This window comes from Corynebacterium sp. HMSC08A12, assembly GCF_001807485.1.
In the GTDB taxonomy this organism is placed as follows: domain Bacteria; phylum Actinomycetota; class Actinomycetes; order Mycobacteriales; family Mycobacteriaceae; genus Corynebacterium; species Corynebacterium evansiae.
Window position 1 is genome coordinate 111251 of sequence record NZ_KV789168.1, and the last position, 57671, is coordinate 168921.

51 protein-coding genes (1 of these 51 cut by a window edge) are annotated in these 57671 nt (G+C 65.2%); 17 read left to right on the top strand and 34 right to left on the bottom strand.

The window, feature by feature from the left end:
- The 5 genes from HMPREF3166_RS02425 to HMPREF3166_RS02445 all read left to right on the top strand — a co-directional run.
- Nucleotides 1–1000: the 3' end of an aconitate hydratase gene (locus HMPREF3166_RS02425; RefSeq protein WP_035003925.1), read on the top strand. It extends 1811 nt beyond the left edge of the window; 1000 of the gene's 2811 nt are visible here — the last part of the coding sequence; its start codon lies beyond the left edge, outside the window; it ends in the stop codon at nucleotides 998–1000.
- Nucleotides 1001–1117: 117 nt separating this feature from the next.
- Complete coding sequence (locus tag HMPREF3166_RS02430) at nucleotides 1118–1687, top strand: TetR/AcrR family transcriptional regulator (protein WP_035003924.1); 570 nt, start codon at nucleotides 1118–1120, stop codon at nucleotides 1685–1687.
- Between the two features lie 31 nt (nucleotides 1688–1718).
- Nucleotides 1719–1988: an ACT domain-containing protein gene (locus HMPREF3166_RS02435; RefSeq protein ID WP_005294749.1), complete on the top strand. Its 270-nt coding sequence runs from the start codon at nucleotides 1719–1721 to the stop codon at nucleotides 1986–1988.
- 20 nt (nucleotides 1989–2008) lie between these two features.
- On the top strand, nucleotides 2009–3382 hold the full coding sequence (locus HMPREF3166_RS02440) for a PFL family protein (RefSeq protein WP_035003923.1): 1374 nt from the start codon (nucleotides 2009–2011) through the stop codon (nucleotides 3380–3382).
- A gap of 18 nt (nucleotides 3383–3400) precedes the next feature.
- A complete protein-coding gene (locus tag HMPREF3166_RS02445) occupies nucleotides 3401–4159 on the top strand; it encodes a hypothetical protein (protein ID WP_070487490.1) in 759 nt (252 codons plus the stop codon).
- Here HMPREF3166_RS02445 and HMPREF3166_RS02450 read toward each other — a convergent pair.
- Nucleotides 4136–4615 carry an Lrp/AsnC family transcriptional regulator gene (locus tag HMPREF3166_RS02450; protein ID WP_035003921.1) on the bottom strand — a complete coding sequence of 160 codons (480 nt, stop codon included), beginning with the start codon at nucleotides 4613–4615 and terminating at the stop codon, nucleotides 4136–4138. The two genes, HMPREF3166_RS02445 and HMPREF3166_RS02450, sit on opposite strands and share 24 nt — an antisense overlap.
- Nucleotides 4616–4856: 241 nt before the next feature.
- Between HMPREF3166_RS02450 and HMPREF3166_RS02455 the strand changes: the two genes are divergently transcribed.
- Both HMPREF3166_RS02455 and HMPREF3166_RS02460 read left to right on the top strand, forming a co-directional pair.
- The gene (locus tag HMPREF3166_RS02455) at nucleotides 4857–8255 is read left to right on the top strand and encodes a DUF6537 domain-containing protein (protein WP_070487492.1); all 3399 of its coding nucleotides are present in this window, start codon (nucleotides 4857–4859) and stop codon (nucleotides 8253–8255) included.
- 34 nt (nucleotides 8256–8289) lie between these two features.
- On the top strand, nucleotides 8290–9033 hold the full coding sequence (locus HMPREF3166_RS02460; RefSeq protein WP_070487494.1) for a glutamine amidotransferase: 744 nt from the start codon (nucleotides 8290–8292) through the stop codon (nucleotides 9031–9033).
- Nucleotides 9034–9055: 22 nt separating this feature from the next.
- Here HMPREF3166_RS02460 and HMPREF3166_RS02465 read toward each other — a convergent pair whose 3' ends face one another.
- Complete coding sequence (locus tag HMPREF3166_RS02465; protein ID WP_035003916.1) at nucleotides 9056–10687, bottom strand: ABC-F family ATP-binding cassette domain-containing protein; 1632 nt, start codon at nucleotides 10685–10687, stop codon at nucleotides 9056–9058.
- 400 nt (nucleotides 10688–11087) lie between these two features.
- Between HMPREF3166_RS02465 and HMPREF3166_RS02470 the strand changes: the two genes are divergently transcribed.
- A complete protein-coding gene (locus tag HMPREF3166_RS02470; RefSeq protein ID WP_083293798.1) occupies nucleotides 11088–12161 on the top strand; it encodes a lycopene cyclase family protein in 1074 nt (357 codons plus the stop codon).
- Nucleotides 12162–12173: 12 nt separating this feature from the next.
- Here HMPREF3166_RS02470 and HMPREF3166_RS02475 read toward each other — a convergent pair whose 3' ends face one another.
- The 7 genes from HMPREF3166_RS02475 to HMPREF3166_RS02505 all read right to left on the bottom strand — a co-directional run bounded on the left by HMPREF3166_RS02475 (nucleotide 12174) and on the right by HMPREF3166_RS02505 (nucleotide 18601).
- Nucleotides 12174–12581, bottom strand: a complete 408-nt coding sequence (locus tag HMPREF3166_RS02475) for a metal-sulfur cluster assembly factor (RefSeq protein ID WP_011273558.1) — start codon at nucleotides 12579–12581, stop codon at nucleotides 12174–12176.
- Nucleotides 12582–12591: 10 nt separating this feature from the next.
- Nucleotides 12592–13053, bottom strand: coding sequence for a Fe-S cluster assembly sulfur transfer protein SufU (sufU, locus tag HMPREF3166_RS02480; RefSeq protein WP_011273559.1), 462 nt, complete (start codon nucleotides 13051–13053; stop codon nucleotides 12592–12594).
- Nucleotides 13054–13120: 67 nt separating this feature from the next.
- Nucleotides 13121–14374 carry a cysteine desulfurase gene (locus HMPREF3166_RS02485; RefSeq protein WP_070487496.1) on the bottom strand — a complete coding sequence of 418 codons (1254 nt, stop codon included), beginning with the start codon at nucleotides 14372–14374 and terminating at the stop codon, nucleotides 13121–13123.
- 81 nt (nucleotides 14375–14455) lie between these two features.
- The gene (gene sufC, locus HMPREF3166_RS02490) at nucleotides 14456–15211 is read right to left on the bottom strand and encodes a Fe-S cluster assembly ATPase SufC (RefSeq protein ID WP_070487499.1); all 756 of its coding nucleotides are present in this window, start codon (nucleotides 15209–15211) and stop codon (nucleotides 14456–14458) included.
- Between the two features lie 43 nt (nucleotides 15212–15254).
- Entirely contained in the window at nucleotides 15255–16466 is a 1212-nt protein-coding gene (sufD, locus tag HMPREF3166_RS02495) for a Fe-S cluster assembly protein SufD (protein ID WP_035003910.1), read from the bottom strand.
- A gap of 5 nt (nucleotides 16467–16471) precedes the next feature.
- Nucleotides 16472–17914: a Fe-S cluster assembly protein SufB gene (sufB, locus tag HMPREF3166_RS02500; RefSeq protein WP_034987621.1), complete on the bottom strand. Its 1443-nt coding sequence runs from the start codon at nucleotides 17912–17914 to the stop codon at nucleotides 16472–16474.
- 3 nt (nucleotides 17915–17917) lie between these two features.
- Entirely contained in the window at nucleotides 17918–18601 is a 684-nt protein-coding gene (locus tag HMPREF3166_RS02505; RefSeq protein ID WP_035003908.1) for a helix-turn-helix transcriptional regulator, read from the bottom strand.
- Nucleotides 18602–18814: 213 nt separating this feature from the next.
- Here HMPREF3166_RS02505 and mptB point away from each other — a divergent pair, with 213 nt between their 5' ends.
- The 4 genes from mptB (at nucleotide 18815) to HMPREF3166_RS02525 (ending at nucleotide 23516) form a co-directional block, all read left to right on the top strand.
- Nucleotides 18815–20566 carry a polyprenol phosphomannose-dependent alpha 1,6 mannosyltransferase MptB gene (gene mptB / locus HMPREF3166_RS02510; RefSeq protein ID WP_070487501.1) on the top strand — a complete coding sequence of 584 codons (1752 nt, stop codon included), beginning with the start codon at nucleotides 18815–18817 and terminating at the stop codon, nucleotides 20564–20566.
- A gap of 30 nt (nucleotides 20567–20596) precedes the next feature.
- Nucleotides 20597–21595, top strand: a complete 999-nt coding sequence (locus HMPREF3166_RS02515) for an ABC transporter ATP-binding protein (RefSeq protein WP_035003903.1) — start codon at nucleotides 20597–20599, stop codon at nucleotides 21593–21595.
- On the top strand, nucleotides 21592–22383 hold the full coding sequence (locus HMPREF3166_RS02520; RefSeq protein WP_035003901.1) for an ABC transporter permease: 792 nt from the start codon (nucleotides 21592–21594) through the stop codon (nucleotides 22381–22383). Before HMPREF3166_RS02515 ends, HMPREF3166_RS02520 begins: the two co-directional genes overlap by 4 nt.
- A gap of 71 nt (nucleotides 22384–22454) precedes the next feature.
- On the top strand, nucleotides 22455–23516 hold the full coding sequence (locus HMPREF3166_RS02525; RefSeq protein ID WP_035003899.1) for a COX15/CtaA family protein: 1062 nt from the start codon (nucleotides 22455–22457) through the stop codon (nucleotides 23514–23516).
- A gap of 636 nt (nucleotides 23517–24152) precedes the next feature.
- Here the strand turns inward: HMPREF3166_RS02525 and HMPREF3166_RS02535 are convergent.
- Nucleotides 24153–25109: a heme o synthase gene (locus tag HMPREF3166_RS02535; RefSeq protein ID WP_237746259.1), complete on the bottom strand. Its 957-nt coding sequence runs from the start codon at nucleotides 25107–25109 to the stop codon at nucleotides 24153–24155.
- Nucleotides 25110–25348: 239 nt separating this feature from the next.
- Between HMPREF3166_RS02535 and tkt the strand changes: the two genes are divergently transcribed.
- The 5 genes from tkt to pgl all read left to right on the top strand — a co-directional run bounded on the left by tkt (nucleotide 25349) and on the right by pgl (nucleotide 32196).
- Nucleotides 25349–27439, top strand: coding sequence for a transketolase (gene tkt / locus HMPREF3166_RS02540; protein ID WP_070487503.1), 2091 nt, complete (start codon nucleotides 25349–25351; stop codon nucleotides 27437–27439).
- Nucleotides 27440–27486: 47 nt separating this feature from the next.
- Nucleotides 27487–28599: a transaldolase gene (gene tal, locus HMPREF3166_RS02545; protein ID WP_070487504.1), complete on the top strand. Its 1113-nt coding sequence runs from the start codon at nucleotides 27487–27489 to the stop codon at nucleotides 28597–28599.
- A 67-nt stretch (nucleotides 28600–28666) separates the two neighbouring features.
- Complete coding sequence (gene zwf, locus HMPREF3166_RS02550; protein ID WP_035003887.1) at nucleotides 28667–30229, top strand: glucose-6-phosphate dehydrogenase; 1563 nt, start codon at nucleotides 28667–28669, stop codon at nucleotides 30227–30229.
- A gap of 60 nt (nucleotides 30230–30289) precedes the next feature.
- Nucleotides 30290–31366, top strand: a complete 1077-nt coding sequence (locus HMPREF3166_RS02555) for a glucose-6-phosphate dehydrogenase assembly protein OpcA (protein WP_070487506.1) — start codon at nucleotides 30290–30292, stop codon at nucleotides 31364–31366.
- On the top strand, nucleotides 31363–32196 hold the full coding sequence (pgl, locus tag HMPREF3166_RS02560) for a 6-phosphogluconolactonase (RefSeq protein WP_070487508.1): 834 nt from the start codon (nucleotides 31363–31365) through the stop codon (nucleotides 32194–32196). The genes HMPREF3166_RS02555 and pgl overlap by 4 nt, the downstream gene beginning before the upstream one ends.
- Nucleotides 32197–32217: 21 nt before the next feature.
- Here pgl and secG read toward each other — a convergent pair whose 3' ends face one another.
- The 24 genes from secG to mihF all read right to left on the bottom strand — a co-directional run bounded on the left by secG (nucleotide 32218) and on the right by mihF (nucleotide 57655).
- Complete coding sequence (gene secG / locus HMPREF3166_RS02565; RefSeq protein WP_035003882.1) at nucleotides 32218–32457, bottom strand: preprotein translocase subunit SecG; 240 nt, start codon at nucleotides 32455–32457, stop codon at nucleotides 32218–32220.
- Between the two features lie 113 nt (nucleotides 32458–32570).
- Entirely contained in the window at nucleotides 32571–35417 is a 2847-nt protein-coding gene (gene ppc, locus HMPREF3166_RS02570) for a phosphoenolpyruvate carboxylase (RefSeq protein ID WP_070487510.1), read from the bottom strand.
- A 12-nt stretch (nucleotides 35418–35429) separates the two neighbouring features.
- Nucleotides 35430–36215 carry a triose-phosphate isomerase gene (gene tpiA, locus HMPREF3166_RS02575; RefSeq protein ID WP_070487512.1) on the bottom strand — a complete coding sequence of 262 codons (786 nt, stop codon included), beginning with the start codon at nucleotides 36213–36215 and terminating at the stop codon, nucleotides 35430–35432.
- Nucleotides 36216–36300: 85 nt separating this feature from the next.
- Nucleotides 36301–37512 (bottom strand): phosphoglycerate kinase, encoded by a 1212-nt coding sequence (gene pgk / locus HMPREF3166_RS02580; RefSeq protein WP_049049961.1) that lies wholly within the window; start codon nucleotides 37510–37512, stop codon nucleotides 36301–36303.
- Nucleotides 37513–37686: 174 nt separating this feature from the next.
- Nucleotides 37687–38694, bottom strand: coding sequence for a type I glyceraldehyde-3-phosphate dehydrogenase (gene gap, locus HMPREF3166_RS02585; RefSeq protein ID WP_005294824.1), 1008 nt, complete (start codon nucleotides 38692–38694; stop codon nucleotides 37687–37689).
- A gap of 159 nt (nucleotides 38695–38853) precedes the next feature.
- Nucleotides 38854–39840 carry a DNA-binding protein WhiA gene (gene whiA, locus HMPREF3166_RS02590; protein ID WP_035003872.1) on the bottom strand — a complete coding sequence of 329 codons (987 nt, stop codon included), beginning with the start codon at nucleotides 39838–39840 and terminating at the stop codon, nucleotides 38854–38856.
- A 79-nt stretch (nucleotides 39841–39919) separates the two neighbouring features.
- A complete protein-coding gene (gene yvcK, locus HMPREF3166_RS10090; protein ID WP_035003868.1) occupies nucleotides 39920–40927 on the bottom strand; it encodes a gluconeogenesis factor YvcK family protein in 1008 nt (335 codons plus the stop codon).
- 21 nt (nucleotides 40928–40948) lie between these two features.
- Nucleotides 40949–41824 (bottom strand): RNase adapter RapZ, encoded by an 876-nt coding sequence (gene rapZ / locus HMPREF3166_RS10095; RefSeq protein ID WP_070487514.1) that lies wholly within the window; start codon nucleotides 41822–41824, stop codon nucleotides 40949–40951.
- A gap of 10 nt (nucleotides 41825–41834) precedes the next feature.
- Complete coding sequence (gene uvrC / locus HMPREF3166_RS02605) at nucleotides 41835–43907, bottom strand: excinuclease ABC subunit UvrC (RefSeq protein WP_070487516.1); 2073 nt, start codon at nucleotides 43905–43907, stop codon at nucleotides 41835–41837.
- Nucleotides 43900–44355: a PH domain-containing protein gene (locus HMPREF3166_RS02610; RefSeq protein ID WP_011273578.1), complete on the bottom strand. Its 456-nt coding sequence runs from the start codon at nucleotides 44353–44355 to the stop codon at nucleotides 43900–43902. The genes uvrC and HMPREF3166_RS02610 overlap by 8 nt, the downstream gene beginning before the upstream one ends.
- A 35-nt stretch (nucleotides 44356–44390) precedes the next feature.
- Nucleotides 44391–44819 (bottom strand): 6,7-dimethyl-8-ribityllumazine synthase, encoded by a 429-nt coding sequence (gene ribH, locus HMPREF3166_RS02615; RefSeq protein WP_080561529.1) that lies wholly within the window; start codon nucleotides 44817–44819, stop codon nucleotides 44391–44393.
- An 87-nt stretch (nucleotides 44820–44906) separates the two neighbouring features.
- Nucleotides 44907–46178, bottom strand: coding sequence for a bifunctional 3,4-dihydroxy-2-butanone-4-phosphate synthase/GTP cyclohydrolase II (locus HMPREF3166_RS02620; protein WP_070487518.1), 1272 nt, complete (start codon nucleotides 46176–46178; stop codon nucleotides 44907–44909).
- Between the two features lie 18 nt (nucleotides 46179–46196).
- Entirely contained in the window at nucleotides 46197–46838 is a 642-nt protein-coding gene (locus tag HMPREF3166_RS02625; protein WP_070487520.1) for a riboflavin synthase, read from the bottom strand.
- A gap of 66 nt (nucleotides 46839–46904) precedes the next feature.
- Complete coding sequence (gene ribD / locus HMPREF3166_RS02630; protein WP_070487522.1) at nucleotides 46905–47969, bottom strand: bifunctional diaminohydroxyphosphoribosylaminopyrimidine deaminase/5-amino-6-(5-phosphoribosylamino)uracil reductase RibD; 1065 nt, start codon at nucleotides 47967–47969, stop codon at nucleotides 46905–46907.
- Nucleotides 47970–47973: 4 nt separating this feature from the next.
- Nucleotides 47974–48642 (bottom strand): ribulose-phosphate 3-epimerase, encoded by a 669-nt coding sequence (gene rpe, locus HMPREF3166_RS02635; protein ID WP_070487524.1) that lies wholly within the window; start codon nucleotides 48640–48642, stop codon nucleotides 47974–47976.
- Between the two features lie 13 nt (nucleotides 48643–48655).
- Nucleotides 48656–50185, bottom strand: a complete 1530-nt coding sequence (locus HMPREF3166_RS02640) for an RsmB/NOP family class I SAM-dependent RNA methyltransferase (protein ID WP_070487526.1) — start codon at nucleotides 50183–50185, stop codon at nucleotides 48656–48658.
- A 4-nt stretch (nucleotides 50186–50189) separates the two neighbouring features.
- Nucleotides 50190–51173 carry a methionyl-tRNA formyltransferase gene (gene fmt, locus HMPREF3166_RS02645; RefSeq protein WP_070487528.1) on the bottom strand — a complete coding sequence of 328 codons (984 nt, stop codon included), beginning with the start codon at nucleotides 51171–51173 and terminating at the stop codon, nucleotides 50190–50192.
- Nucleotides 51170–51676, bottom strand: coding sequence for a peptide deformylase (gene def / locus HMPREF3166_RS02650; RefSeq protein WP_070487529.1), 507 nt, complete (start codon nucleotides 51674–51676; stop codon nucleotides 51170–51172). Before def ends, fmt begins: the two co-directional genes overlap by 4 nt.
- Nucleotides 51677–51687: 11 nt before the next feature.
- Nucleotides 51688–53751, bottom strand: a complete 2064-nt coding sequence (locus tag HMPREF3166_RS02655) for a primosomal protein N' (RefSeq protein ID WP_070487531.1) — start codon at nucleotides 53749–53751, stop codon at nucleotides 51688–51690.
- Nucleotides 53752–53763: 12 nt separating this feature from the next.
- The gene (gene metK / locus HMPREF3166_RS02660) at nucleotides 53764–54999 is read right to left on the bottom strand and encodes a methionine adenosyltransferase (RefSeq protein WP_070487533.1); all 1236 of its coding nucleotides are present in this window, start codon (nucleotides 54997–54999) and stop codon (nucleotides 53764–53766) included.
- Between the two features lie 93 nt (nucleotides 55000–55092).
- Complete coding sequence (gene coaBC, locus HMPREF3166_RS02665) at nucleotides 55093–56349, bottom strand: bifunctional phosphopantothenoylcysteine decarboxylase/phosphopantothenate--cysteine ligase CoaBC (protein WP_070487534.1); 1257 nt, start codon at nucleotides 56347–56349, stop codon at nucleotides 55093–55095.
- Between the two features lie 20 nt (nucleotides 56350–56369).
- Complete coding sequence (gene rpoZ / locus HMPREF3166_RS02670; RefSeq protein ID WP_034988049.1) at nucleotides 56370–56651, bottom strand: DNA-directed RNA polymerase subunit omega; 282 nt, start codon at nucleotides 56649–56651, stop codon at nucleotides 56370–56372.
- A gap of 114 nt (nucleotides 56652–56765) precedes the next feature.
- Complete coding sequence (gene gmk / locus HMPREF3166_RS02675; protein ID WP_070487536.1) at nucleotides 56766–57332, bottom strand: guanylate kinase; 567 nt, start codon at nucleotides 57330–57332, stop codon at nucleotides 56766–56768.
- 2 nt (nucleotides 57333–57334) lie between these two features.
- Nucleotides 57335–57655, bottom strand: coding sequence for an integration host factor, actinobacterial type (mihF, locus tag HMPREF3166_RS02680; protein WP_005294871.1), 321 nt, complete (start codon nucleotides 57653–57655; stop codon nucleotides 57335–57337).
- Nucleotides 57656–57671 lie beyond the last annotated feature (16 nt).

Consider the following 57671-nt stretch of genomic DNA (forward strand, 5'->3'; position numbering starts at 1 on the left):
CTTCGAGAACCAGCCGCTGGGCCAGGACCAGGATGGCAACGATGTCTTCCTGAAGGACATCTGGCCGTCCACCGAGGACATCGAGGAAGTTATCGCTTCCTCCATCACCAAGGACCTGTACGCCGAGGACTACGCAAACGTCTTCGAGGGCGACGAGCGCTGGCGCTCCCTGGAGGTTCCTTCCGGCAAGACCTTCGACTGGGATCCGAAGTCCACCTACATCCGCAAGGCTCCGTACTTCGACGGTATGAGCAAGGAGCCGGAGGCTGTCAATGATGTCAAGGGCGCTCGCGTCCTGGCTCTGCTGGGCGACTCCGTGACCACCGACCACATCTCCCCTGCTTCCACCATTAAGCCGGGCACCCCGGCTGCTCAGTACCTGGATGCAAACGGTGTGGAGCGCAAGGACTACAACTCCCTGGGCGCACGTCGTGGTAACCACGAGGTCATGGTTCGCGGTACCTTCGCTAACATCCGCCTGCAGAACCAGCTGCTCGACGGTGTTTCCGGTGGCTACACCCGCGACTTCACCCAGGAGGGCGGCCCGCAGTCCTTCATCTACGACGCCGCCATGAACTACCAGAAGGAGAACACTCCGCTGGTCGTTCTGGGTGGTAAGGAATACGGCACCGGCTCCTCCCGTGACTGGGCTGCTAAGGGCACCCTGCTGCTGGGTGTGAAGGCCGTCATCGCCGAGTCCTTCGAGCGTATCCACCGCTCCAACCTGATCGGCATGGGCGTGGTCCCGCTGCAGTTCCCGGAGGGTGAGTCCTGGAAGTCCCTGGGCATCGAGGGCACCGAGACCTTCGACATCGAGGGCATCGAGGAGCTCAACAACGGCTCCACCCCGAAGACCGTCAAGGTAACTGCCACCAAGGAGAACGGCGAGAAGATTGAGTTCGACGCCGTGACCCGCATCGATACCCCCGGTGAGGCAGACTACTACCGCAACGGTGGCATCCTGCAGTTCGTTCTGCGCAACATGATGTCCGGCAAGTAAGGAATAACTCCTTATAAGCCTGGCATGAGGCGGTGACCGGCGCCCTCTTCCCCTAAGGGGAGAGAAGCGCGGGTCACCGCCTTTGTGCTCCCATACAACTCAACGAGGTTTAAGCAGATGCCCAAAGTAAGCGACACGGACCTGGCAGAGCGGAAGGTCGAGATCCTGTCCGGCGCGCGCCACTGCTTCGCTACCTACGGCTACGACGGCGCGACCGTCGCCCGGCTGGAAGAAACCATCGGCAAGTCCCGCGGCGCGATCTTCCACCATTACGGCAACAAGGATCAGCTGTTTCTCGAGGTTGCCCATGAAGACATGCGCAAAATGGCCGAACTAGCGGCCGACGAGGGGCTTATCGGTGCTATTCGCGCCCTAGTCAAGTCAAAAGACTTGACCGACTGGTGGGGTATGCGTGTGGAGATCACCCGCAGGGTCAACATAGACCCCTGCTTCGCGGCGAAGTGGGAGCTGGATCAGCTGGCGCTGCGCGAGACTGTGCGCACCCGCCTGCGGGAACAGCGCTCCAGCGGGCGAATCCGCAAGGACGTGGAGGTAGAGACGATCGCCCAGACGCTGGAGTTGGTGCTCGAGGGGGTGCTTGGGCGGCTTGCCCAGCGGCAGGGCACCGAGGGCCTGTCCGACGCGCTGGACTTCGTAGAAAGCGCGCTGCGTTCCCCCGGACAATAGGCTGTCCAACCCGGTGAGTAGCATGTAGTGCATGATCGCAATCATGACCGTCACCGGGCTGGACCACACCGGGATCATCGCCGCCGTGTCCACCGCCCTGGCCGAGCTAGACGTCAACATCCTCAACGTCTCCCAGACCATCATGGACGACTACTTCACCATGATCCTGCACGTTCGTATCGACGACTCCCAGCACGGGATCGCCGACGTGCAGGACCGCATGGCGGAGGTCGAGAAGCAGGAGAAGCTCGTCATCCGAGTGCAATCGGAGGCCATTTTCTCCGCCATGCACGACGTGTAAGGGTTCTGGAGGGTTAAAGAATGAATCCACGTCGTGGCGTCACAAACCAAAGCAACAACATCCTAGAAACCATCGAGATGATCGAGAAGTACCGTCTCGACATCCGAACGGTAACGATGGGCATCAACCTCATGCCCTGCATCCGCGAAACGATGGAGGCCACCGCCGAGGCGGTGTTCGAGCGCGTGGTGGACTACGCGCGGAACCTCGTGCCGGTGGCTCAGGAGATCGAGCGGGAGCTGGGCATCCCCATCGTAAACAAGCGCATCTCCGTGACCCCGGTTGGCATCCTCGCCTCCGCGGTAGAGGGCAACCCGGTGCGTATTGCCGAAGCGCTGGATCGCGCGGCCACCGAGGTGGGTGTGAACTTCATCGGCGGCTACTCGGCCCTGGTGGACAAGGGGGCCACGCGCGGCGAGCTGGACCTGATCCGCTCGCTGCCCGAGGCGCTGAACGAAACTAATGTCGTCTGCGCGTCCGTGAACGTCGGCAGCTCGAAGGCCGGCATCAACATGAATGCGGTCCGCGAGATGGGGCACGTCATCAAGGATGCCTCCACTTATGGGCCGGGCGGCACGCTGGCCTGCGCGAAGCTGGTCGTGTTTGCCAACTCCGTCTCCGACAACCCGTTTATGGCTGGCGCCTACCACGGGGTGGAAGAGCAGGATTGTGTGATCAACGTGGGTGTTTCCGGCCCCGGCGTGGTCGACCGCGCGGTTGCCGGAATGGAAGGCGCAACACTCAACGAGGTCTCCGAGGAGATCAAGCGCGCGGCGTTTAAGATCACCCGCACCGGTCAGCTGGTCGGCGTGATGGCCGCCCAAAGGTTGGGCGTGCCCTTCGGCATCGTGGACCTGTCCCTGGCGCCCACCGCGGAACTCGGCGATTCCGTGGCGCACATTCTGGAGCACATGGGGCTCGGCCAGGTGGGCACCCACGGCACCACCGCTGCCCTGGCGCTGCTGAACGATGCGGTGAAGAAGGGCGGCATGATGGCCTGCTCGCGCGTCGGCGGCCTCTCGGGTTCGTTTATCCCGGTCTCCGAGGACAAAGGGATGATCGACGCTGTGCGCAGCGGCGCCATTAGCATCGACAAGCTGGAGGCCATGACGGCCATCTGTTCCGTCGGCCTGGACATGATCGCCATCCCGGGTGACACCCCTGCGGAGTCGATTGCTGGAATGATCGCCGACGAGGCCGCCATCGGCGTGATGAACCATAAGACCACCGCCGTGCGCGTGATCCCCGCCGTCGGTACAAAGGTGGGCGACGATGTGGACTTCGGTGGCCTGCTGGGCTACGCACCGGTGATCGGCGTGAACCGTGCAAGCAGCGCCGAGTTCATCAACCGCGGTGGCTTCATCCCCGCCCCGCTGCATGGCTACCGCAACTAGGAAGGATTACTCGCTCGCATGGTGCAGGTCTTCAAGTACGGTCGCTCCTCGGTTGTCATCGACGATCCGCTCGACGGGCTCGTGCGGGGCGACCAGTCGGGCACATTCGATCAGCGGTGCACCCTCCCCGCCGGGTCGGTCGCGCTGAACGCGGCGCTGTCGAACAACGGCCGCATGCCCGTTGCCGGCAACACCGCGGGCTTTAGCGTGGTGCAGACGGTGGTGCTGACAATCGGCGTGGTGCTGTTTGGCCTGGGTGGCTTCCTGGCCGCCCGCGGAGGCACCCAGACTCTGGTCATTGGCCTGGTGATCGGGGCCATTGGCCTGCTGATGGCGGGCGTTGCACTCTATAGCGCCTCCAAGCGTCGCGGTCGGCTGCGGATCCTGGGCAAGGCCTGGGGAAATGGCTGGTTGCGATTTGCGCCCGCCCGCGTGGGCGGCGTGTGGATAACGCGGGTGTCTACCCACAACGACAACGGGGAGCGCATGAACACGGAGCGCCGCTATTACTACAAGGCCATGGTGCAGGCCTACCCCACCGACGGCACCGAGCCGTTCACGTTCCGCACCAGCGAGTTCAACGCCCCGGCCAACTGGGAGGGGCGCCCCTATAACCTGCACATGGCGGACGGCCCCATGGACGTGCTGGAGCCCGAGTTCACCAACGGCTGGACCATTTGCCGGTACATCGCGGGCCAGCCGGAAACGGCCACTATTTCTACCGACCTGTCGGCCAAGCAGGTCAAGGCGGCGCTAGAGGTTTCGCAGATCCACTAACGCCCGCAGCAGCTGGCCGTGCCGGGCGGGGATGCGGGAGCGCAGGATGATTTCCGTCCGCGTGCGCTGCACTCCCTCGACCTCCTGCAGTTTGAGGGTGATGTGCTCCAGGTGCTCGTGGTCGCGCGCCACCACCCGGCACGATAGGTCGTAAGGCCCGGCGATAGAATGCGCCTCCGTGATCCACGGGATGTTCAGGATCGCCGCCGTCGCCTGGTCGAGCGCCCGCTGGTCCAGTGTGACGTGCACGAAAGCGCCTAGCGGGAAGCCGAGTGCGCCGGGGTCGAAATGAGGGGCGAAGCTGCCTATCACTCCCCTTTCCACGAGCTTGTCTATGCGGCTGCTCACCGTCGCTCGCGCCACCCCGAGTACCCGCGCATACTCGCGCACCCCGGCCTTGGGCCTTTCGTTGAGTAGCATGCAGAGCTCGATGTCTGTCCGGTCGAGGTCCCTCATTCTTCTGACCTTTCTTTGTGACGCCCCTTCACGGCCTGTTGGCAAGAAACATCTACTTTTGTGTGCAAATCTGTTGTTGCTTGGGTGGGATTTTAGGCCATTGGCCTAGGTTTCAGGTCTGGAATCTAAAAAACCTTTGCTAAGTGAACTATTTTCCCGTAGGTGCTACCGAGTGCGGTTCGCTGTCACTTAATGTGATTCAAACCACAAACTGACAGCTCGCACGAAAGGGTGAACAGCGATGACCTCCACCTTCATCCCCGACTCAATTTCCCCCGTCCAGGATCTCCCCGACTACACCCAGTCGCGCTATCGGGAGAAGACCGGGCACATCCACTTAACCGGCATTCAGGCGCTCGTGCGCACCGTGCTGGATCGCGCGGAGGCGGACCGTGAAATTGGGCTGCAGACCTCCAGCTTCGTTTCCGGCTACGAGGGCTCCCCGCTGGGCGGGTACGACCTCGAGCTGGGGCGCCGCAAGTCGCTGCTCGGCCAGTTTGATGTGCAGCACTTCCCTGCCGTCAATGAGGAGTTGGGCGTCACCGCCGTTGCGGGATCGCAGATGACGGATCGGGCGACGGTCAAGGATGGCATCGACGGCGTAGTCGGCTACTGGTACGGGAAGGCGCCGGGGTTGGATAGGGCGGCCGATGCACTGCGGCACGCGAACATGACCGGCACCAGCGGCACGGGCGGCGCAGTGGCCTTCGTGGGCGACGACCCGACGGCGAAATCCTCGACGATCCCCTCGGCCTCCGGGCGAATCCTGGCGGATCTCGGATTGCCGACCCTCGTGCCGGCGGACGCTGGCGACGTGCTGCGCCTCGGCACGCACGCAGCGTGGATGTCGCGCTACAGCGGCCTGTGGACAGCGCTGCGCATCACCACTCCCGTGGCTGACGGCTCCGCCAGCGTGGATCTGGAGGCCATCCGCGAGGCCACGACGGCCCGCGGTCTGGAGCGCGGCGGCGAGCATGTGCCCGAAGCTCGCCTGCTGGGCAAGCGACTGCTGGACCTGGAGGACACCCGCGTGGGCGAGCGCCTGCAGCGGGCTCTGGAGTACGCCCGCGAGCACCGACTGAACCGCTGGTGGGGCGCGCGGGACGGCGACCGCGTGGGCGTGATCTGCGCGGGCAACACTTCCCTGGAGGTCGCGGAGGTCGTGGGCGAGGCGAACGTGCGCGTGCTGCAGTTGGCGATGACTTACCCGCTGGACCCGCAGGAGCTGGAGAGCTTCTGCGAGGGGCTGGATACGCTCGTGGTGGCCGAGGAGCTCGGTACTCACCTGCTGGAATCCGTCCGCGCCTGCCTCTACGACCTCCCGGTGCGCCCCGCGATCGAGCACGTGAACGACCCGCTGAAGCAACTGCCCAAACTCCTGCGCAACGAGGGTATCGAGGTCGCCGGCGTGACGAGCGGTCCCACTCGGATCTCCCTGCCGCTGGCGGTGCCTAACCGCGTGCCGCACTTCTGCTCCGGCTGCCCGCACAACCTCTCCACCCGTGCGGACGAGGACACGCTGGTCGGAGCCGGAATCGGCTGCCACGCCATGGTGATGCTGATGGACGACAAGCGCGTGGGCAAGATCATGGGCACCGCGCAGATGGGCGGCGAGGGCGCACACTGGATCGGGATGCACAGCTTCGTGTCCGAGGAGCACTTCGTGCAGAACATGGGCGACGGGACGTTCCTGCATTCGGGATCGCTGGCGCTGCGGGCAATGGTGGCGTCCAAGGTAAACGCAACCCTCAAGCTGCTGCACAACGGCACGGTGGCGATGACGGGCGGCCAGGACCCCGTGGGGCAGCCGAGCCTGGCGGGGCTGGTCGACATGGTGCGGGCCGAGAACCCGGCCAGGATCGTCGTGACCAGCGACGATGTGCGGCGCACGCGGCGCGCCCTGCGGGGTTCCGGCGTGCAGGTGCGCCCGCGCGAGGATCTCGCCAAGGTGCAAAAGGAGCTGGAGGTCCTACAGGGTGTCTCCGTGCTCATCCACGACCAGGAGTGCGCCGCTGAGAAGCGCCGCGCCCGCAACCGCAACCAGCGCGCCCAGGCGACTGAAAAGATCGTGATCAACGAGCGCATCTGCGAAGGCTGCGGCGACTGTGGCGAAAAGTCCGGCTGCCTGTCCCTGCAGCCGGTGGACACGCAGTTCGGGCGCAAGACCCGCGTGGACCAGACCAGCTGCAACACCGACCGCTCGTGCCTGTCCGGCGATTGCCCGGCCTTCACGACCGTCGTTGCGGTCGAGGAGAAGCGCGAGGTGCCGCCTATTGACGCCACCGCGCTTGACCCGGTGCCGGAGAGCACACTGGACAGCAAGCACCCGTGGAACATCCGCATCTCGGGTGTGGGCGGCACGGGCGTGATGACGGCCTCGGCCGTGATCGCCACCGCCGCACACCTCGATGGACTTGCGGTGCGCGGCACGGACATGACGGGCCTGGCGCAGAAGGGCGGGTCGGTGGTCTCCGACCTGCGGATCTCTAGGAGCATTGGCCAGCACACAGGCACGGTGCCGCGCGGCGGCGCGGACCTGCTGATCGCGCTGGACGGCGTGACGGGTGCGGAAGACGCCAGCACCTCGGTACTCAACGCGGCGCGGACGGTTGCGGTGCTGTCGAACTCCGCGACCCCCACGGGCCAGATGTGCACGGACGTCAAGGCCACCCGCCCCGATGGCGTGCAGGTCACCGGTGCGCTGGGGCATGCGGCGAAGCGGGCGATCATCACCGACGCGATTCGGGTGTCCACCAAGCTCTTCGGTGAGTCCACGTTCCAGATCATGCTGCTGATCGGCGCTGCGGTGCAGGCTGGTGCGCTGCCGGTGACCCCGGAGTCGATGGAAAAGGCCCTGCGGATCAACGGCAAGAAGGCCGAGGCCAACATTCAGGCCTTCCGCCGTGGCCGCCAGCTGGTGAGCCGTCCGGAGGCGCTGATCGAGCTGATGGGCGTGGAGCCCGACTACTCCCAGTACCAGGAAGTTCAGCCCCTTGACCGCACCCGGTCCAAGATCGAGGAGGTGCTGGAGCCGAGCCTGGTGGACGAGGTTGCGGTGTACTTCGACGAGATGCGCCGCTGGGGCTCCGAGCAGGACGCCCAGGATTACCTGACCGACGTGCGCGCGGTGCACGCCCACGAGCGGCGCGTGAACCCGGACGGCCCGGCAGAGCTGACCCGCGCCTTCGCCGCCGGACTGCACAAGCTATCCGCCTATAAGGACGAGTACGAGGTCGCCCGCCTGGCGCTGGATCCCGGATTCGCGGAGGCACAGAAGGGTGGCAAGGTTACGGTGCAGTTCCAGCCGCCGCTGCTGCGCGCGCTGGGGCTGAACCGCAAGATCGGCCTTGGCCCGCGGATGCGCCCAGTTCTCAGTGCGCTGGCGAAGGCCAAGGGGCTGCGTGGCACGCGCCTGGACATCTTCGGCTACGCGGAGGTGCGCAAGCTGGAGCGCAAGCTCGTGAACGCCTACCGGGAAGAGATCCTGAGCCGGGCGCGGAACCTCCACGCACCCGAGCAGGTGGCGGAGCTGGCCTCGCTGGCCGCTGCAGCCGACGGGGTCCGGGGATTCGAGGACAAGAAGATCGACAGTGCGCAGGAGTTGCTGCAGAAGTTGGGGCGCGCGGGCGTCAAAAAATAGTAAATAGACTAAGCGGTCTGTTACAGTAACGAATGTGACTTTCGTACTGCTATGCCCCCGCAGCGGCGCCGAGGTGCTCGCCGCGGAATACGCCGACTTCCTCAGCTACAGCGGCCTCACCCCCGCCGAGCTCGAACAGCGACCGCTGGATAACCCCAGCGCCGACCTGGGAAGCTTCGACGGCGTGGAGGGCGTGTTCATCGGCGGCTCGCCGTTTACGATCACCCGTCCGGTCGACGTGGAATGGCAGGAAGCGATCTCGCAGAAGCTGGTGGACTTCATCCAGGTCGAATCGGAGCGGCAGCGCTTCGGCATCTTTTCCACCTGCTACGGAACCTCCATGCTGGCGCACTACCTGGACGGCGAGGTCAACAGCAAGTACTCGGAATCGGCGGGCACCAGCGAGGTTTCTCTTACTGACGCCGGGCGCGTCGACCCCATCACGGGTGCGCTCCCCGACCGCTTCACCGCGTTGACGGGCCACAAGGATTCCGTGTCGCGCGTGCCCGCGGAGGCCACGCTGCTGGCCACCGGCGTGACCTGCCCTGTGCAGATCTACCGCTACCGCGAAAACGTCTGGACCAGCCAATTCCACCCGGAGATGGATGCGGCAGGCATCACTCGGCGGCTCAGCTTCTACGAGGACGAGGGCTACTGCGACCCCGCGGAGATAGCGGAGACCTACGCCCGCTTCGAGGGGCAGGATACGGCGGCGGCGAACTCGCTGCTGCGGCGCTTCGTGGAGCACTCCCGCGCCTCGCTGGGGATGGTGGGCTAGCTGGCTGAGTTAGATGGCTGAGCTAGGCCAGCTCGACGATCTCCATGTACTCGTCGCTCCACAGGTCCTCCACCCCGTCGGGCAGCACGATCACGCGCTCGGGCTCCAGGGCCTTCACCGCGCCCGGGTCGTGGGTGACCAGCACGACCGCGCCGGTGTAGGTGCGCAGCGCGTCCAGCACCTGCTCGCGGGACTGCGGATCCAGGTTATTGGTCGGCTCATCCAGCAGCAGCACGTTTGCCCGGGAGCTGACGAGGGTGGCTAGGGCCAGGCGGGTCTTCTCACCGCCGGAAAGGGTGCCGGCGGGCTGCTCCAACTGCTCGCCGGAGAACATGAAGGCGCCCAGCAGGCCGCGGAGGTCCTGCTCGCCGGCATCGGGGCAAGCCTCGATGGCATTGTCCCAGACGGACTTGTCAGGGTCGATCGTGTCGTGCTCCTGGGCGAAGTAGCCCACCTTCAGGCCGTGGCCGGTGACGATGCCGCCCTCGCCGTCGGTGCGTTCCACTCCGGCTAGCAGCTTCAGCAGGGTGGTCTTTCCCGCGCCGTTGAAGCCGAGCACCACCACGCGGGATCCCTTATCGATGGCTAGATCCACCCCGGCGAAGACTTCCAGGGAGCCGTACATCTTGGTCAGCCCCTTTGCGTTCATGGGAGTCTTGCCGCACGGTGCTGGCTCCGGGAAGCTGATGTTGGCCACGCGGTCCTCGACGCGAATCTCGTCCAGATTGCCCAGCATCTTTTCCGCGCGGGCGGCCATCTGCTTGGCGGCCTTTGCCTTGGTGGCCTTGGCGCCCAGTTTCTCGGCCTGCTGCTTCAGCGCGCTGGCCTTCTTCTCGGCATTGGCCTTCTCACGGCGGCGGCGCGCCTCATCGGTGGCGCGGGCGTCCTTGTACTTGGTCCAGCCCATGTTGTAGACGTCGGCCTCGCCGCGCACAGCGTCCAGGAACCAGATCTTGTTGCAGACGTCGTCCAGTAGTTCCACGTCGTGGCTGATCATGATCAGCCCGCCCTCGTGCTTGGCCAAAAAGCCGCGCAGCCAGGTGATGGAGTCCGCGTCCAGGTGGTTAGTCGGCTCGTCCAAAAGAAGTGTCGTCTGCGAACGGCCGGAGCCGGCGGTGGCTGCAAAGAGGATCTGCGCTAGCTCCACGCGGCGGCGCTGGCCGCCGGAGAGGGTCTTCAGTGGCTGGTCCAGCACCCGTTCGGGCAGCCCCAGTGAGTCGCAGATCTGCGCGGCTTCACTGTCGGCCTCGTAGCCGCCGAGGGCGTGGTACTTCTCCTCCAGGCGGCTGTACTTGAGGATCGCGGCATCGCGCTGGCCGGCGGATTCGCTGGTCTCCATGATTTCCTGCTGGCGCTCCATGGAGTGCCGGATGCGGTCCAGGCCACGCGCGGAAAGCACGCGGTCGCGCGCGCTCTGCTCGATGTCGCCTTCTTTGGAGTCCTGCGGCAGGTAGCCCATCTCGCCGCTGCGTGTGACGGTGCCACCGTAGGGCTCGCCCTCGCCCGCCAGGATGCGCATGGTGGTGGTCTTGCCCGCACCGTTTCGCCCGACCAGGCCGATGCGATCGCCGGGCTGCACTCGTAGGTGCTGTCCGGGGGCGTTCAGCAGGGTTCGGGCCCCCACCCGAACCTCGAGGTCATTAGTAACAATCACAAGGAAGAAGCCTATCAGCCATCCCCGTCGGTGACCCTTCCCACCCCATGAACACCGGAGTCGCGTTGCCCGGGTCCCCCACAGTCCCGAGTCGCATCCGGTGTGTGTCACCGACGGGGTTGTCTTCTTTTCGTGCCCCACCTTTCGGTATGTTCGTACCGAGTAGGACAACGTTCATGTTAGAAACTGTGTTTGGCGCCCGCAGGCTAAGCGTTACACCCGATTTTGGCCTGTCCCCCAAACCTTGAACTTAAACCTGAGCTTGCGAAGCTTCTTATTCTATTAGGCACTTCTTATACCTGTAGCTAATGCATTAAGCCGCAAAAATTTCCTAAAGAAGTGATGAGTAAAACACGGCTGTGTAAGTTCGGGGGTAAGAATCCTGAATCGGAGGTTTCAAGTGACCCAGCGGCTCGCGCTTAAAGGCCTCGGTCCAGCCGGAGCGCTCCTGGCCATTCGAGCTGCACAGCGCGGTTTCCACGTCACCGCCTATGACCCGGCCTTCGACGTGACCAGCCCCACCCCGTTCCCCGGCACCTATGGCGTGTTTTCCACGCAGATCCCCACCTGGGCCGATCCCCTATTTGGTGCACCGGAACCCCTGGACGTCGTCGCGGGCACTCCCCTCACCCGCCGCACGCTGGGGTTTAGCTATCGGATGCTGAACCAGGAGGCGGCCGCGGAGGCCCTGCGCAGCTCGAGCGTGCGCATCGAACCTGAGCCGCTTCCCAATGGCATGGAGGCGATCGACTGCACCGGCGCCCCACGGACGGACGCCGCACTGTGGCAACTGGCCGTCGGGTGGTTCCTACCCTTTACTGACGCCCCTTCAGGGTCCACCCCCACCTTCATGGATTGGACCGGGACGGTTGCCCAGGCCGGGGATTGCCCACCCAGCTTCTGCTATGTCCAGCGCACGGACGAGGGCTGGCTGTACGAGGAGACGATCCTCGCGGCGCACTGCAGCGCCGATGCAGCGAAACAGGAAGAAGTATTCGCGGTGCTGCGGGCGCGCCTGGCAGACCGCATAGGGACCCAAACTGTAGTGCGCGAAGAACGGGTCGCGATCCCGATGGGGACTAGGCGGCGTCACAAAGAAAGAAAGTTCGGCGCCGCGGCGGGGTTTATCAATCCCGCGACGGGCTACTCGCTGGGGCACGCACTGGAGGCCGCCGACGACTTCCTGGACGGCAAACGCGCCGGCGGGTGGCTGGCGTATGTGCTGCGGCAGGTCGGCGGGGAGCTCATCGCCCGGGCGGATGGTGCGACGCTGCAGGACTTCTTCGGGCACTTCTTTGCTCTGGATACGCGGGCGCAGCTGGCGTACCTGAGCGGGCGCAACGGACTGGAAGTGGCACGCACGATGTGGGCGCTAAGGGAGGGAACCGGACTGCGCCACGAGTTCCTCCGTCCCCTATTCCGCCGCCCCTGGTCGGTGGGCCGGGCGGTGTGGCAGAGGATGTACTCGGCCTAGACTGTGAAGCCCCTAGACCGTGAACCCGAGGAAACGCAGCTGCTCGCGGCCTTCTTCGTTGATCATGTGCGGACCCCAGGCCGGGGTCCACACCCAGTTGATCTGCAGGTCGGAGACCTCGTCGACGTTGTTGATCACAGCATCGCGCGCCTGATCCTCCAGCACGTCCTGCAGCGGGCAGGCCGGGGAGGTCAGGGTCATGTTCAGCACAGCGGTCTTGTCCTCGATCCAGATGTCATAGACCAGGCCCAGATCGATGACGTTGATGCCGAGCTCCGGGTCGATAACGTCCAGCAGGTGCTCCTCGACCTTGCCGGCCAGCGCCATGTCCTCCGGGCTGCGCTCAGACGGGCCCTCCGGAGCCTTGTCCAGCGGCGAGGGGTCCATCTCCGGGGCGGTGGGTTCTGCGTTCTCAGTCATGGTGTGTTCCTTACTCTGTGTTGGTGTTAGCGCTCACGCCGGCCTCGGTGGCAGCGGCCTCGAAGGCCTTCCAGCCCAGCAAGGCGCACTTCACGCGGGCGGGGTACTTGGAGACACCCGCGAAGGCAATGCCGTCGCCGATGATCTCGTCGTCGCCTTCGATCTTGCCGCGAGAGGTGACCATGCGCTCGAACTCCGCAAGCTTGGCGAAGGCTTCCGCGACGGGTCGGCCGACCAGCTCCTCGGCCATGACGGACGTGGAGGCCTGGCTAATGGAGCACCCCACAGCGTCGTAGGAGATGTCCTCGACCGTCTGGTTGTCCTCGCTGAGGTGCAGGCGCAGCGTGAGCTCGTCGCCGCACGAAGTGTTAACGTGGTGCACCTCGGCCTCGAAGGGCTCGCGCAAGCCCGCGTGCTGCGGGTGCTTGTAGTGGTCCAGGATCACTTCCTGGTACATCTGCTCAAGTTTCATAGGGCCCTAGTATCCTCTAGTACTTTCCTCAATCGCCGTGTATGCGCTTTTTCTTCGCCGTTGCTTTCTATGCCGTGCCGAAGAACTCTTGCGCCTTGCGGATGGCGGCGATCAGCGCGTCGACTTCCGAAAGGTCATTGTAGATGTAGAAGCTGGCGCGGGCGGTAGCCTGCACATCCATGCACGTGTGCACCGGCCACGCGCAGTGGTGGCCTACGCGGATGCACACGCCCTGATCGTCGACTACCTGGCCTAGATCGTGCGGGTGGATCCCCTCCACGACGAAGCTTAGGGCACTGCCGCGATCCTGCGAGTCGGTGGGACCGATGATGCGCAAGCCCTCGATGGTTTGCAGCTGCTCCAGGGCGTACTCCGTCAGCTCCGCCTCGTGGGCGGCGACCTTATCCATACCCAGGTCCTCCAGGTACTTCACGGCTGCACCCAGGCCTACGACCTGGGAAGTCATCTGAGTGCCCGCCTCGAAACGCTGTGGAGCCTCAGTAAAGGTCGTGCGCTCCATCGTGACCTTCTCCACCATCGAGCCGCCGGTCAGGAAAGGAGGTAGCTGGTCGAAGTGCTGTGCCTTACCGTAAAGGACGCCGACGCCGTTAGGTCCCAGCATCTTGTGGCCGGAGAAAGCGGCGAAGTCCACGTCCAGTTCGTGGAAGTTTACGGGCATGTGCGGCACGGATTGGCAGGCGTCCAAGACAAAGATCGCCCCAACTTCGCGGGCGCGGCGCACGGCCTCCTTGACGTCCAGCACGGCGCCGGTGACGTTCGACTGGTGCGTCAGCGCAACCACCTTTGTGCGCTCGCTGAGCTCCAGGCTGTCCAGGTCGATACGGCCATCCGAAGTGGCGGAATACCACTTCAAGGTCGCGCCGGTGCGCTGTGCGAGTTCCTGCCACGGGACCAGGTTGGCGTGGTGCTCCAGTTCGGAGACGACGATCTCGTCGCCCTCGGTGACCTGCAGCTCCCACGCCCGTGCGTCACCCAGGATGTAGGCGACTTCGTTGAGCGCCTCGGTGGCGTTCTTGGTGAACGCGATCTCCCGGTCCTCGGCCCCGACGAAGCCCGCGATGGCCTCACGGGCCGATTCGTAGGACTCGGTAGCCTCCTCCGCGATTTCGTAGGCACCGCGGTGCACGGGAGCGTTGTGGGTGGTCAAAAACTCCCGCTCCGCATCCAACACCTGCACGGGCCGCTGGGCGGTAGCTCCGGAATCCAGATACACCAGCTTCTGCCCATCGCGCACGGTGCGCGAAAGGATCGGGAAGTCGCTGCGGATCTTCGCTGTGTCCAGGGAACTGTTGGAACTCACAAGTTCACACTTTCTGCCCAGTTGATGCTGGGGCGAGCAAGGTTGGTTGAAGGAAACGGATGGGTGGGATAGACCGCAGGCTTAGATGAACTTGTCGTAGCCCTCGGCCTCGAGCTGCTCAGCCAGCTCCGGTCCACCGGATTCCACGATGCGGCCGCCGGCGAAGACGTGCACGTGGTCGGGCTTCACGTAGTTCAGGATGCGCTGGTAGTGCGTGATCATTACCACGCCGCCGTTCTCACGCTCCTGGTAGCGGTTGATGCCCTCAGAAACGATACGCAGCGCATCAACGTCGAGACCAGAGTCGGTCTCGTCCAGGATTGCGAACTTCGGCTTCAGCAGACCCAGCTGCAGAATCTCGTGGCGCTTCTTCTCGCCACCGGAGAAGCCCTCGTTGATGGAGCGCTCGGAGAACGACGGGTCGATCGCCAGCTCTTCCATCGCGCCGCGGGCTTCCTTGACCCACTCGCGGATCTTCGGTGCCTCACCGCGCACAGCGGTGGCGGAAGAGCGCAGGAAATTAGCCATGGAGACACCCGGTACCTCAGTCGGGTACTGCATAGCCAGGAACAGGCCCGCGCGGGCGCGCTCGTCGACTTCCATGTCCAGCAGGTTCTCGCCGTCCAGCAGCACCTCGCCTTCAGTGATCTCGTAGCGCGGGTGGCCGGCGATGGCGTAGGACAGGGTGGACTTGCCAGAGCCATTCGGACCCATGATGGCGTGAGTCTCACCGGAGTTGATGGTCAGATTAACGCCGTGCAGGATCGGCTTCGGATCCTCGTTCTCGTCGGCGGGGACGACCTGCGCGTGCAGGTTCTTGATTTCCAGAGTGCTCATGGTGTGTAAAAGCTTTCTTTGGGTGTTTGACGGGTGGATGAATTTAAAGAACCGTGTGCTGCAGCTCGGCTTCGACCTTGTCCTCCAGCAGCTCGCGGATAGACTCTTCCGGAATGCGCTTGATCACGTCGGTGAAGAAACCGCGGACGATCAGCATTTTTGCGCTAGCCGGGTCGATGCCTCGGGACTGCAGGTAGAACATGTGCTCGTCGTCGAAGCGACCGACGGTGGCGGCGTGGCCCGCACCGACGATCTCGCCGGTCTGAATCTCCAGGTTCGGCACGGCATCAGCGCGGGCGCCGGAGGTTAGCAGCAGGTTGTTGTTCTTCTCGTAAGTGTCGGTGCCCGTTGCATCCGGGCGGATCAGAACGTCGCCGATCCATGCTGTGCGTGCCTCGCGGGCATCCTTGCCCTTCTCCGGCTCGCCCTGCAGCGCACCCTTGTACAGCACGTTGGAGCGGCAGTTACGGATCGAGTGGTCCACCAGCAGGCGCTGTTCGAAGTACTGACCCGCATCCGCGAAGTACAGTCCCAGCAGCTCAGCATCGCCGCCGGTGTCCGTGTAGCGCACGTGCGGCACGGAGCGCACCACGTGGCCACCGAAGGCCGCGTAGTAGTGGCGCACGGTTGCATCGCGGCCAACCTGGATGTGCGAGTTCGACAGGTGCACCGCATCGTCGTTCCAGTCCTCGAAGACCACGGTGGTCAGCTTCGCTCCGGTGCCAACGACGAACTCGACGTTGTCGGAGTGCGCGCCGGAGCCCTCATAGCGGACAAACACCACGGCCTCAGCGTGGGGCTCGAGCTCCACGACCAGGGTGCCGTAGGAGACCTCGTCCTCCCCCGGGCCGTCGACGGTGATGGTCACCGGAGCCTTCAGCGCCGCATCCTTAGAGACGCGCACGTAGTCCGCGGACTCGGTGTTTTCCCACGCCTGGGCTGCCGCACGATCCACGGGAGCACCCGCGCGACCGAGGCGCTCGTCGCCTGGCTCCAACTGCTCGACGGTCACGCTGGGGGCGTCATCATCAGAAACACCGACGGCGACGGCAGCACGCTTGCCAGCTACGGCCGAGCCATCGTGCAGGCCGCGCAGCTCGCGCAGCGGGGTGAAGCGCCAATCCTCATCCTTACCGCGCGGCACGGAGAAGTCCGCGGCCGAGAAAGAGGTGAAACGGTCACCCTTGGTCTGGTGATCCGTACCAGCCTGAACCGGTGTGATAGTCGCTTCGGTTTCGTTGAGTGGGGTGGTCATTTGGTTTAACCCACCGATCCTTCCATCTGCAGTTCGATTAGACGGTTGAGCTCCAGGGCGTACTCCATGGGCAGCTCCTTGGCGATGGGCTCCACGAAGCCGCGGACGATCATCGCCATTGCCTCTTCCTCCTCGATGCCGCGGGACATCAGGTAGAACAGCTGATCCTCGGAGACCTGGGAGACGGTGGCCTCGTGGCCCAGCGTCACGTGGTCGTTACGAATGTCGTTGTACGGGTATGTGTCCGATCGCGAGATGGAGTCGACCAGCAGCGCGTCACACTCGACATTCGAAGCGGAGTGGTGCGCATCCTTGTTCACCTGCACCAGGCCGCGGTAGGCAGCGCGGCCACCGGCGCGGGCGACGGACTTGGAGACGATATTCGAGCTCGTGTGCGGAGCCATGTGCACCATCTTCGCGCCCGTGTCCTGGAACTGACCCTCGCCGGCGAAAGCCACGGAGAGCACCTCGCCCTTCGCGTGCGGGCCGGTCATCCACACGGCCGGGTACTTCATGGTCACCTTGGAGCCGATGTTGCCGTCGACCCACTCCATCGTGCCGCCCTCTTCGCACTTGGTGCGCTTGGTGACGAGGTTGTAGACGTTGTTCGACCAGTTCTGGATCGTGGTGTAACGGCAGCGGCCGCCCTTCTTCACGATGATCTCGACCACTGCGGAGTGGAGGGAGTCGGTCTTGTAGATCGGTGCGGTGCAGCCCTCGACGTAGTGGACGTAAGCGTCCTCGTCGACGATGATCAGCGTGCGCTCGAACTGACCCATGTTCTCGGTGTTAATGCGGAAGTACGCCTGCAGCGGAATGTCCACGTGCACGCCCTTTGGCACGTAAATGAAGGAACCACCGGACCAGACGGCCGTGTTCAGCGCGGAGAACTTGTTGTCGCCGGCCGGGATCACGGTGCCGAAGTACTCCTCGAACAGCTCGGGGTACTCGCGCAGTCCGGTATCGGTATCGACGAAGATCACGCCCTGCTTCTCCAGGTCCTCGCGGATCTGGTGGTACACAACCTCGGACTCGTACTGGGCGGCCACGCCAGCGACCAGGCGCTGCTTCTCGGCCTCCGGGATGCCCAACTTGTCGTAGGTGTTCTTGATGTCCTCCGGCAGGTCCTCCCAGGTCTGAGCCTGCTTCTCGGTGGAGCGGACGAAGTACTTGATGTTGTCGAAGTCGATATCGCTGAGGTCCGCGCCCCACGTCGGCAGTGGCTTCTTGTCGAAGATGTCCAGAGCCTTCAGGCGACGCTTCAGCATCCACTCCGGCTCGTTCTTCTTCGCGGAGATGTCGCGGACGACGTCCTCGTTAAGGCCACGGCGGGCAGAGGCGCCGGCGACATCGGAATCGTGCCAGCCGTAGCCGTACGCGCCGATGGAATCGATAATCTCTTCGTCGGTCTGGGGTTTAGTTTCAGGTGTTTGTGCAGCTTGAGTCATGGTTTAACTTTCCTTCTTGGGGGAAGGGTCAATGGTTCTAAGCGGAATATAGGTGGTGCAGACACCGTTGCCGTCGGCGATTGTCGCCAAAGGTTGGGTGTGCTGTCCCAGCAGCTCTGCAACCACCCGGTGCTCCGCCGCGCACAGTTCTGGGAACTCGTGAGCGACATCTTGGATCGGGCAGTGATGACGGCAAATCTGTACGCCACCGCCTGCGTGGCCGACAGTGGCAGCGTAGCCCCTCTCGGTCAATGCGTCGGCAATGGCCTGGGCCTTGGCGGCTACGTCTGCGTCGGAGTCGGAGACGTCCTGCAGCAGATCGTTGATGCGCTGAGCGGCGAAGTCCTCCACCGCTTCCTCTCCTCCTGCAGAGCGAAGAGCACGCAGAGCCAGCAAGGCGAGCGTGTCGTAATCATGTCCAAACTCCGCCCGGCCTTGGTCGGTCAGCCTGAAGAGCTTGGCGGGCCGTCCACGTTGCCCGGAACGAGGTGCCTCGACGACCTCGGCGAGGCCGTCGGAGACGATGTTGTCTAAGTGACGCCGAACGCCGGCGGCGCTTAGCCCAAATGCCTCGCTAATGTCCGATGCGCTCACCGGACCGTGGCGCAGCACATGCAGAAGAATGCGGTGCCGCGTGTCGTGCTCTGGAGTGGGCTGGGTTGCCCGCTCCTCAGATGTCCGTGCCACGCTAGTACCTCCTTTAGCTTCTGTTCGAGTGCGCCTGTGCAACTTAAAGTTGTGCCTACATGATTAGACAACAAAAGTGTGTCGTAAATATTCCCGCTTGTCTACTAAGGTAACCCTGCCTAACTCGCGGCCATCCTTGGAGCTATCTCTGTGGCGCTGGTCACGGCCATGGCTGAAGAAGATTGCTTGCGACATTCGGTAGTATCTGCACCTATGACTACCCCCACCTCAGCCACCCCGAGGGCCACCCCGAGCTCGTCTCGGGGGTCGCGTCTCTTGGCGCCCTGGCGGAGGTTCCAGGAGCAATTGCCCCACCTGGGCCTGGCGGGGTCGCGATCGGCACAGCTGCACTCGGAATCCGAGGGCGACAATGTGCCGGAAAGCTCCCTGCAGCTCCAGCCCCTGAGTCGCGCGCTTTCCATGCGGCTTTACGCTGCGGTATTCCTGGGAGCCCTCGGCACCATGCTGATCACGGTCGGCGGCCTGGGCGCCGGCGCGTTCCCCGTGATCCACAACCCCTATTGGGACTTCCCCGGCGTGAACACGCTGGCGCGGATGCTGCACTCCACCACCGTTTTGGTCTTCGTTGGCATCGGCTTCTTGGTCTACGGCTGGTTGCTTCTGTCTACCTTTGCTGTCTCCGCGCCCGGCAGGCCCAACCACCCGATCCCGGTGCGAACCTATTGGCGCACATTCTTCGTGTGGGTCACCCCGCTCATGGTCACCCCGCCACTGTTTACCCAGGACATCTACTCCTACCTGGCGCAGGGAGCGATCGCCGCGAGGGGCTGGGACCCCTACAGCGCCGGCCCCGTAGACCTGCTGGGTATCGACGACCCCCTGGCCCGTTCCGTGCCCCTGATGTGGGCGCACTCCCCTGCACCCTATGGGCCGGTGGCGCTGGGCTATAGCGGGGTCATCTCCATGCTCACTGACAACTCCATCATCCTCGGCATCGTGCTGCATCGGTTGGTGGCCATCCTGGGGCTGGCCTTAAGCGGCTGGGCTCTCGTACGCCTGGCACGGCGCTGTGGCGTGTCGAGTGGAGCTGCCTTGTGGCTGGGCGTGTTGAACCCGTTGGCGATCCTGCACCTGGTCGGCGGCATTCACAACGAGGCCGCCCTGATCGGCCTTCTGCTCGCAGGCATGGAGTTGGTGCTGCGCGGCGTGGATAACGAAGAGCGCCCCCTCACCAGCCGCTGGATACTAATCATCGGCGGTTTCGGCCTGATCACAATGGCCGGCTTGGTCAAAGTCACGGCTTTCATCGGCCTGGGCTTCGCCGGTGCCGCACTCGCCCGCTGGTTCGGCGGGCGCCTGCTGGATCTCTGCTCCGCCGCGAGTGTCGCCGTAGCCGTCGCGGTCGTAACGTCCGTCGCATTCTCCCTATTCACCGGTGTCGGTTTCGGCTGGATCACCTCCCAGGGTGGCGCTGCGGAGATCATCTCCTGGATGTCGATCACCACCTCCCTTGGGCTGTCCTCCGGGGCGCTCGGTGCCCTCTTGGGGCTGGGCGATCACACCGATTCGGCGCTGATCATCTTCCGCACCCTCGGACTGCTCGTGGGTGCGTTCTGGGTGGTTCGCATGCTGTGGGCCTCCTTCCGCGGCCGTATCCACCCCGTAGGCGGGCTGGGCGTGGCCACCCTCATCCTGGTGCTTTTCTTCCCCGTCGTGCACCCCTGGTACCTTCTGTGGGCGATTCTCCCCCTTGCGGCCTGGGCGAACAGGCGCGCGTTCCCCCTCACCGCCGTTATCTATTCGGTGGTGTTCAGCTTCTTCATCCTCCCCCGCGGACTTTCCCTGCCAACCTCCACGGTGATCTACATCTATGCGATGAGTCTCGTGTTCTTCCTGGTAGCGCTGGTGGCTCTGCGGGCTATGGCGGCCCACAACGCAGATCTGGCCGAGGCCCTGTCGTTTCGCTCCGATAAACTCCGGCGGGCAGTAGCCGCTGCTACGTAAAACGCTGCCAGGGGGCTAGACTTTCACATCATGACCACAAGACCTGAAACCCAGGCAACCCAAGCAGCCCCAGCACGGGCGAGCTCTCCCGTGCTTCAGCTCCGCGACGTAGTCAAGACCTACGGCGAGCGCCGCGCCGTCGACGGGCTGAGCCTCGAGTTGTCCGCCGGCCAGGTGCTCGCTCTCCTCGGCCCGAACGGCGCTGGCAAGACCACGACCGTCGAAATGTGCGAGGGCTTCATCCGTCCCACCGAGGGCACCATCCGCGTGTTCGGCAAGGATCCGGCCGTCGAGTCGGACGAGGTGCGCAGTCGCATCGGGGTAATGCTGCAAGGTGGCGGCGCGTACCCCGGAATCCGCGTGGGCGAGATGTTACGGCTGGTGGCGTCATACTCGAAAAACCCCTTGGATCCCGACTGGCTGCTCGAGACCGTCGGGCTGACCGGCCACGAAAAGACTCCCTACCGGCGCCTATCGGGTGGCCAACAGCAGCGCCTGAGCCTGGCCTGTGCACTGGTTGGGCGCCCCGAGCTGGTGTTCCTGGACGAGCCGACCGCCGGCCTGGACGCCCAGTCCCGCCTGGCGGTGTGGGATCTGGTGGCCTCGCTGAAGCGCGACGGCGTGGCGGTGGTGCTGACCACCCACCTGATGGACGAGGCCGAGGCGCTGGCCGACCAGGTGGTCATCATTGACTCCGGTCGCGTGGTCGCTTCTGGCACGCCCGAGGAGATGATGTCGAGCCGCGACCCGAATTCCACCGGTGCGTGGCTTGCGGTGCAGGTTGATTCCGACGCCGCACTCCCCGATGTCTCCGCGGCCATTGCCAAGCGCGCGGAGGTGCCGGTGACGGTGGACGAGCTGCGCCCCCGCCACTTCAGGATCGAGGCTGAGGAGCTGAGCCCGCAGTTGGTTGCAGCGGTGGCCGAGGCTTTCGCCGATGAGTCCGTGATGATCAGCCAGCTCGAGGTCAACAGGCAGTCGCTGGAGGACGTCTTCCTCTCTATCACCGGAAAGGACATCCGCTCATGAGTACCACCAGCCGCTTCGAGCCGGGGCTCTTTGCCCCCGCACCTCAGCAGGCGAAGTCCGGCGACATCGTAAAGGCCCAGGCCAAGATAGAATCGCTGCTCTTCTTGCGTCACGGGGAGCAGCAATTGCTCTCTATGGTCATCCCGCTGGGGCTGCTTATTGGTCTGACGCTGGTTCCCGGCGATGACGCATCCCACGCAGTCAGCCGCATCTTCCCCATGGCTTTGGCGATTGCACTGATGGGTGCGGGTTTCACGGGCCAGGCCATCGCGGTAGCCTTCGACCGGCGCTATGGGGCTCTGAAGCGCATCGGCGCGGCGGGTGTGCCCACCTGGGCGCTGATCGCGGGCAAGGTTGTCGCAGTGTGCATCGTGGTGCTGCTGCAGGTGTTGGTGCTATCCATCGCCTCATTCGCGCTGGGATGGCGCCCGGACATCGTGGGGTTGCCCGCGGCCCTGGTGACGGCGGTACTGGGGGTTGCGGCCTTCACCAGCCTGGGGCTGCTGCTGGGCGGCACCCTGAGCTCGGAGCTGGTGCTGGCGCTGGGCAACACGATCTGGTTCGTTTTGCTAGGTGCGGCTGTGTTCGCCACCATGGCAACCCCGGCCGGTGAAAACGTCAGTGCTTTCCTCATGGCCGTGCCCTCGGTGGCGCTAATGGAAGGCTTCCACACCGCAGTGGTTGCCGGTGGATTCAACTGGTTGGCGCTGCTGAGCCTGGCCGTGTGGGCCGTGATCGGCTCGGTCCTCGCGCTAAAGCTTTTCCGCTTCACCATGGAGAGCGACTAACGCAAGGACGGCTAGCGGCAATTAGCCCCGCCACGTGGGCTTCCGATAGTCTTAAAGGCGTGCTTGAGACTATGAAACAACGCGCCGCGGAGGAGAACAATCCCTTCGTCAGAGCGCTGCTGAAGCTGTACGCCTTTGCACATGCAGCCGACCGCAGGTTTGGCTTCCCTCGGCCCGTTACCGCCCCGACTATCCGGCGCCAGCGGCTCTTCGCCATCATCCTGTTGGCTTGCCAGACGGGAATTACCTTCACCGGCTCTTTGGTGCGCGTTACGGGCTCCGGTTTGGGCTGCGACACGTGGCCGCAGTGCCACCCGGGCTCCCTGTTCCCGGTTGCTGGCTCCGCGCCGTGGATTCACCAACTGATCGAGTTCGGCAACCGGACGCTGACATTCGTACTGATCATCGCCGCCCTGGTGTGCTTCATTTCCGTGGTGCGCGCCGCGCGCCGCTCTACGATTCTCCACCTGGCCTTCATCCAGGGCATCGGCATTATCGTCCAGGCCGTTCTGGGTGGCATCACCGTGCACATGGATTTGATGTGGTGGACCGTTGCCCTGCACTTCCTGCCCAGCATGCTGCTGGTCTTCCTGGCCGCGAAGCTGGTGGTGCGCATCGGTGAGCCCGACGATGGCGAGATGCAACCCCTGATGCCACGTCCCCTGCGCATTCTCACCGACGGATCCGCGCTGAGCCTGGCGATCGTCCTGATTACCGGCACCCTGGTGACCGGTGCCGGTCCGCACGCGGGCGACGAGGCGATTCTTCCGGAGCACCGTCTGCAGGTTCCGCTGATTGACATGGCGCACATCCACGCTGGCTTCATGTACCTCTACCTGGGCCTGACCGTTGGCTTGCTGGCAGGCGTGTTCGCACTGAACCTGGAGCACCGCATAAAAACGGCCTCCTACTGGGTGATCGCCGCGATCATTCTGCAGGCCATCGTCGGCATCATGCAGTACTGGCTGGGTGTCCCCCGCTGGTCGGTGCCGATTCACGTTATCGGCTCCGGGCTTACTACCGCGGCCACCGGCTTCCTCTGGGCTCTGAAGTACCGCTACAGCGGCGGCAACGCCAGCCTGACGGGCACGACGGCCGGTGACTGCCAGCGTCAGGAGACCGTCGACGCTTAAGACGGCTAAGATGCCGAAATATGACTCAGCCGACGCGCATGCCGCGCACCACCCTGAAATTCAACTCGGGGGTGGACACTCCATTGGTGCCCGGTCGGGGCGAACACTACTACTCCACTCCTAACCCGATGCGGGATAACAGCGGATGCTTTCAAGCCTTGAGCGTGGCGGGTCCTCCGCCATACTCACAGGAAATGCCATTACGTATTTCTATCCTCGTGGCAGCTGGACTCGTCGGTGTTGTCTTTACAGTCATCGCCCTCATGATGCCATTCGGTAGTGCACGCGGCGCAGGAGAATAGCTACTGCCTGGAAGAATGGCTGGATCGACTACTACCGGGCACCTCTCCAAGTGCTCTACCCGGATGGCTCGTTCCGGCAGATGCAGTCTTTTGAATTCGAGATGAAGGCCAGGCCCGACTGGTATCGCATGCGTTGCAATATGGCCTCATCGGCGCAAACCGCTGTCGCGAATAGTTGGAACAATAACGGATGGGCAATCGTCGGTATAAGTCGCCTTCCTGGGCAGACGCATGCCGAACTCGACCCCGGACTCACGCACCAACAGTGCGAAGCCATATTCAACCTCGCTGAACGCTACTGGCTCAGGACGGCTTGGTGATCTTAGTCGTGATGCTAGCCGAGCACAGCCTCGGCGAGCGTCTGCCACCCCAGCACCGCGTCCACGGAGAGCGCGACGAAGAGGATAGACAGGTAGTTGTTCGATAGGAAGAACAGCTGCATCGGCTTCACCGGCGTACCATTCTTCACTCCCTGGTGCAGCATGTGAGCCTTGATGATGAACCAGCCGCCGGAAATCAGTGCGGCAGCCAGGTAGATCCAGCTAGCCGCCGGAACCAGCAGGAGCGAAGTGATCACGGTCGCCCAGGTGTAGCCCAGGATCTGGCGCGTTACCTGCAGCGGAGGCTTGACCACGGGCATCATGGGCACGCCCGCGGCCTCGTAGTCTTCGCGGTAGCGCATTCCCAGAGCCCAGGTATGCGGCGGCGTCCAAAAGAAAATAATCATGAACAAAATGAGCGCCTGAACCCACGAGGACCACCCGGCGTGGAACGCACCGCCGTTGTTATCAGTGATGACGGCCCAGCCAACAATCACCGGCATGCAGCCAGCAGCGCCGCCCCAGATGACGTTCTGCCAGGTACGGCGCTTGAGCCACTTGGTGTAGACGAAAACATAGAACCAGTTCGTCAGCACGATAAATCCGGCGGCCAGCCAGGAGTGGCACAAGAAGCCCAGCCACAGCACAGAGGCAATCAGCAGCACCCAGGCGAAGACGCGGGCCTCCCCGACGGAGACGGTCTGGCGGGCAGTCGGACGGCGACGGGTGCGGCGCATCAGCTGGTCGATGTCGTGATCGACCACGTTGTTGAACGTGTTGGCCGCGCCAGCTCCCATCCAGCCGCCGATGAGAGTCAGGAGGATAAGGCCGAAGTTCACTTCGCCGCGCGCTGCCTGCAACATCGCAGGGATCGTGGCCACCAGCAACAATTCAATGACCCTGGGTTTGGTCAGTGCTAGATATGCCTTGGCCGTCTCAGCGAATGTCTTCACCGGCTGCCTCGCTTCCACCTTCTCGAATATTTTCCGAATCGCGTCTAACGCTACCCGAGCGCAGGGTGCAGGCCGAAACAGAGCCTGCACTCGCCCATCTACATATGGTCGTACGGGAGCTTCAAATAGTTCCCGCGGAGTGCAAGAAATTTTTGCCCCGAAAATCCGGCCTGCAACTGCGCCCACTAGCCACGGCGAACGTTTACGACCATTAGTATGTATGGGGTATTCGGCTTGATGAAGAAAGGCAACTGACAGTGACTCTCTCCCCAGAACAGCAGGCACTCACGGTGCGCAACTACCCGGCGGACTGGACGGAGACCGACACGCGCGCGGTCGACCTTGCCCGCGTACTGGCCGCAGACGCCGTGGAGAACTGCGGCTCGGGCCACCCCGGCACGGCAATGAGCCTGGCGCCGCTGGCATACACCCTGTACCAGCGCGTGCTGCGCCACGACCCGCAGGACGTGCACTGGGTAGGCAGGGATCGCTTCGTCCTCTCGGCTGGCCACTCCTCCCTGACCCAATACATCCAGCTGTACCTGGGCGGCTTCGGCCTGGAACTGGAGGACCTGCAGGCGCTGCGCACCTGGGACTCCAAGACACCGGGCCACCCGGAGGTGCACCACACCGACGGCGTGGAGATCACCACCGGCCCGCTGGGCCAGGGCCTGGCGTCCGCGGTGGGTATGGCGATGGCTTCCCGCCGCGAGCGCGCCCTGTTCGACCCGCAGGCTCCGGCCGGCGAGTCCCCCTTCGACCACTTCATCTACGTCATCGCTTCTGACGGCGACGTGCAGGAGGGCGTGACTTCCGAGGCTTCCTCCCTGGCAGGCACCCAGCAGCTGGGCAACCTCATTGTTTTCTGGGACGACAACGGGATCTCCATCGAGGACCAGACCGAGATCGCCTTCACCGAAGATGTCTCCGCCCGCTACGCCGCCTACGGTTGGCAGACCCTCGAGGTCACTGGCGAGGACGTGGAGGGCATCCTGGACGCAGTCGAGCGCGCCAAGGCCGAGACCTCCCGCCCCACCTTCATCCGCCTGCGCAGCGTCATCGCCTACCCCGCCCCGACGAAGATGGATACCGGTGCCTCCCACGGTGCTGCCCTCGGCGCGGAGGAGATCACCGGCATCAAGCAGGCCCTGGACTTCCCGGACGAGCCGTTCCCGGTGGAGGACAAGGTAATCGCCCACACCCGCGGTCTGATCGATCGTGGCGCGGAGGCGCACAAGCAGTGGCAGGTTCTTTTTGACGCCTGGGCGGAGAACAACCCGGAGAACAAGGCTCTGTTCGACCGTCTGTACTCCCGGGAGCTTCCGGAGGGCTTCGACGCCGAGGTTCCCAGCTGGGAGGCCGGCGAGTCCCTGGCTACCCGCAAGGCTTCGGAGGCCACCCTGCAGGCTCTGGGTAAGACCCTGCCGGAGCTGTGGGGCGGTTCCGCTGACCTGGCTGGCTCCACCAACACCATCATCAAGGGCTCCCCGAGCTTCGGCCCGGAGGCCATCAGCACCCGCAACTTCACCGCGGAACCGGGCGGCCGCAACCTGCACTTCGGTATCCGCGAACACGGCATGGTCGCCATCCTGAACGGCATCGCCCTGCACGGCCCGACTCGCCCGTACGGCGCAACGTTCCTGCAGTTCTCCGACTACGCCCGCGGTGCGGTGCGCCTGGGCGCACTGATGAAGTCGGATGTTTACCACGTGTGGACGCACGACTCCATCGGCCTGGGTGAGGACGGCCCCACCCACCAGCCGGTCGAGCACCTGGCCTCCCTGCGCGCCATCCCCCACCTGGCGGTTATCCGCCCGGCGGACGCTAACGAGACCGCTGCCGGCTGGGTGGCTGCCCTGCAGGCCGAGGAGTCCCCGAAGGCTCTGGTCTTGACCCGCCAGAACGTCCCCGTGTTGGAGGGAACCCAGGACAAGGCTGCCAAGGGCGTGGCTCGCGGCGCCTACGTGCTGGTCGAAGAATCGACGGACACCCCGGAGGTCATCCTGCTGGCCACCGGCTCCGAAGTACAGCTGGCCGTGGAGGCCGCCAAGGAGCTGGAGAGCCAGGGCGTGGGCACCCGCGTGGTCTCCATGCCGGTCATGGAGTGGTTCCTCGAGCAGGATGCCGAGTACCAGGAGCAGGTTCTGCCGAGCGACGTGACGGCTCGCGTCTCCGTCGAGGCCGGCATCTCCATGCCGTGGCACCGCTTCGTCGGCCTGAACGGCCGCACGGTCTCCCTGGAGCACTACGGCGCTTCGGCGGACTACCAGACGCTCTACCGCGAGTTCGGCATCACTTCCGAGGCAGTCGTCGCCGCTGCGCACGACTCCATCGCGGCGAACAAGTAAACCCCACAACCCCACCCCCACCCCCACAGCAAGGACTGATTCCTTATATGAGCACCCCCGCCAACATCGACGCACTTGCACAAGCCGGCACCTCTGTGTGGCTGGACGACCTGTCCCGCGACCGCCTGCGCTCGGGCAACCTCGCCGAGGTCATTGAGAACAAGGGCGTGGTCGGCGTGACCACGAACCCGGCCATCTTCGCCAACGCGATGTCCCAGGGCACGGCTTACGACGAACAGCTCCGCGAGCTCGCCGCCGCTGGCACCCCTGCCGAAAGCGCAGTGTTCGAGATGGCGGCGGACGACGTGGCGGACGCCTGCGACGTCTTCCTGCCCATTTACGAGAAGACCGATGGTGTGGACGGCCGAGTCTCCCTCGAGGTGGATCCGCGCCTGGCCAACGAGCGCGAGGCCACCGTCACCCAGGCCAAGGAGCTGGCTGCGAAGGTGGGGCGCGAGAACCTGATGATCAAGATCCCCGCCACGCAGGAATGCCTGCCCGCCATCACCGACGTGCTGGCCGAGGGCATCAGCGTGAACGTGACCCTGATCTTCTCCGTCAGCCGCTACATCCAGGTGATGGAGGCATTCATCGCCGGTATTGCCCGCGCCGCCGAAGCCGGCAAGGACCTCACCAAGATCCACTCCGTGGCCAGCTTCTTCGTCTCCCGCGTGGACACCGAAATCGACAAGCGCCTGGATGGCATCGGCACCGACGAGGCCAAGCAGATCAAGGGCAAGGCCGGCGTGGCCAACGCGCAGCTGGCCTACGCCGCCTTCGAGGAGCGCCTGCTCAACAACCCCGACTGGACCGCGCTTGCCGATAAGGGAGCGCACGTTCAGCGACCATTGTGGGCGTCCACCTCAGTAAAGAACCCCGAGTACCCAGACACCCTGTACGTGACCGAGCTGGCCGGACCGCGCACCGTGAACACGATGCCGGAGAACACTTTGGACGCAACGATCGACCACGGCGAGATCCGTGGCGATTCGCTCAGCGGCACGGCGGAGGATGCACGCGAAGTGTTCGCTCGCCTGGACGCGGTGGGCGTAAACCTGGCCGAGGTGTGGGCCGTGCTGGAGGACGAGGGCGTGGAGAAGTTCGTGGCCTCCTGGAACGAGCTGCTGGGCACTCTCTCCGCGCAGCTAGAAGCCAAGTAGCTCAGCGAGCGCAGCACCCACCCCTACCAACTAAAGAAAAGACTAAAGAAAATAGGACTTTAGACAAGTGCAACTTCCCTTTTCCGCCGAGGAATGGCGCAACCCGTTGCGCGACGAACTGGATAAGCGCCTGCCGCGCATCGCCGGCCCCTGCGGCCTGGTGATCTTCGGCGTGACCGGCGACCTGGCGCGCAAGAAGCTGCTGCCCGCCGTCTACGACCTGGCGAACCGCGGCCTGCTGCCACCCGGCTTCAGCCTGATCGGCTACGGCCGCCGCGACTGGTCGAAGGAGCAGTTCGAGGAGCAAGTCCTGGAGTGCGTCAAGGATCGCGCGCGCACCCCGTGGCGCCAGAACGTGTGGGATCGCCTCGCCGAAGGCATCTTCTTCGTCACCGGCGACTTCACCACCGATTCTGCTTTTGACGCCCTCGCAGAGAAGACCCGGGAGATCGACAACGCGCGCGGCACCGCCGGCAACTGGGCTTATTACCTGTCCGTCCCGCCGGACCACTTCCCTAGCGTGTGTCACCAACTCGAGCGCTCTGGGCTGGCCAAGCCGGATCCGGAGCTGGGAGAGCTGCACAACGGCTGGCGTCGCGTGGTCATCGAGAAGCCCTTCGGCCACGACGAGCAGTCGGCCCACGAGCTCAATGAGATCGTGAACAGCGTGTTCCCGGAATCCAGTGTGTTCCGCATCGACCACTACCTGGGCAAGGAGACGGTGCAGAACATCCTGGCGCTGCGCTTCGCCAACCAGCTATTCGACCCAATGTTCAACGCGCACTACGTGGACCACGTGCAGATCACCATGGCCGAGGACATCGGCCTGGGCGGACGCGCTGGCTACTACGACGGCATCGGCGCGGCCCGCGACGTGATTCAGAACCACCTGCTGCAGCTGCTGGCGCTGATCGCCATGGAGGAGCCGGTGACGTTCAACCCGGAGGAGCTGCAGGCAGAAAAGGTGAAGGTGCTGCGCGCGACCACCCCGGTCGGGCCTTTCGCACAAACCACGGCCCGCGGGCAGTACACCTCTGGCTGGCAGGGCTCGATCCCGGTCAAGGGGCTGCGCCAAGAGGACGGCTTCGACCCGGAGTCCACCACGGAGACCTACGCTGCGGCGACCTTCGAGATCTCCTCCCGCCGCTGGGCCGGGGTGCCGTTCTACCTGCGCACCGGCAAGCGCCTGGGGCGCCGCGTGACGGAGATCGCCATCGTGTTCAAGGAGGCTCCGCACCTGCCGTTCGGCCCGGGCCAGACCACGGCCCAGGGCAACAACATGCTGGTCATCCGCGTGCAGCCCGAGGAGGGCGTGCTGGTGCGCTTCGGCTCCAAGGTGCCGGGCTCGGCCATGGAAGTTCGCGACGTGAACATGGACTTCAGCTACTCCGAGTCCTTCACCGAGGAATCCCCCGAGGCCTACGAGCGACTGATCCTGGATGCCCTGCTGGACGAGGCGAGCCTGTTCCCCACCAACGAGGAAGTGGAGCTCTCCTGGAAGATCCTGGATCCGATCCTGGAGCACTGGGCCCTCCACGGGCGCCCGGAAGACTACCCCGCCGGCACGTGGGGGCCGAAGGGTGCCGAAGAGATCCTGTCCCGGTCCGGGCGGCAGTGGCGTCGCCCCTAAAACCTTTTTCGTTCCCCCACCTACCCCTCCGACCGCGCGAGGAGCGCTCACTAAACGCCCATGATCATCGACCTTCCGAACACCAAGACCAAAGACATCGAGCGGCGCATCCGCGCGCTGCGTGAGGAACGCGGCGACGTCACGAGCGGGCGCGTGCTCACCCTCATCGTCGTCACCAGTGAGGACGACGATCTCGACCGCATCATCAGCTCCACCCACGACGCTTCCCGCGAGCACCCCGCCCGCGTGATCGTGCTGGTCACGCACCGCAGCGAGGAGTCTTTGCTGGACGCGCAGCTGCGCATTGGTGGCGATGCCGGGGCCTCCGAGATCATCATCATGCACCTGCACGGCGAGCTGTCCGCCAACCGCGCCTCCGTCGTGACTCCCCTGCTGCTGCCCGATACCCCGATCGTGGCCTGGTGGCCTGGCACTGGCCCGCGCAACCCGGCCTCCGACCCTATCGGCGCGCTGGCGACTCGCCGCATCACCGACTCGCTGACGGACGAGGACGAGGATGCCCTCTACCGCCGCCGCATGACGTACACCCGCGGAGATTCGGACATGGTGTGGAGCCGCATCACGCTGTGGCGCGGTCTGCTAGCCTCCGCGCTGGATCAGCCGCCGCACCACCCGATCGTGTCCGCCGAGGTGTGGGGGCCGAAGCACGATCCGTCCGTGGACATTGCAGCCGGCTGGCTGGCGGAGCGCCTGGATGTGCCGCTGACCAGGCACGTTACGGTCGATGGTCGCTATGGCGAGGACGCGGAAGGCAATCGCCTGATCTCTATCGAGAAGGCGGTGCTGTACCGCCAGGTGGGAGCCATTGAGGTTGAGGTTGTTGACGCCAACACGGTTTCGCTGACCGTCGGCGACCAGAAGTCCATGGTCACCCTCGGCAGGCGTGCACTGGCCGATTGCCTGGCCGAGGAGCTGCGCCACCTAGACCCGGACTACGCCTTCGGGCATGCCCTCCGCGGCCTGGTGCGCGTGAACCGCCCGGACCGCGGTCCCCGCACCTCCCAGTATCGTGGCGTGCAAACCCCTGGGCCGCAGGAGGACAAGCTGGACCGCTGGACCTCCCGCGATGCCCGCGAAACCTATAACACCTTTGATGGTCAGGAGTCTCTACGATGAAGCCCACGCAGAATAACCGCCGCACCTCAGTTATCAGCGACAAGACGGGGGTGGAGCTGCGCCCCCGCGACAACAAGCAGGACCTGGCAACCGCCGCGGCCCGCGAATTCATCAACACCGTGGCGGAGCTGCAGCGCACCGGCGACACCGTAACGGGCGACGGCATCGTCCGCGTGGTGCTGACCGGCGGCGGTGCGGGCATCGCCACCCTGGCGGAGATCGCCGCCCTGGACCATGCGGCGCAGCAGACGGCAGAGGACTTCCCAGTCACCGCGATTGACTGGTCCCAGGTGTATGTCTTCTTCGGCGACGAACGTTTCCTGGCCGCCGGCGACCCGGAGCGAAACGACAAGCAGGCCTTCGATGCCCTGCTGCGCCACGTGAACATCCCCTCGCTGAACGTATTCCGTGTTCCGGCCCTGGCCGCCGGCGAGGAGCCTGACGGCCCGGCGCTGGACGCCGCCGCGGAGTTCTACGGCAAGACGGTGGACCAGGTGGCTCCCGAGGGCTTCGACATTCACCTGCTGGGACTGGGGCCGGAAGGGCACATCAACTCGCTGTTCCCGCACACCGACGCGCTACTGCACGCCGAGGGTTCGGTGGTTGCGGTGCGCGAGTGCCCGAAGCCTCCAGCGGAGCGCATTAGCCTGACCATGCAGGCGGTGAACCGCTCCCGGCAGGTGTGGCTGCTGGTCAGCGGCGAGGAAAAGAAAGAAGCTGCGGGCCAGGTGTTCAACGGCGGCAATGGCGCCGAATGGCCCGCAGCTTTGGCCTCCGGTACGGAGACGACGCTGCTGTGGGTTGACGAAGCCGCCAACCCGCTGCTTTAAGTTGTGTAAGCGGTCTGGCTTTTAGGCCAGGCCGTAGTGCAGAACCAGGTTCAGGCCGATCAGGGCCAGCAGCCAGATCACTGCGGTGCCCACGGTCAGGCGATCCAGGTTCTTCTCCGCCACGGTGGAACCGGACAGGTTGGACTGCATGCCGCCACCGAACAGGCTGGACAGGCCGCCACCCTTACCCTTGTGCAGCAACACGGAAAGGCCCATCAGCAAGCTGGTGACAACCAGGATGATCTGCAGCGTTAGGATCAATGCCCTACCCTCAACTCTTCTGTAGAAATCGACTAACTAAAACTTTCAATTAACACCACGAATTTACCCGCTGTGGCCCCCGCGTGACAACCTGCCACGCGGGGTGAGGTGTTCTAACCCGAGTTCCGCAGCGCGGTGGCCAGACCGTTCATCGTCAGCTGGATGCCGGAGCGCACGCTATCGGAATCGTCGCCGGCACGGAAGCGGCGCAGCAGCTCCACCTGCAGCAGGTTCAGCGGCACCAGGTACGGGAAGCGGTTGCGCACGGAGCTGACCAGCTCCGGGTTGTCCGCCAGCAGGGTTTCCCGCTCGGTGATCTGCAGGAACATCTCCACGGTCAGCTTGTACTCCTCGACGATCACGCCGAAGATCCGCTCCGCCGCTTCCCTATCGCCCACCAGCTCGGAGTACAGCTGCGCAATGGAAAGGTCCGCCTTCGACATCACCTGGGCCATATTAGAAAGCACCGAGTCGAAGAAAGGCCAGCGCCTGTGGAGCTCCCGCAGGTAGTTGAGGCGCGAGGTGGCGTCACCAGAAACAGAAGAACCATCCTCGATCCAGCGCTTCAGGGCGCTGCCCACGCCGAACCAACCGGGCAGCATCACGCGCGACTGCGACCAGCTGAGCACCCACGGGATGGCGCGCAGATCCGAGACCGCGGTGGTCTGCTTGCGCGAGGAGGGGCGGGAGCCGATGTTCAGGCTGCCGATCTCCGCCAGCGGCGTTGAGGTTGTGAAGTACTCGATGAAGCCCGGATCCTCGTGCATCAGTGCGGAGTAGGCCTTCCGCGACTCCTCCGCGATCTGGCGCATGGTCTCGAAGGCCACGTCCGGGTCGTTGAGGTCGTCGACGGGCAGCAGGCTGGCCTCCAGAGTGGCGGCCACGAGAGCCTCCAGGTTGCGAGAGGCGTTGGCGGGATCGCCGTACTTGGCGGAGATGATCTCGCCCTGCTCGGTGATGCGCACCGCACCCTGCACTGCGCCCTTCGGCTGCGCCAGGATCGCGTCGTAGGAAGGGCCACCGCCGCGGCCGACGGTGCCGCCGCGGCCGTGGAACAGGCGCAGGAACAGCCCGGCCTCGCGGGAGGCCTCGACCAGCGCCAGCTCCGCGTCGTAGAGCGCCCAGTTGGCGGCGAAGTAGCCCCCGTCCTTGTTGGAATCGGAGTAGCCCAGCATGATCTCCTGGATATCCCCGCGCCCTGCCACGTAGTTGCGGTACAGCGGCAACTGCCAGAGCTGGCGCATGATGTCCGCCCCACCAGCGAGGTCGTCGATGGTCTCGAACAGCGGGATGATGTCCACGGATCCCTGCGGGTGTTCGCCGTTCGCCTGGATCAGCCCGACTTCCTTGAGCAGGATCATCGGTTCGATCACGTCGGAGACGGACGAGGCCATCGAGATGATGCAGTGCGGCACCACCTCCGCGCCGAACTTCTTGGCAGCCTTCGCGGCCGCGCGGAAGATGCCGAGCTCGCGGGCGGTCTCTTCAGACCATTCGGCCTCCGGGTCGGAAAGGGGGCGCGGGCTGGCCAGCTCGGTTAGCAGCAGCTCCACCTTCGCGTCCTCGTCCAACTCGGCATAGTTCTCCGCCACGCCCGCGCGGGCGAAGACTTCCGTCAGCACGTTCTCGAAGCTCTCGGAGTTCTGGCGCAGGTCCAGCGAGTACAGGTTGAAGCCGAAGGTCTCCACGGCTTCCCGCAGATCCGCCAGGGTGTGATCGGCCAGCAGGTCGTCCATGGAATGGCGCAGGGCCTGATCCACCGTGTCGATGTCCGCCAGCAGTTCCGTCGGGTTGGCATAGGGCTCGTGGCCCTTGTGGATGCCTCCGGAGACCACCGGCTCTCCCAGGGTGTGCTTGGCCGTGGCAGCCACGCGCCCACGCATACCGTGGAGGGCGCGGCGGAAGGGCTCGTCTACGCGGGAGGGCACGTCGTTGCGCCCACGGTCGGCCAGTTGCTCCAGCGCTTCGGTCGTGTCGATGAACTTGGAGGACAAGCTGAGCTCGTGCTCCAGCGCGTAAATGGTCTTCTGGTAGTGGTCGAAGATGGTCCGCGCTGCGAAGGTTGTGGCTATGCCCACCGTTTCCGCCGTCACGTACGGGTTGCCGTCGTGGTCACCACCGATCCACGAGCCGGGGCGCACGACCGCGGTGCGGGGCACCGCGTCTCCGTACTGCTCCTTCATGTGCTCGTTCACGCGGCGGTTGATGGCCGGAATCTCGCTGAGCAGGCTAATGCCGTAGTAGCGCAGCCCCACCTTGATCTCGTCCTCGATGCGCGGACGCACGCTGCGGATCAGGGAGGTCTGCCACAGCAGCGTCATCCGGCGGCGGATCACCAGCTCGATCTCGGCCAGCTGGCGGGCAGAACGTACCGAATCGGGGTTGAGCTTCAGCTCCTTGAGCACACGTGCGCGCCGCCGCATCATCTTCATGATGTCGGTCTGCACGTCAAACACGGTCCGGCGGCGGGTTTCCGTCGGGTGCGCCGTCAAAACGGGCGCAACCAGCGCGTTCGCCATCGTCTCGGCGACCTTCTCCCCCGGCACCTCGCGGTTGTGCAGCTCCTGCCAGGTGTAGGCCAGCGTGGAGCGCGGCGCGGTGTTACCGCGGTCCTCCTCGAGGTCGCGCACCCGCTCGACGTACAGGTCTTCCGCCAGGTTGGCCATCAACGCGAAGTGCGAGAACGCGCGGATGACGGGCAGTGCCTTCTCGGTCGGCAGGGTGTTGAACTGCTCGGCGAGCTCCTCAATAGGCATCTCGCCATAGCGCAGGTCAAACGCCGCGCTGCGGGTGTTTTCGATGAGGTTGAATGTGTAGTCGCCCTCCTGCTCGCGGATCACCTCGCCCAAGATGCGCCCCAGGTAGCGGGTATCGTCCCGCACCGTTGGACTGATCTCGGGGTGGGCGATCTCTTCGGGAGCGACGGGAATTGCTGTGCCGCGGATCGTGTCTTTGCTCATCTCTATCGCTTCTTAAGCGGTTGCCTTAGCCGCTGCGGCAGCCAGACGGGCAAAGTCTTCGCCGTCTAGTGACGCCCCGCCGACCAGACCGCCATCGACGTCAGGCTGGCTGACCAGCTCCCCGACGGAGTCGGTCTTCACGGAACCGCCGTAGAGGATGCGGATGCCACCGGCAACCTCCTCGCCCGCCAGCTCTGCTACGAGCTCGCGGATGGCGTGGCAGACTTCCTGCGCGTCCTCGGCGGAGGCCACCTTGCCGGTGCCGATCGCCCAGACCGGCTCGTAGGCGATGACCGTCTTGGCCAAATCTTCCGCGGACAGGCCGGCCAGGGAGGCCTTGGTCTGCTCCTTGACGAACTCGACGTGCTCGCCCTTCTCGCGGACGTCCAGCTGCTCGCCGACGCACACGATCGGCTGCAGCTCGTTGTCCAGCGCGGCGCGTGCCTTGGCGGCGACAATCTCGTCGGTCTCCCCGTGGTACTGTCGGCGCTCGGAGTGGCCGACGATGGCCCAGGTGCAGCCGAGCTTCTTCAGCATCGTGCCGGAAACCTCGCCGGTGTAGGCGCCGGAGGCGTGCTGGGAGACGTCCTGGCCGCCGTAGGTGATGGCCAGCTTGTCCCCGTCCACCAGGGTCTGCACGGAGCGGATGTCGGTAAAGGGCGGGATGAAGGCCACGTCAACGGCCTCGTAGTATTCCTTCGGCAATGCGAAGACGAACTTCTGGACGACCTGCATGGCCTCCAGGTGGTTCAGGTTCATCTTCCAGTTGCCGGCAATCAGGGGCTTGCGTGCGGTCATGAAAGTCTATGCCTCTCTAGTTCTTTCTAGATGGTTGCTGCTCGGAGCAGCTTGTTCTTGTTGCAAACGTCGGAGGGGGGGCTGCTTAGCTTTCCAGCACGGAAACGCCGGGCAGCTCCTTGCCCTCCAGGAACTCCAGGGAGGCGCCGCCACCGGTGGAGATGTGAGAGAAGCCCTCCTCGTCCAGCCCCAGGGTGCGTACAGCTGCAGCAGAGTCGCCGCCGCCCACGACCGAGAATGCACCGGCAGCGGTGGCGTCAATAATCGCCTGAGCAACACCGCGCGTACCCTCAGCGAACGCAGGGAACTCGAATACGCCCATCGGGCCGTTCCAGAAGACGGTCTTGGAGTTGGAGAGGACTTCGGCGAAGGCCTTGACGGACTCCGGGCCGATGTCCAGACCCATCCAGCCCGCCGGGATGGAGTTCAGGTCGACGGTGCGGTGTTCAGCGTCCTTGTCGAAGCGCTCTGCGACCACAACGTCGGTGGGCAGCGCGATGACGTCGCCGAAGCGCTCCAGCAGATCCTTGCAGGTGTCGATCATGTCTTCCTGCAGCAGGGAGCCGCCGACCTCGTAGCCCTTGGCAGCGAGGAAGGTGAAGCACATGCCGCCGCCGATGATGAGGTTGTCCACGCGCGGGGCGAGGGCCTCGATGACGCCCAGCTTGTCAGAGACCTTGGAGCCACCCAGTACGACGGCGTAGGGCTTCTCCGGGTTCTCCGATACCTTGCGCAACACGTTCAGCTCGGCCTCCACCAGGCCGCCGGCATAGTGCGGCAGCTTCTTGGCCACGTCGTACACGGAGGCCTGCTTGCGGTGAACCACGCCGAAGCCGTCGGAGACGAAGGCACCGTTGTCGCCGGTCAGGGCTGCCAGCTCGGCGGCGAACTCGGTGCGCTCGGCCTCATCCTTGGAGGTCTCGCGGGCGTCGAAGCGGACGTTTTCCAGCAGCAGGATGTCACCGTCGTCCAGGCCGTTGGCGCGCTCGTGGGCATCCTCGCCGGTGACGTCGGTGGCCAGCGGTACCCACTGGTCCAGGCGCTCGGCGAGAGCCTCGGCGACAGGAGCCAGGGAGAACTCCTCCTTGAACTCGCCCTTCGGGCGGCCCAGGTGGGCGGAAACGACGACGCGGGCGCCGGCTTCCAGCAGAGCCTTCAGGGTCGGGACGGAGGCATCGATGCGACCCGGGTCGGTGATGTTGCCGTCGGACAGCGGGACGTTCAGGTCAGCGCGGACCAGGACGTGGCGGCCCTGTACGCCCTCGTTGATCAGATCTTGAACGGTCTTGATGGCCATGGGAAGCTCCTTAAATTTTCTGCTGGGGTTGATTCTTATGGGGTTAAAGCGGGTTTGTATGAATAAGAGAAAACGGGTCGACTCGATCGGCGCGACGCGCTAACGTGCGGCGATCGGAGCCGAACCCGTCATTGTCCTAAAACGTCCTAAAGGGACTTTCGGCCGGTAAGCGGCTTAGAGGCGCTCGCCGACGTAGGTGGCCAGGTCGACCAGGCGGCAGGAGTAGCCCCACTCGTTGTCGTACCAGGAGACAACCTTGACCTGGTTGTCGATGACCTTGGTCAGGCCGGAGTCGAAGACGGAGGAGTGCGGGTCGCCGACGATGTCGGTGGAGACCAGCGGAGCGTCGTCGGAGTACTTAGCGATGCCCTTCAGCTCGTTCTCGGCAGCCTTCTTCAGCGCAGCGTTCACGGCCTCGACGGTGACCGGCTTCTCAGCCTCGAAGGTCAGGTCGGTCAGGGAGCCGGTGATAACCGGAACGCGGACTGCGTAACCGTCCAGCTTGCCCTTCAGCTGCGGCAGAACCAGGGAGACGGCCTTTGCAGCACCGGTGGAGGTCGGAACCAGGTTCACGGCTGCGGCGCGGGCGCGGCGCAGGTCCTTGTGCGGAGCGTCGTGCAGGCGCTGGTCACCGGTGTAAGCGTGGACGGTGGTCATCAGGCCCTTGACGATGCCGAATTCCTCGTCCAGGGTCTTGGCCAGCGGAGCCAGGCAGTTGGTGGTGCAGGATGCGTTGGAGATGATGTGGTGGTTCTCCGGGTCGTAATCGGTGTGGTTAACACCGACGACGAAGGTAGCGTCCTCGTTCTTCGCCGGGGCGGAGATGATGACCTTCTTGGCGCCGGCTTCGATGTGAGCCTTGGCAGCCTCAGCGTCGGTGAAGAAGCCGGTGGACTCGATGACGATGTCCGCGCCCAGCTCGCCCCACTTCAGGTTCTTCGGCTCACGCTCAGCGGAAACGGCGATGCGCTTGCCGTCGACGGTGATGGACTCGTCGTCGTACTCGACCTCTGCGTCCAGGCGACCCATCACGGAGTCGTTCTTCAGCAGCACGGACAGGGTCTTGTTGTCGGTCAGGTCGTTGATGCCGACGACCTCGATGTCAGCGCCCTGGGAACGGATAGCGCGGAAGAAGTTGCGGCCGATGCGGCCAAAGCCGTTAATGCCAACACGGATAGTCATAAGTTGATCTCCTAAACAGAGCGTCTACATTTACTTCGATCTAGACGCCAAGGCCCACGGCTCAATAAACCAAGCCCTCGACCCTCACGCCGACACTTCCGAGAGTACCTGCGCCCCACCAGCTTCGCAGGGATTACTAACCCTTTGGGGACGGGGGTACTAGTCCACGTCGTTAAACAGTTCAGAGGTCACCGCGGAGTGTGTATCCGGCAGCCCCAGCTCCTCCGCGCGCTTGTCCGCCATAGACAGCAGGCGGCGGATGCGGCCCGCCACCGCGTCCTTCGTCATCGGCGGTTCCGCCAGGCGGCCGAGCTCCTCCAAGGAAGCCTCCTTGTGCTCCACGCGCAGCTGGCCGGCCTGAGCCAGGTGCTGAGGCACGTCGTTCTCCAGGATCTCCAGGGCGCGCTCTACGCGGGCCGCGGCGGCCACGGCGGCACGCGCGCTGCGGCGCAGGTTGGCGTCGTCGAAGTTGGCCAGTCGGTTGGCCTTCGCCCGATTCTCCCGGGTACGGCGCTGCTTCTCCCAAACCTCGCGGGTCTCCTGGGCGCCCATCAACATCAGCAGCCGTCCGATGGAATCGCCGTCGCGGATGACCACGCGATTGACTCCCCGAGCCTCCTTCGTCTTGGCCGTCACGTCGATGCGGCGGGCGGTTCCCACCAGCGCCAGTGCGGCTTCGTTGGAGGGCGTCTGTACCTCCAGCGCCGAGGAGCGCCCCGGGTCGGTGATGTAGCCGTGAGCCAGGAAGGCGCCGCGCCAGGCCGCCACGCACTGTTCCGAGGTACCGCCGATGATGAAGCGCGGCAGGCCGCGAACGGGCCGGCCCACGCGGTCGATCAGTTCGGTGCGGCGGGCCAGCTCCATGCCGCCCTCGGTCCAGCGCAGAACGTGGCGCGGTCGGCGGCGTAGGTTGCCGGCGCCGATGATCTGGTGCTCCGGCTCGATCTTGTACAGCTGCTCGACCATGTCGGTCAGGCGCCGGGCGGTCTCTGCCGAGTCGACCTCGGATTCCACCACGATCTTCTTGCCCACCAGGTGCAGGGCGGCCGTGTAGCGCAGCAGGCTGGCGACCTCGGCGGTCATCTCGTCGTGGCGGGTCACCAGAACTCGGTTTAGCTCTGCCTTCACATCGGCCGTCAGTGCCACGGGCTTCCTTTCTTGTGTCTCTTGTCCCGATTGGTCGTATGCAATCAGTGCTCAAAGCATCTGATTATAGCCGGGAAAACTATTCCCGCTCGGGCAGGTCCTTCACGCCCCCTGATACCTCGCGCAACACGGCCGCCAGCTTCTGCGGGTTGTGTCGGTCGGTCCAGCGCCCCCGGTTGTCGTCCTCTCGCACGTCGCGGTAGATGACTTTGGCGCCGAGTGCCGCTGCGGCTCTATCGATATGACGCCGAGTGCTGGCCACTGGCATCGTTGACAGATCGACGATGACAACGTCAATCTGCAGGCTTGGGCAGTGCTGCCGCACCATGTGGATATGGTGCTCCAAGGACATGCCTGCGGTCTCCCCCGGTTCCGGGACCAGGTTGAGCACCAGCGCCTTGACGGCCTTCGTCTGGTTCAGCGCGTCCACGATCTCCGGCACCAGCAGGTGCGGGATGACGCTAGAGAACCAGGATCCCGGACCCATGGAAACCAGGTCGGCGTTCAGGATCGCCTCCACGGCCTCCTTCGATGCCGGCGGGTTTTCCGGGTACAGCTTCACGCGGCGCACCTCGCCGAGGGTGGAGGCAACGGCCACCTGGCCACGGACGGCCACGACCTCGCGGGGATCCTCTTCGAGCCCCAGCACTTCTGCCTCGAGATCCAGCGGCTCGTTGCTCATGGGGATCACGCGCCCCTCGATGCCCAGCAGGCGCCCGATCTCGTCGAGGGCTTCCATTTCGCTGCCCATCACCTGCGCCAGGCCTGTGATAAGGAAGTTGCCGAGCGCGTGGCCCTTCAGCGCGCCGGAGCCACCGAAGCGGTGCTGGAGGACTTCCTCCCACATGCGACCGCGCTCGTTGTCCCTGGTCAAAGCCGCCAGCGCCATGCGCAGATCGCCCGGCGGAAGCGATCCCAGCTCGCGGCGGATGCGGCCGGAAGAGCCGCCGTCGTCGGCAACTGTCACGATGGCGGAAACATAGTCGGCGATGGTGCGCGCCGAACGCAGCGTGTTAAACAGCCCGTGCCCGCCGCCGAGGCAGGCGATGTTCGCAATGGGCTTGCCGGGCTTCTCGGAAGTACTCATGGTTGGTCTCCAGCCCCTTTCCTAACGTTCCAGGTCCCGGTGGGACAGGTTCACCAGCACGCCGTCGTCGGCCAGACGGCGGGTCAGCTCCTCGACAATTGCCACGCTGCGGTGGTGGCCACCCGTGCAGCCGATGGCCACGGAGACGAAGAACTTGCCCTCTTTGCGGTAGCCCGGCAGCACAGAATGGATGAGCCCGACGATGTGGTCGAGGAACGTTTGCGCGCCTGGCTGAGACAGCACAAAGTCGGAGACGGGGGCGTCAATACCTCTAAAGGGCCGCAGCTCCGGATCCCAATAAGGGTTCGGCAAAAAGCGAGCATCCAGCAACAAGTCGATGTCCTTCGGCGGACCGTGCTTAAAGCCGAAGCTCTGGACGTTGATGCGCACGCTCGAGTGGTCGGCGGCGGCGAAGAACTTCTCCAGCTCGCGGCGCAGATCGTGGATGCTGCGGTTGGTCGTGTCCAACACAATGTCGGCGCGCTCGCGGATGCTGGTCAGCATCTCGCGCTCCCGGTCGATGCCGTCCTGCAGCGTGCCCTTCTGCTGCAGCGGGTGGGTGCGGCGAACCGCGTCGAAGCGGGCGATCAGCGCCTCGTCGGTGGCATCCAGGTACAGCACCGTTGGGCGCCGACCCCCGGTGTGCAGGTCGTGCAGCACGCTGGTCAGGTTGCCGGCGAAGTCGCGGGAGCGCACGTCGGTGACGATCGCCAGTTTCTCGATCGGCGAATCCTCAGAGAAACTGAGCTCGACCATGCGCACAATGAGCTCGGGCGGGAGGTTGTCTGCGACGTACCACCCGAGCTCCTCCAGGGCTGCGGCAGTGGCTCGACGCCCCGCCCCAGACATGCCCGTAATAAGGATCAAACTGGGCTCTTGCTGCGTTGATGCGCTCATGTCCCCGATCCTACCCAGCATTCAGCGCGTCGTGAATGAGTTGCGCCAACTTGGGGCCAAAGCCCGGCAGCGCGGCAATGTCCTCCACGCTGGCTTCCTTGACCCTCGCCACCGAGCCAAACTCCTTGACCAGCTGCTTGCGGCGCTTCGGTCCCAGCCCTGGAATATCGTCCAGTTTGCTGCGGCGCATGCGGGCGCTGCGCTGCTGGCGGTGGAACGTGATGGCGAAGCGGTGCGCCTCGTCGCGCAGGTTCTGCACCAGGTATAGCGCGGGAGAGTTGCGGGGCACGATGATCGGATACTCCTCCCCCGGCACCCAGATCTCTTCCAGGCGCTTGGCGATGCCCACCAGGGTGACGTCGTTCACGCCTAACTCGTCGAGCACCTCCTGGGCGGCGTTTACCTGCGGCAGGCCGCCGTCCACGATGAATAGCTGCGGCGGGTAGGCGAACTTGCGCTTCTCGGCTGCTGGGTCTGTGCCTTCCGGGGCGCTGTCTTCCAGCTCCGTCTCACCTTCCAGCAGATCGCCCGCATCATCGCCCGCGGGCACCGCGGACTTATCCTGCTGATAGCGCTTGAAGCGGCGGCGCACGACTTCCGCGATGCTGGCGACGTCGTCGGAGTGCCCATCGCCCGCCGCGTCGCGGATCTTGTACCGGCGGTAGTCGGCCTTCTTTGGCAGGCCGTCCTCGAAGACCACCAGGCTGGCCACCACGTCGGTGCCCTGGATGTGCGAGATGTCGGTGCACTCGATGCGCAGCGGGGATTCGTCCATCCACAGCGCCTCCTGCAGCTCCTTGAGCGCCGCCGAGCGAGCCGTGATGTCACCCGCACGCTTCAACTTGTGCTGCGCCAGGGCCTGCGTGGCGTTGGTCTCCGCGGTGGTCATCAGCGCCTTCTTGTCGCCGCGCTGCGGCACGCGGATCTGCACGTTGGAGCCGCGCAGGCTCGTCAGCCACACCGCTAGGTCCTCGGAATCCTCCGGCATCGCGTGAACCAGGATCTCGCGGGGCACGGGCGTGACCTGAACGTCGCCCACCAGGTCGCCCAGGTCCTGTGCGGCGGCCGGGTTGATGGCGCGCGCCAGGTCCCGGTCCACCTCCGGGCCGGAGGCGCCGCCCACCTGGGTTTCCGTCGCCTTCGCCAGCTCCGCCGTCTCGCCGTAGAACTGGGTGATGAAGTCCGCGACCAGTTTCTCCTCGCTCAAGTCCTCGCGCTCGACCACCCAGCCGCGCTGGCCGTGAATGCGGCCGCCGCGGACGTGGAAAATCTGCACCGCGGCCTCTAGCTCGTCGGCCACGAAGGCGATGAGGTCGGCATCCGTGTTGTCGGAGAACACCACCGCCTGCCGCTCCATGGATTTCTGCATGGCCTGTAGCTGGTCGCGCAAGGATGCGGCGCGTTCAAAGTCCAGGTTTTCGCTGGCCTGTTCCATCTCCTTGCGCACCCTGCGCAGCACGGGTTCCGTGTTGCCCGCCAGGAAGCTGGAGAACTGATCCACCAGCGCGCGGTGACCCTCCGGGGTGATCTTGTCCACGCAAGGGGCACTGCAGCGATCGATGTAGCCCAGTAGGCAGGGTCTTCCCAATGCTTCGTGACGCCTATACACCCCAGCCGAGCACGTTCTGATCGGAAACACGCGCGTCAGCGACTCGAGGGTCTCCCGGATCGCCCACGCCTTGGGGTATGGACCGAAGTAACGCACGCCCTTGCGCCGGGGCCCGCGGTACATGAATGCGCGCGGGATCTGCTCCTTCACGCTGATCGCCAGCATGGGATAGGTCTTGTCATCCCGATACATCACGTTGAACCGGGGGTTGAAGCGCTTGATCCAGGTGTACTCCAGGTTCAGGGCCTCGAGCTCGCTGGAGACCACCGTCCACTGCACGTGGTTGGCGGACTGCACCATCGCGCGGGTGCGCGGGTGCAGCTGGTCGAGGTCCTGGAAGTAGTTAGACAGCCGGGCGCGTAGGTTCTTGGCCTTGCCGACATAAATGACGCGCTCGTGGGCGTCCCGAAAGGTATAAACCCCCGGGTCGGTGGGGATGCTGCCGGGCTCGGGGCGGTAGGAAACGCTAGTCATCGAAAGGCATGTAGCGGTCCTCCAGCTGGCGGAAGTCCTCTACACGCTGGGCGATCAGCTGCTTGTCGTAAATGTTCAGCGCCATCATCGGCACGAACTCGAAGTCGGGCAGTTCCAGGCGCGCCCACTTGGCCTCCTGCGGGAAGGACAGCCCGTGGATGATCTCCCACGGGTAGAACTGTCCGTTCACGATGTTGCGCACCTCCACGCCCTCACTGTTCACCTTGACGTGCGGGCGGAGCAGGGAGAGCGCCACGAAGGAGAAGACCAGGCCGATGCCGATGAACCCCCATTGGTCGGCCTTCGTCACCGTCACACCGGTATCTCCCACGGCCACGACGATGGCCATGAAGATGTGCACCGCCATGATCAGCACGACCAGGATCCACGCCAGCTTCTTCAAGAAGGGCGAGGATACTTCCAGCTCCCAATTCTCCTTATCGCTCACGGCAATCCACCCTACTCTGTTCGGGGTGGTAGCCCCTAAACGCCACGCTCGATCTGGCGTAGCACCAGCGCGGTGTGGATCGCGGCGACCGCTGCGTCGCGCCCCTTGTCCTCTTTCGCATCGACGCCACCCGCACGGTCCACCGCCTGCTCATGGGTATCGACGGTCAGCACGCCGTTGCCGACGGGCGTGCCCGAGTCCATGCCCGCGCGCGTCAGACCGTAGGTGACCGCATCGCAGACCACGCGGAAGTGCTCGGTCTCCCCCTGGATTACGCAGCCGTTCGCCACTACGGCGTCAAAACGCTTGCATGCCGCGGCGACGGCAACCGGCAGCTCCAGTGCCCCGGCGACCCGCCACTCCGAGACCTGCGCGCCGGCTTCCTTGGCGGCGGCGATCGAGTGCTCGTGCAGCTGGTCGGTGATGTCGGCGTTCCAGGATGCGCTGATGACGGCCACGGTCATGCCATAGGCAGAACCGGCCTTGAGCTGGACGTCGGCGACTCCGTTGTGTGCCACGGTTGCGGGGCTCCTTCTTTCTTTTAGTGGGTTCTAGTCCAGGGTATCGAGTTGGTGGCCCATGCGGTCGCGTTTCGTGCGCAGGTACACCACATTGTCCTCGTTGGCGTTCAGCTCCACCGGGATGCGCTTGGTCACGTTCACGCCGTGGCTGGCCAGGTCGTGGATCTTGTCCGGGTTGTTGGAGATCAGTGCGACCGACTGAACCTGCAGGTCCTTGAGGATCTGCGCGGCGGCGCTGTACTCGCGGGCATCCACCGGAAGTCCCTGCTCCAGGTTTGCGTCGACGGTATCGAGACCCTCGTCCTGCAGCACGTAGGCGCGTAGCTTCGGCAGCAGGCCGATGCCCCGGCCCTCGTGGCCACGCAGGTAGATGACCACACCCCGACCCTTGGCCTCGATGTAGTCCAGGGCGGCGGAAAGCTGGTCCCCGCAGTCGCAGCGGCGGGAACCGAAGACGTCGCCGGTCAGGCACTCGGAGTGTACGCGCACCGGAACCGGCTCCTCGTTAGCGGTGCTGCCAGTGCTGCCGGCGCTCACATCGCCCTTGACCAGAGCCACGTGCTCCGTGCCGTCGATGATGTTGACGTAGCCGATGGCCCGGAAGTTGCCGTGGACGGTCGGCAGGCGGGTTTCCACGGCGCGCTCGAGGGTCTGGGTGTGGTGGCGGCGCCAGTCCTGCAGCTGCTCGATGCTGATCAGGGCCAGGTCGTGCTCGTCGGCGAAGCGGCGCAGCTCCGGCAGGCGGGCCATGGTCGTGGGATCTTCCTCAGAGACGATCTCGCACAGTGCGCCGGCGGGCGCCAGGTTCGCCGCGCGGGCCAGGTCCACCGCTGCTTCCGTGTGCCCCTGTCGCACGAGCACGCCTCCGCGCTTTGCACGCAGCGGCACCACGTGGCCGGGGCGGTTAAAGGTGGCGACGGTGGACTTGGGATCAGCCAGCAGACGCACGGTGCGGGCGCGGTCGGTGGCGCTGATGCCGGTATCCACGCCCTCGGCGGCGTCCACAGTCACGGTGTAGGCCGTGCCGCGCACATCCTCGTTGCGGGCCACCATCGGCGGCAGACCCAGACGGTCGCAGTCGGCGCTATCCATACCCACGCACACATAGCCGGAGCTGTGGCGCACCATGAAGGCCATCAGCTCCGGGGTGGCCAGCTCCGCGGCGAAGATGAGGTCGCCCTCGTTCTCCCGGTCCTCGTCGTCGACGACCACCACGGCCTTGCCCGCCGCGATGTCGGCGATGGCGCGCTCTACGGAATCCAGTTTGATGTCTTGGGGTTCGCTAGTTTCGCTCGTGCTCATTGGTGCCCTTTATGCCTTTTACTGATTATCCTGCGCGCCGTGCTGTGCCAGCCGCTCGACGTACTTCGCCAGTACGTCGCATTCCACATTCACCGTATCGCCCGGGTTCAGATCGCCCAGCATCGTGTCCGCCAGGGTGGTCGGGATCAGGGAGACCTCGAACCACGCCTCGGTCGAGCCAGTGCCGCCTGCTTCGGCTACCTCCGCCACCTCGGCAGCCGTTAGCGACGTGCCGTTGATCGCCACGGATCCCTTCTTGGCCACGTAGCGGGCCAATTGGGGATCCTCCAGCTGGAAGCGGAACACCTCCCAGTGCTCCGAGGGGCGGCGCTGCTGCAAGGTCGCGGTGCCGTCCACGTGCCCCTGCACGATGTGTCCGTCGAAGCGTTGGCCGCTGGCCATGGCGCGTTCCACGTTCACCCGGTCGCCGACGGAAACGCTGCCCAGCGCGCTGTATTCCAGCGTCACCTGCATCACATCGGCAGTGAATTCCTCGGGCGAAAGCTCGGCCACGGTCAGGCACACGCCGTTGATGGCGATGGAATCGCCGCGCTTGGCGTCCTCCAGCACACCCGGCGCCGTGAAGCGCATCCTTAAAGAATCCCCGGCTTCTTCGATCGCGGCTACCCGCCCGACCTCCTCGATGATCCCGGTGAACATACGCGCTCCTTAAATTTTGTGTATGTGATTACATACACATTATCCCACTGTGGGTTGATCCCAGTATCAGGGGGTGCGCCCGGGCGCGGTGAGCGTCCAGCGCAGGTCTTGGCCGAAAACCTGCAGCTCACGCGGGACGAAGCGGCGGATGTCCCCGATCGTTTGGCCGAGGCGGTTCTCGCTATCGCTTAGTGACGCCACCCCCGCCCCCAATACCGCCGGGGCCGCGTAGTACTGAACCTCGTCCACCACGTCGGCTTTCATGAAGGCTGCGGCTACTTGAGCTCCGCCTTCCACCAGCAGGGTGCGTACCTCGCGCTTCCAGAGCTCCGCCAGCACTTCGTGCACGTCGCGGGTCTGCAGGTGGAGGGCGCGCCCGGGCGTGGCGAACACCGCCGCGTCCGCGGTAATGTCGCTGGTGCCCATGATGACTCGCAGCGGCTGCAACTCCTCGGCGAAGGGCTGGCCGTCGGCATCGCGGGCGGTCAGCCGCGGGTTATCCGCCGCAATGGTTCCGGTGCCCACCAGGATCGCGTCGCGGCGGGTTCTATCCTCGTGCACCGCCACGCGCGCTGGCTCGCCGGTGATCCACTGGCTGCTTCCATCCACGGCTGCCACCCGTCCATCCAGCGTGGAGGCCATCTTCAGGCACACGTGCGGGCGCTGCCGGGCCTCGGAAATCAGCCAGGGCTCCACGCTGTACATCGCCGACCACGCGGGCAGCTTTGCTTCGTCGCTGGCCGTCGGATGCGGCAAATAGGGGCCGTGAACCTCCACGCCCGCGGCGCGGAGCGTGGCGGCGCCACCTTCGGCGGTGGGGTTTGGGTCCGCGAAGAGGAAATCCACCCGCCGGATACCAGCGCGGATAAGCGCCTCTGCACACGGGCCGGTACGGCCGGTGTGGTTGCAGGGCTCCAGGGTGACGATCGCCCTGCCGCCCCGGACCTTCTCCCCGGCCTGACGCAGGGCGACGACCTCCGCATGCGCGCCGCCGGGGGCCTGCGTGTACCCGCGCCCCACCACCTGCCCGGAGGAATCCTCGATCACCGCGCCGACCGGCGGGTTCGGGCTGGCTAGCTGGGCCGCTTGCCAGCCGAGACTGTGGGCGTCAGAAAAAAGAGAAAGATCCATAGAGCTACTTGGCGCTGGCGCGGATCTCATCGACCGCCGCGGCGGGGTCCGGCTTGCCAAACACGCTGGAACCAGCGACGAACACGTCCACGCCCGCTGCGGCGGACTCGGCGGCGGTCTCAGCCCCAATGCCACCGTCGATCTCGATGAGGGTATCCAGGCCGTCGGCATCGATTCGGCTGCGCAGCGCGCGGACCTTATCCAGCACCTCCGGCATGAACTTCTGGCCGCCGAAGCCGGGCTCCACGCTCATGACGAGCACGAGGTCGAAGCGATCCAGGTGGTCCAGCAGCGGTTCCACCGGGGTGTTGGGCTTGATGGAGATGCCCGCCATCGTGCCGTGACCGCGCAGCTTATCGGCCAGAGCGATGGCGGTATCGACGTCCGCAACGGCCTCCAAGTGGAAAGTCACGGACTGGAAGTCGTCGGCGTAGTCCTCCGCCCACTTCTCCGGGTTCTCGATCATCAGGTGGACGTCCAGGTGCTGGTCCGTGTGCGGCAGCAGGGACTTGGCCACGGGCAGGCCGAAGGAGAGGTTCGGGACGAAGTGATTGTCCATCACGTCGATGTGCAACCAGTCGGCGTTTGGCACGCGGGCAACCTCTTGGGCCAGATTGGCGAAGTCGGCGGCGAGGATGGACGGGGCGATCAGCGGGGTGCGGGAATCGGACATGGGTTGGGCTTCCTCACTCTTGGCTAGTGCTTGTGCTCGTGTTTGTGCTGGCGGGGCGCAGGGCGGCGAAGAACATCGCGTCCGTGCCGTGGATGTGTGGCCAGAGCTGCACGAACGGTGCGGTCTGGGCGGTGTTCGTCTCTGCCAGTTCGGGTAGAAACTCGGTGACATCCAGGATCTCCGCGCCCGTGCGGGCGGCGACGGAGCGGACGACCTCCGAGGTTTCCTTGGGGTGCGGCGAGCAGGTGGAGTAGATCACCACGCCGCCGGGGGCGGTGGCTGCAAGGCCGCTGACCAGCAGCTCTCGCTGCAGCGTGACCAGCGGGGCGATGTCCTGCGGATCCTTGGTCCAGCGGGCCTCCGGGCGGCGGCGCAGCGCGCCCAGTCCGGAGCACGGCGCGTCGATGAGCACGCGCGCAAAGCCGCCCTCCGGGGCATTCAGGCCGCCGATGGCCTCCAGCTTCCGGCCGTCGCCGACGTGCACGCGCACGGGCAGGTCGCGGGTCGTCTGCTCAATCAGCTTGGCGCGGTGGTCTGCGATCTCGATTGCATCCACGGTGGCCTGCTCCGACATGGCCACCGAGGCGATGAATGCGGTCTTGCCGCCGGGGCCGGCGCACAGGTCCAGCCAACGGGCGGGCAGGTTGTCGGCGACGGGAACGCGCGTGGTCGCCAGGCCGATCAGCTGGGAGCCTTCGTCCTGCACGCTGGCCATCCCCTCGCGTACAGGGGCGATTTCGCCGGGGGCGCCCTCGTCCAGGTACACCGCATAGGGAGAGAACTTGCCCTCCGTGCCGCCGGTGATCAGCGCCAGTTCCTCGCCGCTGATCTGTCCGGGGCGGGCGGCCAGGTGCACGATCGGGCGGGCGTCGTCGGCCGCCAGGGCGCCCTCGAGCTCGGCGCGGCCGGCATCAGTCGCGGGATCCACGCCCAGCGCTTCCGCGAAGACCTCGGCGATCCACTCGGGGTGCGCGTTGCGCAGAGCTAGGTCGGCCAGGCTGTCGCTGGGAGCTACGCGCTCGATCCACGTCTCCGGCTTCTTGCGCGTCAGCGCGCGCAGCACGCCATTGACGAACCCGGAGGCCTGGCCTGCTCCGAAGGCCTTCACCAACTCCACCGAGGTGTTCACCGCGGCGTGGTTTTCCACCCGCGTGCGCAGGATCTGGTAGGCGCCCAGCCTCAGAGCATCCAGGGCCACGGAGTCGATCTTCTCGATCTTGCGCCCGGCCGCGTCTTCGATGATCGCGTCGAGCAACCCCCGCGCCCGCAGCGTGCCATAGGTTAGCTCGGTCGCAAATGCGGCGTCACGACCCTTGATGCCCGCCTCCCGCAGCGCCTTAGGTAGCGCGAGGTTGCCGAAGGCACCGTCCACCGTTACATCGCGCAGCACGCAGAAAACCACGTCGCGCACCTTGTCGCCGGAGCCGCGCGACCTGCTCTTTCGCTGCTTGTGCTCGGGGCGGCGCTGCTGGTAGCCCGTCGCCTTCTTGCGCTGTCCCTCGCCGCTGCGGGCGGATTCGGAACGAGATCTGAAGCCTCCCATGGCCTTACTCCCCCGTTTCCCGCGCGCTGAACGTCGGGCGGCCAGCCAGCAGTTCTTGCTGCCCGCGCGCCCACGCCGCGGCTTCCATCATCTTCTTGCCCGGCGGCTGGATGCGGGTGATCTCTAGTGGGTCGGTGCCGGTGCCGACGAAAACCTTCTTTGGTGACGCCACCACTTCGCCGACGCCAAGCCCAGTGACCTCTTCTGTGCTACCGGGCAGCAGCATGCCGATCTTGTATCGCTGGCCGTCCAGCAAAGTCCACGCACCGGGTGCCGGGGTGTGGGCGCGGGCAACGCGCTGGATTACCTCGGCAGGTTGGGACCAGTCGATCTGCGCGTCCGAGGGGTGAATCTTCGGTGCGTGGGTGGCCTGCGCGTCGTCCTGCGGGGAAAGCTCGGCCGTGCCTTCGTCCATGGCGACGAGCGTATCGGCCAGCAGTTCGCGGCCGGCGTAGGTCAGGCTGGCCAGCAGGTCGTCGGCGGTGTCCTCTAGGCCGATCGTCCGTGTCAGCTGGGCGGCGACGGGGCCGGTGTCCAGGCCTTCCTCGATGCGGAAGATGGAGGCGCCGGTGGTCTCGTCGCCCGCCGCCAGGGCGGCCTGCACGGGCGCGGCGCCGCGCCAGCGTGGGAGCAGCGAGTAGTGCAGGTTCACCCAGCCGTGCTCAAAGACGTCGAGGATGTCCTTGGGGATCAGGTTTCCGTAGGCTACGACGGCGGATGCGGTTACCCCCTGCGCTGCGAGGTCGCTCAAAACGGCCCGGGCCTCGTCACCAGATTCAGTTCCGGCCTTGAGGCTCGGCCACTTGTAGGTCGGGATGGCGGCCTCCTCAGCGACCTCCGCGACCTTCGATGGGCGCAGGCTACGGCCACGCCCCCGCTTGGCGTCCGGTTGGGTAACCACCGCAACGACCTCGATGCGCTCATCGGCGATGAGGTGCTCGAGGGCCACGGCGGCTGGCTCCGGGGTTCCGGCAAAGACGATCTTCACTGCTTAAACCACTCCGATTCGCGGATCTGCTTCATTGCCTCGCGGCGCTGCTCAGCCGAGAGGTGCTGAATGAACAGAACGCCGTCCAGGTGGTCGGCTTCGTGCTGCACGCATCGAGCCATAAGGTCCGTAACCTCGCGGTCCACCTGCTCGCCGTCGACGGTCACCCCGCGCAGGCGCACGCGCTGGGCGCGGGTGACGTCCCCGTGGACGTCGGGGATGGAAAGGCAGCCCTCGCCGCCGGTCTGGATCTCCTCGCCCACGGCCTCCCAGGTGGGGTTGATCACGTGGCCACGGTCGCCGTCGCAGTCGAAAACGAAGATGCGACGGGTGATGCCGATCTGGTTGGCGGCCAGGCCCACTCCCCCGTAGTGATCCATGGTCTCCAGCATGTCCTCGACCAGCCGCCGGGTTCCGGCATCCTGGATCTGTTCTGGCTTGACGGGGTCCGCCACGGTCTTGAGAACCGGGTCCCCGAAGTAGCGCATGTTAAGCACGGTCATGGTTACTAACCCTAACCGATGCGCACGGGATCCATGACAACCCGCAAGGCCTCCGGTTGGGCCGCCCGTGAGCCCCGATGGATGGTCCGCACCGATTGGGCGCTGCGCAGGGCCTGGCCAAGCGCAATCCGCTGCTCGGCGGGCACGCGCACCAGCAGCCGGCGCGCGGACTTTCTGGCCTGTGGATCGTGGGAATCGATGCCCGCGGGCAGGCGCACGCCGGGAGGCAGCTCCACTGGTCCCAGGGTCTCCGCACCTTCCGGTAACTCCCACGCCGCCTCGAGCGCTTCGATGGCAGAAGTGGTGCCGTCGATGGCGGCCACGCTAAAGGCAGGCGGGAAGGCGGCTTCGGCCCGGTGCGCCAGCTCCGCGCGCGCAGATCCGACGGGATCCCAGCGGATCAGTTGCTGAGCCGTCGGCAGGTTCGCTGCCCCGGCGAAGACCACCTTGCCGCCCTGGCTCCGTGGGGCGACGAGGGCGGCAGCCTCCATCCAGTGGCGCAGCGCAGTCTCCGCGGCACGGAGGTCCTGCCTTCCCAGCAGGATCCACGGATCCACCAGGATCGCCGCGCCGTACAGGCCGCCCTCGACGGTGGGTTCCGCCCCAGGCGTGGCCACGACGATGCTCTTGCGCAGCCGCACGCTATCCACCACGTGTTTGCCGCCGCTGGCGATGATCGGCACTCCGGGGAATGCCCGCCCCAGCTCCTCCACCGTCCGGTCGTGGCCGATTACGGACAGCCGTACGCTGTGGTTGCCGCAGGCGGAACAAGTAAATAGCCCGGCGGTCAGCCCGCACCAGCGGCAGCGCGGCGGGGCGGCCTCAGCACTCGTGGGCAACTCCAAAGGGCCGTTGCAGTGCCGGCAGCGGGCGGGCGTGCGGCATTTCGCACACGCCAGCGCGGGTGCGTATCCCCGCCGCGGAACCTGCACCAACGCGGGCACGCCGTTATCCACGCACTCGCGTAGCGCCTCGAAGCCCATGGAGGGGATGCGCGCCCCGGGCGCGTGGAGCTCCCGCTCTGTCGCGCTGTCGGTCTCCCCCATGCCGCGGATCCACGGCATGGCATCGTGCAGTACCTCCCGCGTGGGCAGCAGCGGATACACTAGCCCGCTATCCACCCACTGCTGCACCTCGGCCGAGCGGTGCACCCCGACGATCAGCAGCCCCGCTCCGGTGCGCTGCGCGTGCAACGCCAGCGCCTCCCGCGCGTGGATGTACGGGGCGCGCGGGTCCACCAGGTTGTCGTCGGCCTCGCCCACCAGCACCATCAGGCGGGGTGCGACGACGGGCAGCAGTGCCGCAGAGCGCGTGCCCACCACCACGCGCGCCTGGCCCGCGAGCACCGAAAGGTAGCGGCGATAGCGCGCATTCGGTCCCACCTGTGCCGTCAGTTCCATCACCTGTGCGGGGTTCATGTGCTCCTTCAACCCCGCCACCAGTCGATCCACCAGACGTTGGTTGGGAGCCACCACCAGCACGCTCCCCTGCGTATTCCAGGCCACGGCGGCGGTGATGGCCGCGATGAGGGTGGAGATGTCGCGGCCTGGGGGCGTCAATAAACAAGCACGCGCAGCCTTGCCCTCGACGAGCGCCGACAGGTACGCCGCGCCGTGAGTGTAGGGCGCCAAAGCCTCCTCGGCGGCGGCGTAAGAATCGGTGGCGGCCTGTTCGACAGACTGCAGCTTGGCTCCGAGGTCCTCCCAGGCCGCACCGTCGGCAAACAACCCCGCGTTTTCCGCCGAGGCGTGGCGGGAGGGCACGACGGAGCGCAGAATGTCCGAACGCACGCCAGCGTAGCGCTCGGCGAGCGTGTTCACGAGCTCCCACAGGGGCTTCGGTAGCACCTGGATGGGGCTGATCACGCGCTCCAGCTGGCGCAGCTCGCCGGGGTGGTCGCTTCGGCGGCGGCGCTCGATGACGAACGCATCGACCAACCGGCCGGAGAAACGAACGCGGACGCGCACACCCGGCTGGGCATGCGCGTCCATGTCTGCGGGCACCGCGTAGTCGAAAAGCCGGTCGAGGTGTGGCACGCCGAGCATCGGCAGTACGCGGGCGACGGGCTGGTCCACGGTGCTTTAAACCTACTGGGACTGCTGGGCGGCGGCGACGGCCTTCTGTAGCGCTTCCACGCGGTCGGTGCGCTCCCACGGCAAGTCCAGGTCGGTGCGGCCAAAGTGGCCGTAAGCACTGGTCTGGGCGTAGATCGGGCGCTTCAGGTCCAGCTCCTGCAGGATCGCGGCCGGGCGCAGGTCGAACACCTGGCGAACGGCATCCTGGATGGCCTCGACCGGTGCCTTCTCGGTGCCGAAGGTCTCCACGTACAGGCCCACCGGGGTCGCGCGGCCGATGGCGTAGGCCACCTGAACCTCGGCGCGGTCGGCCAGTCCGGCGGCGACGATGTTCTTGGCAACCCAGCGCATGGCGTAGGCGCCGGAGCGGTCCACCTTGCTCGGGTCCTTGCCGGAGAACGCGCCGCCACCGTGGCGAGCCATACCGCCATAGGTGTCGACGATGATCTTGCGGCCGGTCAGGCCGGCATCGCCCATCGGGCCGCCCAGCACGAAGGAGCCGGAGGGGTTCACCAGCAGCGTGTAGTCGGTGTCCGCCAGGTTGCCGCTGAGGCCCGCCTCGTCCAGTACGTACTGGACAACGTGGGTGCGGATCTGCTCGTGCAGCCACTCCTGCTCGATGCCTGCGTCGTGCTGTGTGGAGACCACGACGGTATCCAGACGCACCGGGGCGCCTTCCGCGTCGTAGGCGAAGGTCACCTGGGTCTTGCCGTCGGGGCGCAGGTGCGGGACGATGCCCTTCTTGCGCACCTCCGTCAGGCGGCGGGACAGGCGGTGTGCCAGCGCGATCGGCAGCGGCATGTACTCCGGGGTCTCGTTGGTGGCGTAGCCGAACATCAGGCCCTGGTCGCCGGCGCCGAGGCGGTCGATCTCGTCCAGCTCGGTGCCGCCTTCCGCGTCGTGCGAGCGGTGCTCGAGGGCGGTATCGACACCCTGGGCGATCTCCTGGGACTGCTCGCCGATGGCCACGCTAACACCACAGGTGGAGCCGTCGAAGCCCATGTCGGAGCTGTTGAAGCCGATCTCCAGCAGGGTCTTGCGCACCAGCGCGGGGATCTCTACGTAGGTGGTGGTGCGGATTTCGCCGACGACGTGCACCAGGCCGGTGGTCACGACGGTCTCAACGGCCACGCGCGCCTCGGGGTCCTTGGCAATCAGCGCGTCGAGGATCTTGTCGGAGATCGCGTCGCAGATCTTGTCGGGGTGCCCTTCGGTGACGGACTCGCTACTAAACAGGCGCAAAGACACGTGGATTTTCCTTTTATACGTTTGAATTACTGAAGACTTTTAAGTCGATGGACACATACTAGACTAAGCTGTCTGTATTTGTCACGTAGCTGCCTAGAGAGTCTCGCACACGGCCTTCCAGATAGCGGCAGCGACCCCGGTCTTGGGCCCTTGCGGCACCTCGGTGACCTCACCGTCCGGGCGCAGGATCCAGCCCGAGCTATCCGGCTGTCCGAAGACCTTGCCGTCGCCCACTGCGTTGCACATCAGCAGGTCGCAGCCCTTCTTCTCGAGCTTCTTGCGGGCGAAGTCGAGCGGGGTGCTGTTATCGTCGCCGGTTTCTGCCGCGAAGCCCACGATCTTTGTTGTGGACGCCACGTCTCCCTGCCTGCGCGCCTCAACCACGCCCGCGAGGATGTCCGGGTTCTCGGTCAGCTGAATGGTCGACAGGTCGGCCTCCGAGCCCTTCTTCATCTTTGAGCCTGCCACCTCTGCGGGACGGTAGTCGGCAACGGCCGCGGCCATGACCACGACGTCGGCGGTAGGCGCGTGCTCCATGACGGCCTGCTGCATCTCGCGGGCGGTCTTCACCCGCACTACCTCAGCGCCGATGGGAGTGGGCAGGTTCTCGGTCACACCCGCAACAAGGGTGACCTCGGCGCCGCGCTGGGCGGCAACCTCCGCTAGCGCGTAGCCCTGGCGGCCGGAGGATGCGTTGCCGAGGTAGCGAACGGGATCCAGGGGCTCGTGCGTACCACCGGCACTGATGACGACCTTCTTGCCCTCCAGGTCGCGGGTGAAGGCCTCGCGGTCTGCTAGGACGGTGAGCGCCAGCTCGCCGATCTGCTCCGGCTCCGGCAACCGCCCGGCGCCGGTATCTTTGCCCGTGAGCCGCCCGTGCGCGGGATCCAGCACCGTCAGGCCGTGGCGGCGCAGCGTGGCCACGTTGTCCACGGTCGCCGGGTTCAGCCACATCTCGGTGTGCATCGCCGGAGCCAGCACCACGGGGCACGTGGCAACCAGGCAGCTAGCTGTAAGCAGATCGTCGGCACGCCCATGGGCGATCCGGGCCATCAGGTCTGCAGTGGCCGGGGCCACGACGATGAGATCGGCCTCCTGCCCCAGGCGGACGTGCTGCACCTCGTCCACGGCGTCAAAAACATCGGTGGCCACCGGCTGGCCCGAGAGAGCCTCGAAGGTGGCGGCACCCACGAAGTTCAGCGCAGAGCGGGTGGGGATCACCCGCACCTGGTGGCCGCGCTCGGTGAAGTAGCGAACCAAGTGGGCGGCCTTATACGCAGCAATGCCGCCCCCTACGCCGATGACGACGCGGAGCGGCTTGGTGTTCAATTCAGCTGATGCAACGTTCACAACGAATCAGCCTAGCTGGTTTAACCCTCGGTGTGTTCCAACAGATCCCGGTTAATCTCGCGCAGGGCGATGGACAGCGGCTTCTCGTGGACGTCTGGGGTCACCAGAGGCCCGACGAACTCGAAGACGCCCTCGTCGACCGTCTGGAAGTAGTCGTTGATCTGACGTGCGCGCTTGGCAGCGAAGATGACCAAGGCGTACTTAGAGGAGACCTTCGTCAGCAGCTCGTCGATCGGTGGATTGGTGATGCCAACAGGAGGATCGAACACGCTATCGTTCGCATTCACGTCCTGGTTTTCCACGGTATTCACCTTTTCTTTGGTGGGTTGTTTGATTATTTATTTAGTTCTTCAAAGCGTGGGACTGAAAGAGTGCGCCGCTGGAGCTTCTGTGCCTGCCGTGTCCTAAGCGTCCAATTAGCGAAGGATCTCGCTGATGGCCGCCACTGCCCGATCCACGTCGTCGTTCACAACCACGTGATCAAACTCGGACTGCGAGGCCATCTCGACCTTCGCGGTCTGCAGGCGGCGCTCTATGACGTCCTGCGTCTCGGTTCCGCGACCGGTCAGACGGTCAACCAGCACCTCCCACGACGGCGGAGCCAGGAAGACGGTCTGCACCTGGGGCAGCATCTTCTTGACGTTGCGCGCGCCCTCGAGGTCTACCTCGACGAGTACCGGACGGGATTCAGCCAGCGCCTTTTCGATGGGTTCGCGCGGCGTGCCGGAAAGCTGTAGGCCTCCGTGGATCTCCGCCCATTCGAGCATCTTGTCTGCCGCAATGTTCTGTTCGAACTGTTCGCGGGTGACGTAGATGTAGTCCTCGCCATCGACTTCGCCAGGTCGCGGGTCGCGGGTCGTCATGGACACACTGAAAAACAGGTTCGGAACGTCTGTGCGTAGGCGCCGCACGACGGTGGACTTACCCACCGCAGAAGGGCCCGCCAGTACGACGATCCGTCCGCTATTCAGGTCCTGGCTCAAGACTATTCCTCGAAACCGAAGTGCTCCAGCAGGGCGCGGCGCTGACGGTCGCCCAGGCCGCGGATGCGACGGGTCTCAGCGATCTCCAGCTGCTCCATGATCTCCTTGGCCTTCACCTTGCCAACCTTCGGCAGGGAAACCAGCAGGGCGGAAACCTTCATCTTGCCCAGGGTCTCGTCGGTCTCGGCGTCCTTCAGGACCTGCTTCAGGTCGGTGCCGCCACGCTTCAGCTTCTCGCGCAGTTCTGCGCGTGCCTTGCGTGCCTCGGCTGCCTTCTTCAGCGCTGCTGCGCGCTGCTCATCGGTCAACTGGGGAAGTGCCACGGGTGCCTCCGTTAAA

Bases quoted from the DNA above. Each gene is read 5' to 3' on its own strand.
- sufD (WP_035003910.1), bottom strand. From the start codon at position 16,466: ATGACCACCCCACTCAACGAAACCGAAGCGACTATCACACCGGTTCAG.
- yvcK (WP_035003868.1), bottom strand. From the start codon at position 40,927: ATGAGTACTTCCGAGAAGCCCGGCAAGCCCATTGCGAACATCGCCTGC.
- HMPREF3166_RS02625 (WP_070487520.1), bottom strand. From the start codon at position 46,838: ATGTTCACCGGGATCATCGAGGAGGTCGGGCGGGTAGCCGCGATCGAA.
- sufB (WP_034987621.1), bottom strand. From the start codon at position 17,914: ATGACTCAAGCTGCACAAACACCTGAAACTAAACCCCAGACCGACGAA.
- ribH (WP_080561529.1), bottom strand. From the start codon at position 44,819: ATGACCGTGGCCGTCATCAGCGCATCCTGGAACGCCGACATCACCGAC.
- gap (WP_005294824.1), bottom strand. From the start codon at position 38,694: ATGACTATCCGTGTTGGCATTAACGGCTTTGGCCGCATCGGCCGCAAC.
- HMPREF3166_RS02515 (WP_035003903.1), top strand. From the start codon at position 20,597: ATGACCACAAGACCTGAAACCCAGGCAACCCAAGCAGCCCCAGCACGG.
- ribD (WP_070487522.1), bottom strand. From the start codon at position 47,969: ATGGATCTTTCTCTTTTTTCTGACGCCCACAGTCTCGGCTGGCAAGCG.
- HMPREF3166_RS02475 (WP_011273558.1), bottom strand. From the start codon at position 12,581: ATGACTGAGAACGCAGAACCCACCGCCCCGGAGATGGACCCCTCGCCG.
- sufU (WP_011273559.1), bottom strand. From the start codon at position 13,053: ATGAAACTTGAGCAGATGTACCAGGAAGTGATCCTGGACCACTACAAG.
- HMPREF3166_RS02445 (WP_070487490.1), top strand. From the start codon at position 3,401: ATGGTGCAGGTCTTCAAGTACGGTCGCTCCTCGGTTGTCATCGACGAT.
- HMPREF3166_RS02525 (WP_035003899.1), top strand. From the start codon at position 22,455: ATGAAACAACGCGCCGCGGAGGAGAACAATCCCTTCGTCAGAGCGCTG.
- tpiA (WP_070487512.1), bottom strand. From the start codon at position 36,215: ATGACCGCACGCAAGCCCCTGATTGCCGGCAACTGGAAGATGAACCTG.
- HMPREF3166_RS02640 (WP_070487526.1), bottom strand. From the start codon at position 50,185: ATGGGAGGCTTCAGATCTCGTTCCGAATCCGCCCGCAGCGGCGAGGGA.
- sufC (WP_070487499.1), bottom strand. From the start codon at position 15,211: ATGAGCACTCTGGAAATCAAGAACCTGCACGCGCAGGTCGTCCCCGCC.
- HMPREF3166_RS02555 (WP_070487506.1), top strand. From the start codon at position 30,290: ATGATCATCGACCTTCCGAACACCAAGACCAAAGACATCGAGCGGCGC.
- ppc (WP_070487510.1), bottom strand. From the start codon at position 35,417: ATGAGCAAAGACACGATCCGCGGCACAGCAATTCCCGTCGCTCCCGAA.
- HMPREF3166_RS02440 (WP_035003923.1), top strand. From the start codon at position 2,009: ATGAATCCACGTCGTGGCGTCACAAACCAAAGCAACAACATCCTAGAA.
- rapZ (WP_070487514.1), bottom strand. From the start codon at position 41,824: ATGAGCGCATCAACGCAGCAAGAGCCCAGTTTGATCCTTATTACGGGC.
- HMPREF3166_RS02620 (WP_070487518.1), bottom strand. From the start codon at position 46,178: ATGAGCACGAGCGAAACTAGCGAACCCCAAGACATCAAACTGGATTCC.
- def (WP_070487529.1), bottom strand. From the start codon at position 51,676: ATGACCGTGCTTAACATGCGCTACTTCGGGGACCCGGTTCTCAAGACC.
- uvrC (WP_070487516.1), bottom strand. From the start codon at position 43,907: ATGACTAGCGTTTCCTACCGCCCCGAGCCCGGCAGCATCCCCACCGAC.
- HMPREF3166_RS02435 (WP_005294749.1), top strand. From the start codon at position 1,719: ATGATCGCAATCATGACCGTCACCGGGCTGGACCACACCGGGATCATC.
- mptB (WP_070487501.1), top strand. From the start codon at position 18,815: ATGACTACCCCCACCTCAGCCACCCCGAGGGCCACCCCGAGCTCGTCT.
- HMPREF3166_RS02430 (WP_035003924.1), top strand. From the start codon at position 1,118: ATGCCCAAAGTAAGCGACACGGACCTGGCAGAGCGGAAGGTCGAGATC.
- HMPREF3166_RS02450 (WP_035003921.1), bottom strand. From the start codon at position 4,615: ATGAGGGACCTCGACCGGACAGACATCGAGCTCTGCATGCTACTCAAC.
- HMPREF3166_RS02520 (WP_035003901.1), top strand. From the start codon at position 21,592: ATGAGTACCACCAGCCGCTTCGAGCCGGGGCTCTTTGCCCCCGCACCT.
- pgk (WP_049049961.1), bottom strand. From the start codon at position 37,512: ATGGCCATCAAGACCGTTCAAGATCTGATCAACGAGGGCGTACAGGGC.
- rpe (WP_070487524.1), bottom strand. From the start codon at position 48,642: ATGTCCGATTCCCGCACCCCGCTGATCGCCCCGTCCATCCTCGCCGCC.
- tal (WP_070487504.1), top strand. From the start codon at position 27,487: ATGAGCACCCCCGCCAACATCGACGCACTTGCACAAGCCGGCACCTCT.
- HMPREF3166_RS02455 (WP_070487492.1), top strand. From the start codon at position 4,857: ATGACCTCCACCTTCATCCCCGACTCAATTTCCCCCGTCCAGGATCTC.
- pgl (WP_070487508.1), top strand. From the start codon at position 31,363: ATGAAGCCCACGCAGAATAACCGCCGCACCTCAGTTATCAGCGACAAG.